Origin of the sequence: Sinomicrobium oceani, from assembly GCF_900119185.1 — a bacterium.
GTDB classification, from domain to species: Bacteria; Bacteroidota; Bacteroidia; order Flavobacteriales; family Flavobacteriaceae; genus Sinomicrobium; species Sinomicrobium oceani.
Genome location: NZ_FPJE01000004.1, coordinates 115,344 through 173,014, shown reverse-complemented (window position 1 = coordinate 173,014; position 57,671 = coordinate 115,344). Strand labels below are relative to the sequence as shown.

47 protein-coding genes and 1 pseudogene (2 of these 48 cut by a window edge) are annotated in these 57,671 nt (G+C 45.5%); 18 read left to right on the top strand and 30 right to left on the bottom strand.

Going from position 1 to position 57,671, the window contains the following annotated elements; translation table 11 throughout:
• On the bottom strand, window positions 1-1,271 hold the 5' portion of the coding sequence (locus BT112_RS05135) for a TonB-dependent receptor (RefSeq protein ID WP_072316304.1). It extends 1,474 nt beyond the left edge of the window; only the first 1,271 of its 2,745 coding nucleotides appear in the window; its start codon is at window positions 1,269-1,271; its stop codon lies off the left edge, out of view.
• 229 nt (window positions 1,272-1,500) lie between these two features.
• Here BT112_RS05135 and BT112_RS05130 point away from each other — a divergent pair, with 229 nt between their 5' ends.
• The 3 genes from BT112_RS05130 (at window position 1,501) to tssD (BT112_RS05120) (ending at window position 3,641) form a co-directional block, all read left to right on the top strand.
• The gene (locus BT112_RS05130; protein WP_072316367.1) at window positions 1,501-2,541 is read left to right on the top strand and encodes an endonuclease/exonuclease/phosphatase family protein; all 1,041 of its coding nucleotides are present in this window, start codon (window positions 1,501-1,503) and stop codon (window positions 2,539-2,541) included.
• 201 nt (window positions 2,542-2,742) lie between these two features.
• Entirely contained in the window at window positions 2,743-3,129 is a 387-nt protein-coding gene (gene tssD / locus BT112_RS05125) for a type VI secretion system tube protein TssD (RefSeq protein WP_072316303.1), read from the top strand.
• A gap of 116 nt (window positions 3,130-3,245) precedes the next feature.
• Entirely contained in the window at window positions 3,246-3,641 is a 396-nt protein-coding gene (tssD, locus tag BT112_RS05120) for a type VI secretion system tube protein TssD (protein WP_072316302.1), read from the top strand.
• 74 nt (window positions 3,642-3,715) lie between these two features.
• Here tssD (BT112_RS05120) and BT112_RS05115 read toward each other — a convergent pair whose 3' ends face one another.
• The 3 genes and pseudogenes from BT112_RS05115 to BT112_RS21575 form a co-directional block, all read right to left on the bottom strand.
• On the bottom strand, window positions 3,716-4,957 hold the full coding sequence (locus BT112_RS05115) for an efflux RND transporter periplasmic adaptor subunit (protein WP_083564797.1): 1,242 nt from the start codon (window positions 4,955-4,957) through the stop codon (window positions 3,716-3,718).
• Window positions 4,958-4,988: 31 nt separating this feature from the next.
• A pseudogene (locus BT112_RS05110) lies at window positions 4,989-9,378 on the bottom strand (CusA/CzcA family heavy metal efflux RND transporter).
• 71 nt (window positions 9,379-9,449) lie between these two features.
• Window positions 9,450-9,872, bottom strand: a complete 423-nt coding sequence (locus BT112_RS21575; protein WP_139276007.1) for a DUF6660 family protein — start codon at window positions 9,870-9,872, stop codon at window positions 9,450-9,452.
• Between the two features lie 272 nt (window positions 9,873-10,144).
• Here BT112_RS21575 and BT112_RS05095 point away from each other — a divergent pair, with 272 nt between their 5' ends.
• Window positions 10,145-11,302: a homogentisate 1,2-dioxygenase gene (locus BT112_RS05095; protein ID WP_072316298.1), complete on the top strand. Its 1,158-nt coding sequence runs from the start codon at window positions 10,145-10,147 to the stop codon at window positions 11,300-11,302.
• Window positions 11,303-11,375: 73 nt separating this feature from the next.
• Complete coding sequence (gene hppD / locus BT112_RS05090; protein WP_072316297.1) at window positions 11,376-12,515, top strand: 4-hydroxyphenylpyruvate dioxygenase; 1,140 nt, start codon at window positions 11,376-11,378, stop codon at window positions 12,513-12,515.
• 111 nt (window positions 12,516-12,626) lie between these two features.
• On the opposite strand, the gene BT112_RS05085 is transcribed toward hppD, so the two are convergent.
• The 3 genes from BT112_RS05085 to BT112_RS05075 form a co-directional block, all read right to left on the bottom strand.
• Complete coding sequence (locus BT112_RS05085) at window positions 12,627-12,905, bottom strand: F0F1 ATP synthase subunit delta/epsilon (protein WP_072316296.1); 279 nt, start codon at window positions 12,903-12,905, stop codon at window positions 12,627-12,629.
• A gap of 66 nt (window positions 12,906-12,971) precedes the next feature.
• Window positions 12,972-14,480: a F0F1 ATP synthase subunit beta gene (atpD, locus tag BT112_RS05080; protein WP_072316295.1), complete on the bottom strand. Its 1,509-nt coding sequence runs from the start codon at window positions 14,478-14,480 to the stop codon at window positions 12,972-12,974.
• Window positions 14,481-14,688: 208 nt separating this feature from the next.
• Window positions 14,689-15,147, bottom strand: coding sequence for a lipocalin family protein (locus BT112_RS05075; protein ID WP_139276005.1), 459 nt, complete (start codon window positions 15,145-15,147; stop codon window positions 14,689-14,691).
• A 216-nt stretch (window positions 15,148-15,363) separates the two neighbouring features.
• On the opposite strand from BT112_RS05075, the gene BT112_RS05070 reads away from it, so the two are divergent.
• The 4 genes from BT112_RS05070 (at window position 15,364) to BT112_RS05055 (ending at window position 19,897) form a co-directional block, all read left to right on the top strand.
• Window positions 15,364-15,783: an OsmC family protein gene (locus tag BT112_RS05070; protein WP_072316293.1), complete on the top strand. Its 420-nt coding sequence runs from the start codon at window positions 15,364-15,366 to the stop codon at window positions 15,781-15,783.
• Between the two features lie 15 nt (window positions 15,784-15,798).
• Window positions 15,799-17,718, top strand: coding sequence for a peptide-N-glycosidase F-related protein (locus tag BT112_RS05065; RefSeq protein WP_072316292.1), 1,920 nt, complete (start codon window positions 15,799-15,801; stop codon window positions 17,716-17,718).
• 5 nt (window positions 17,719-17,723) lie between these two features.
• Window positions 17,724-19,415: a single-stranded-DNA-specific exonuclease RecJ gene (recJ, locus tag BT112_RS05060; RefSeq protein WP_072316291.1), complete on the top strand. Its 1,692-nt coding sequence runs from the start codon at window positions 17,724-17,726 to the stop codon at window positions 19,413-19,415.
• A 125-nt stretch (window positions 19,416-19,540) separates the two neighbouring features.
• A complete protein-coding gene (locus BT112_RS05055; protein ID WP_072316290.1) occupies window positions 19,541-19,897 on the top strand; it encodes a hypothetical protein in 357 nt (118 codons plus the stop codon).
• A gap of 26 nt (window positions 19,898-19,923) precedes the next feature.
• On the opposite strand, the gene BT112_RS05050 is transcribed toward BT112_RS05055, so the two are convergent.
• Window positions 19,924-20,679, bottom strand: coding sequence for a UDP-2,3-diacylglucosamine diphosphatase (locus BT112_RS05050; RefSeq protein ID WP_072316366.1), 756 nt, complete (start codon window positions 20,677-20,679; stop codon window positions 19,924-19,926).
• A 50-nt stretch (window positions 20,680-20,729) separates the two neighbouring features.
• Window positions 20,730-21,188, bottom strand: a complete 459-nt coding sequence (locus BT112_RS05045; RefSeq protein ID WP_072316289.1) for a 6-pyruvoyl trahydropterin synthase family protein — start codon at window positions 21,186-21,188, stop codon at window positions 20,730-20,732.
• Between the two features lie 164 nt (window positions 21,189-21,352).
• Between BT112_RS05045 and BT112_RS05040 the strand changes: the two genes are divergently transcribed.
• Window positions 21,353-21,997, top strand: coding sequence for a 2OG-Fe(II) oxygenase (locus BT112_RS05040; RefSeq protein ID WP_072316288.1), 645 nt, complete (start codon window positions 21,353-21,355; stop codon window positions 21,995-21,997).
• 3 nt (window positions 21,998-22,000) lie between these two features.
• On the opposite strand, the gene murI is transcribed toward BT112_RS05040, so the two are convergent.
• Window positions 22,001-22,777: a glutamate racemase gene (murI, locus tag BT112_RS05035; protein ID WP_072316287.1), complete on the bottom strand. Its 777-nt coding sequence runs from the start codon at window positions 22,775-22,777 to the stop codon at window positions 22,001-22,003.
• Between the two features lie 206 nt (window positions 22,778-22,983).
• On the opposite strand from murI, the gene BT112_RS21780 reads away from it, so the two are divergent.
• Complete coding sequence (locus tag BT112_RS21780; protein WP_175545750.1) at window positions 22,984-23,145, top strand: hypothetical protein; 162 nt, start codon at window positions 22,984-22,986, stop codon at window positions 23,143-23,145.
• A gap of 1 nt (window position 23,146) precedes the next feature.
• On the opposite strand, the gene mgtE is transcribed toward BT112_RS21780, so the two are convergent.
• The 7 genes from mgtE to BT112_RS05000 form a co-directional block, all read right to left on the bottom strand.
• On the bottom strand, window positions 23,147-24,502 hold the full coding sequence (gene mgtE, locus BT112_RS05030) for a magnesium transporter (RefSeq protein ID WP_072316286.1): 1,356 nt from the start codon (window positions 24,500-24,502) through the stop codon (window positions 23,147-23,149).
• Window positions 24,489-25,316 carry a 16S rRNA (adenine(1518)-N(6)/adenine(1519)-N(6))-dimethyltransferase RsmA gene (gene rsmA / locus BT112_RS05025; RefSeq protein WP_072316285.1) on the bottom strand — a complete coding sequence of 276 codons (828 nt, stop codon included), beginning with the start codon at window positions 25,314-25,316 and terminating at the stop codon, window positions 24,489-24,491. The genes mgtE and rsmA overlap by 14 nt, the downstream gene beginning before the upstream one ends.
• A 30-nt stretch (window positions 25,317-25,346) precedes the next feature.
• A complete protein-coding gene (locus BT112_RS05020; protein WP_072316365.1) occupies window positions 25,347-25,658 on the bottom strand; it encodes a DUF4286 family protein in 312 nt (103 codons plus the stop codon).
• A 37-nt stretch (window positions 25,659-25,695) separates the two neighbouring features.
• The gene (locus BT112_RS05015) at window positions 25,696-27,480 is read right to left on the bottom strand and encodes a tetratricopeptide repeat protein (RefSeq protein WP_072316284.1); all 1,785 of its coding nucleotides are present in this window, start codon (window positions 27,478-27,480) and stop codon (window positions 25,696-25,698) included.
• Between the two features lie 119 nt (window positions 27,481-27,599).
• Window positions 27,600-28,877 (bottom strand): serine--tRNA ligase, encoded by a 1,278-nt coding sequence (serS, locus tag BT112_RS05010; protein ID WP_072316283.1) that lies wholly within the window; start codon window positions 28,875-28,877, stop codon window positions 27,600-27,602.
• Between the two features lie 76 nt (window positions 28,878-28,953).
• Window positions 28,954-30,330 carry an HTTM domain-containing protein gene (locus BT112_RS05005; RefSeq protein WP_072316282.1) on the bottom strand — a complete coding sequence of 459 codons (1,377 nt, stop codon included), beginning with the start codon at window positions 30,328-30,330 and terminating at the stop codon, window positions 28,954-28,956.
• 63 nt (window positions 30,331-30,393) lie between these two features.
• Window positions 30,394-31,326 (bottom strand): bifunctional riboflavin kinase/FAD synthetase, encoded by a 933-nt coding sequence (locus tag BT112_RS05000; RefSeq protein WP_072316281.1) that lies wholly within the window; start codon window positions 31,324-31,326, stop codon window positions 30,394-30,396.
• A gap of 219 nt (window positions 31,327-31,545) precedes the next feature.
• On the opposite strand from BT112_RS05000, the gene BT112_RS04995 reads away from it, so the two are divergent.
• From BT112_RS04995 to BT112_RS04980, 4 genes are all read left to right on the top strand, one after another.
• Window positions 31,546-35,229, top strand: a complete 3,684-nt coding sequence (locus BT112_RS04995) for a reprolysin-like metallopeptidase (protein ID WP_072316280.1) — start codon at window positions 31,546-31,548, stop codon at window positions 35,227-35,229.
• Between the two features lie 137 nt (window positions 35,230-35,366).
• Window positions 35,367-36,686, top strand: coding sequence for a hypothetical protein (locus BT112_RS04990; protein ID WP_072316279.1), 1,320 nt, complete (start codon window positions 35,367-35,369; stop codon window positions 36,684-36,686).
• Window positions 36,687-36,772: 86 nt separating this feature from the next.
• Window positions 36,773-40,441, top strand: a complete 3,669-nt coding sequence (locus BT112_RS04985) for a reprolysin-like metallopeptidase (RefSeq protein ID WP_072316278.1) — start codon at window positions 36,773-36,775, stop codon at window positions 40,439-40,441.
• Window positions 40,442-40,495: 54 nt separating this feature from the next.
• Complete coding sequence (locus BT112_RS04980) at window positions 40,496-41,191, top strand: fibronectin type III domain-containing protein (protein ID WP_072316277.1); 696 nt, start codon at window positions 40,496-40,498, stop codon at window positions 41,189-41,191.
• A gap of 10 nt (window positions 41,192-41,201) precedes the next feature.
• On the opposite strand, the gene pth is transcribed toward BT112_RS04980, so the two are convergent.
• From pth to BT112_RS04940, 8 genes are all read right to left on the bottom strand, one after another.
• Window positions 41,202-41,834 carry an aminoacyl-tRNA hydrolase gene (pth, locus tag BT112_RS04975; protein WP_072316276.1) on the bottom strand — a complete coding sequence of 211 codons (633 nt, stop codon included), beginning with the start codon at window positions 41,832-41,834 and terminating at the stop codon, window positions 41,202-41,204.
• An 83-nt stretch (window positions 41,835-41,917) separates the two neighbouring features.
• Window positions 41,918-42,514 (bottom strand): 50S ribosomal protein L25/general stress protein Ctc, encoded by a 597-nt coding sequence (locus tag BT112_RS04970; RefSeq protein ID WP_072316275.1) that lies wholly within the window; start codon window positions 42,512-42,514, stop codon window positions 41,918-41,920.
• A gap of 49 nt (window positions 42,515-42,563) precedes the next feature.
• Window positions 42,564-43,505: a ribose-phosphate pyrophosphokinase gene (locus BT112_RS04965; RefSeq protein WP_072316274.1), complete on the bottom strand. Its 942-nt coding sequence runs from the start codon at window positions 43,503-43,505 to the stop codon at window positions 42,564-42,566.
• A 137-nt stretch (window positions 43,506-43,642) separates the two neighbouring features.
• On the bottom strand, window positions 43,643-44,884 hold the full coding sequence (locus BT112_RS04960) for an aminotransferase class V-fold PLP-dependent enzyme (protein WP_072316364.1): 1,242 nt from the start codon (window positions 44,882-44,884) through the stop codon (window positions 43,643-43,645).
• Between the two features lie 92 nt (window positions 44,885-44,976).
• Complete coding sequence (gene sufD / locus BT112_RS04955; RefSeq protein ID WP_072316363.1) at window positions 44,977-46,293, bottom strand: Fe-S cluster assembly protein SufD; 1,317 nt, start codon at window positions 46,291-46,293, stop codon at window positions 44,977-44,979.
• Window positions 46,294-46,411: 118 nt separating this feature from the next.
• Window positions 46,412-47,167: a Fe-S cluster assembly ATPase SufC gene (sufC, locus tag BT112_RS04950; protein ID WP_072316273.1), complete on the bottom strand. Its 756-nt coding sequence runs from the start codon at window positions 47,165-47,167 to the stop codon at window positions 46,412-46,414.
• Between the two features lie 110 nt (window positions 47,168-47,277).
• Window positions 47,278-48,723, bottom strand: a complete 1,446-nt coding sequence (gene sufB, locus BT112_RS04945; RefSeq protein ID WP_072316272.1) for a Fe-S cluster assembly protein SufB — start codon at window positions 48,721-48,723, stop codon at window positions 47,278-47,280.
• 67 nt (window positions 48,724-48,790) lie between these two features.
• On the bottom strand, window positions 48,791-49,120 hold the full coding sequence (locus BT112_RS04940) for a HesB/IscA family protein (protein ID WP_072316271.1): 330 nt from the start codon (window positions 49,118-49,120) through the stop codon (window positions 48,791-48,793).
• Between the two features lie 224 nt (window positions 49,121-49,344).
• Here BT112_RS04940 and thiL point away from each other — a divergent pair, with 224 nt between their 5' ends.
• On the top strand, window positions 49,345-50,394 hold the full coding sequence (gene thiL / locus BT112_RS04935; protein ID WP_072316270.1) for a thiamine-phosphate kinase: 1,050 nt from the start codon (window positions 49,345-49,347) through the stop codon (window positions 50,392-50,394).
• An 8-nt stretch (window positions 50,395-50,402) separates the two neighbouring features.
• Here thiL and BT112_RS04930 read toward each other — a convergent pair whose 3' ends face one another.
• The 5 genes from BT112_RS04930 to BT112_RS04910 form a co-directional block, all read right to left on the bottom strand.
• Window positions 50,403-50,675 (bottom strand): hypothetical protein, encoded by a 273-nt coding sequence (locus tag BT112_RS04930; protein WP_245776984.1) that lies wholly within the window; start codon window positions 50,673-50,675, stop codon window positions 50,403-50,405.
• A 47-nt stretch (window positions 50,676-50,722) separates the two neighbouring features.
• Window positions 50,723-51,499: an alpha/beta fold hydrolase gene (locus tag BT112_RS04925; protein ID WP_072316269.1), complete on the bottom strand. Its 777-nt coding sequence runs from the start codon at window positions 51,497-51,499 to the stop codon at window positions 50,723-50,725.
• Between the two features lie 155 nt (window positions 51,500-51,654).
• Window positions 51,655-53,502 (bottom strand): glutamine--fructose-6-phosphate transaminase (isomerizing), encoded by a 1,848-nt coding sequence (gene glmS / locus BT112_RS04920; RefSeq protein ID WP_072316268.1) that lies wholly within the window; start codon window positions 53,500-53,502, stop codon window positions 51,655-51,657.
• A 36-nt stretch (window positions 53,503-53,538) separates the two neighbouring features.
• Window positions 53,539-55,248, bottom strand: a complete 1,710-nt coding sequence (locus BT112_RS04915; RefSeq protein WP_072316267.1) for a BamH family beta-barrel-assembly machinery protein — start codon at window positions 55,246-55,248, stop codon at window positions 53,539-53,541.
• Window positions 55,249-55,370: 122 nt separating this feature from the next.
• The gene (locus BT112_RS04910) at window positions 55,371-56,180 is read right to left on the bottom strand and encodes a glycogen/starch synthase (protein WP_072316266.1); all 810 of its coding nucleotides are present in this window, start codon (window positions 56,178-56,180) and stop codon (window positions 55,371-55,373) included.
• Window positions 56,181-56,475: 295 nt separating this feature from the next.
• On the opposite strand from BT112_RS04910, the gene panC reads away from it, so the two are divergent.
• Together panC and panD are read left to right on the top strand one after the other, a co-directional pair.
• Window positions 56,476-57,324: a pantoate--beta-alanine ligase gene (gene panC, locus BT112_RS04905; protein ID WP_072316265.1), complete on the top strand. Its 849-nt coding sequence runs from the start codon at window positions 56,476-56,478 to the stop codon at window positions 57,322-57,324.
• 78 nt (window positions 57,325-57,402) lie between these two features.
• Window positions 57,403-57,671 carry the 5' portion of an aspartate 1-decarboxylase gene (panD, locus tag BT112_RS04900; protein ID WP_072316264.1) on the top strand. The gene runs 82 nt beyond the window's last position, so 269 of the gene's 351 nt are visible here — the first part of the coding sequence; the start codon lies at window positions 57,403-57,405; the stop codon falls past the right edge of the window.

Genomic DNA, 57,671 nt, shown 5'->3' with positions numbered 1-57,671 from the left:
AGCTGCGGGGCATTCAGAAAACCTTCCCTGGCCAATGCCGCATTTTCAAAATTTGCCCCCGACGGGCTGTTGATATAAAAGCTGGGGAGATAGCGATAATAAACCGGATCCGGATTCGGGGCATTATAATATCCCAAACGGCTGCGACTGTATGTTCCCCATTGTTGCAAGACCCCTGCAGTAAGCCTAAAATTGTCCCTTTCGTGAAAATAGGATAACAGTGCCATGGGTTCTCTTATTTTCCGTTCGCGGGCATTCCTGATGTTCCCATCCTGTATCCCCCAGTACGGATTATACTTTCTCCCCATGAGTTCGAATACTTCCCGGGTAATGGCAGCCGAACTTCCCCGGCGATTCGGTGCGAATATCCCGATAGCCTGAATACTGTTTTTTTCATTAAACCGGTATTCGACAGCCCCGAAAAGCGACCACGCGTCATATAATGTCCCGTCTGTATAGGCCTCTTGTGCCCACCTTCGCGAAGATGAAAGTGTAAATGCCCATCCGTTCTCCTGCATTCCGGAACTGTAGGTGGCCATAAACCTCCCTTTGTAAAAACGATCGGACGCGGAGGACGATATCCGAAAGCCCGGGCGATATTCCGAAGCTCTCATCATGATATTGGTACTCCCCAGCACCCCCCCGAAGTGGAAAGGCGAAGGGGACCAGCCAAAAAAGAGTTCCTGGCTACGGGTAACATCATTTAATCCGCCCCAGTTATTCCATTGCGGCCGTCCGTTGAAAACCCGGTTTACCGGTATTCCGTTGAGCATGACCAACCCTTCCCTGGAGTCGTACCCTCTCACCTTGTAGAAAGCCTGACTAAAATCGAAAGCCGCCCTTTGCAAATAGATATCCCTCCCGGCCTGAAGTATTCCGGAAGCTACATCGGCCCCGCTTTCATCATCAGCGAGATCACTGTCTGTAATCATAGCAACGGCCTCCGGTATATCATCCTGAATATCCGGTTCGAGAAACAGGTCGCCTGTGTGGACATTTTCACTACCCACCACTAAGGGGAAAGCCGCCGGAAGGTATCCCTTCTGTTCGATCTGTAATTTGTAATTTCCCGGGGATATCCCGCTGAAAACAAATGTTCCGTCTTCTCCGCTACGCTGCCATTGTACGGTATGTTGAATGCGGACCTGAATGTCTTTCAGCGGGGCCCGGGTCCGGTAATCCAGAACTTTCCCGGTAATGCGGAAAAATTCCTGACCGAAACTGCAATGCACGTAAGGAAATAAAAGCAATAATAGTAGTTTTCGTTTCATCTTGTTAATCGATTTGATCTGAGGCTGACAGGTTGGCAATAGGTATTTCACCTGACCTGTTATTAATTTCTACACCACAGCATTATAAGAGTCCCAAGTTTTTATGATAGATTTTTTCTATAGTCCCGAAACCCCTTTAAAACACTGTACTTCAGACACCTTTATAAGAAACATCTTTTTAAACTACCATATTCTTTTGTTATCTTTCACCGGAAAGACCCATCTTATCATGTTCAAGATTATACTGTTTTTTGTAGTCTTTGTGCTTTTCCCAGTACGAAAAATACAGGCCCAAACCAGGTATACGGTAAAAACCGTAGCGTTCTACAACACGGAAAATCTATTCGACACTATCCCTGATTCCGAATGGGATGCGGAACGAAGTCCGGAAGGTTCCTATCGATGGACATCGGAACGTTACAGGGACAAATTATCCAGAGTGGCACATGTAATTTCAGGTATCGGCGCTGACATTACGGGTACGGCTCCAGATATTGTAGGGCTTGCCGAGGTTGAAAACGGTAATGTTTTGCACGACCTGGTCAGCACCGACAACCTGGCTCCGTATCACTACGGAATTGTCCATTTCGATTCTCCGGATCGCCGGGGTATTGATGTTGCACTACTCTATAAAAAAGACTGTTTTACTCCTTTGAGTTCCAGAAATGTTCCCCTTGAGATATACGATGAAGAAAGTTCCCGGATCTACACCCGGGACCAATTGCTCGTCAGTGGTATACTCGATGACGAACCCGTATATTTTATAGTGAACCACTGGCCTTCCCGCTACGGAGGGGAACGCAAAAGCAGGCCTAACCGGATGGCCGCTGCAGCTCTCAATAAAAAAATTATAGATTCTGTCATTGCACTGACTCCCGATGCCAAAATTATAAGCATGGGAGACCTCAACGACGACCCCACTGACCCAAGTCTGAAAAAAGTACTTAAAACGAGAAAAGAGCGCAGAGGACGGGACGAAAGTACATTGTATAATCCTATGGAAGAAATGGCGGAAAAAGGATTGGGAACACTGGCGCATCGGGATCAATGGCATCTATTCGACCAGATTTTCTTCACCTCATCATTACTCAAAAAAGACAAGTCTTCCTACCGTTACTGGAAAGCCGGAATCTACAATAAGCACTTCCTTATAACCCCTTCCGGACCCTACCGGGGTTACCCTCTGCGAAGCTACACCAATGGAAACTACTCCGGCGGATACAGCGACCATTTCCCCGTATATATTTATCTGGTGAAACAAATTCCATAAAAGTATCGCTCTAACATGTGGTAGATATCAACTCACATTAAAGAAGTATATTTCTGACTTGCAACGATGAAAAACAACACTTTATTAATATCTGATATTGCATAATACGTTCGTATTTAATATATTGCATGCTCTATATAGTTCAATATTTGATTTGGTATTTTTTATTAGTTAACCTTAATTCCTTAAATTTTAAGTAGTATGTCATTTAAAGCAACATTATCAGTTGGCGGTAAAAAAGTCAATATTCTCAACGCCAATTATGACCTCGCACAGGAAGTAGATGCCACAGGGCGTCCTTCATCCGTAACCCGCGGCGGACGTATTAATCTGACCGTGGAATCAACGGGAGAATCTTTCTTCTTCGAATGGATGACCAATAACTTCGAACGTAAAAACGGTGTAATCACCTATGTCAAACGAGACACCGATGCCAAACTTCGGGAAGTACATTTTACCGAAGGCTATCTCGTCAAATACAGGGAGACCTTTGAACATAGCGGGGATACCCCCCTGACCGAGAACTTTACCATATCATGCCGTGTGATTTCCAGCGGAGGCGGAGAACACATCAATGAATGGGTATAACATTATTTTTTTGATCGTAATATAACAAACCAATCAGATATTACTATCAAAGGGAGTCTGTAACGGCTCCCTTTTATACGCTTTTAATCTCAACCTTACGACTAAAAATTCTTCATATGTCCTTTTTAGCAAAATTTGAAATAGACGATACGTCATACAATATCCTCGAATACGATATCCGGGTAGAAAAAGGCACTGATCATAACGGTAAGCCTTCCACCAACGCCAAAGGAGGTGAGATACGCCTTGTTCTGGAAACGGATATGAAAGATAACTTCTCGGACTGGGCCATCAGCAGCACACAAACCAAAGACGGTAGCCTGACATTCTATAAACGGGATGGTATGAGCCGCATGCGTACCACCTCTTTTAAAAAAGGGTATTGTATTAAATACCACGAAAAATTCCGTGCTATCGGGGATGAGCCCATGACTACGGAAATTGTCATATCTGCCAAAGAGATCAACATAGGCAATACTGCTTATCATAAAAAATGGCCGATACAGACCTGATCGTTCCCATTCATAAAATAAACCGGGGGAACGCCATGCCCCCCGATCTTACAGTATTTAAACAGGAAAAACGCTTAATGCGAATGCGTTGCTTCCCCTTTTTTCATCTCGGACAGAAGATAATAGGCTCCCTCTGTAACGATCTCTGCGTTCTCCGGCAGGGAGGTTAACGGCTTTACCTCTATCCATTCTCTGGTATTGCTCCCCGTCTGCACTTCTGTTTTTGTAAACATCCACTTTTCCGCGCTCTTTTCGGAGGTTTTATGTGCCTGGTGATTATCCTGTTGCTGCTTCACAAAAATGTATGTCTTTCCCTCGTCTTCTACCACAGCTGCGCCGGGAAGCACATTTGTTTCCAGATCCTGAACCGCAATCAGTCCTTCCACAAACATGCCGGGCACAAAAGTTTCTTTTTTTCCTTCCAGGCTGGCATGCATACGCACGGCCCGGATAGTGTTCTCATAGTTTTTTCCGATCTCGGTGATCTTACCTTTCACCGGCTTTTCACGATTATTAGCTATATACAGTGTGACCTGCTGACCTTCCCTTATTTTGTCGAGATCCTTCTCATAGACCAGCAGATCGGCATGGATATTCTCTTTATTCATAATACGAAAAAGCGGGGTTCCTGTGGTCACCCGCTCCCCTAAAGTCACCCCTATTTCACGTACATAACCCGTTATAGGAGATACGACCGGAAAAGCCTCCGAAGTACGACCTTGTAAAACAGACGCGGGATGGACATGGAGCAGTCTCAATTTGGTTTTTATACTTTCCAGCCGTGCCGCAACGGATTTATAATCGGAAGTAACACGCTGATAATTTTTACCTGAAGCAACGTTATTTTCATATAAGGTTTTCTGCCGTTCGTACTCCTGATACAGGTAATCATATTCGCTTTGCAACTCCCTGAGGTCTGCCTGCAAGTCGATAAAAGCAGGGTCCCGGACATAGGCCAGTACCTGGCCTTCCCGGACTTTTTCTCCGGGCTTCACCAATATACGACTTATATTCCCTTCCATAAAAACCCCTACGGTAGCTTCGTCTTCAGGGTATAATTCGAGCTCCCCGGTTACCCGTATGGCCCCATCGATATTAATTGTCGTGAAATTTCCGAGCCGGAGATTAATAACTTCCCTTTGCCGTCGGGTAAGGGCTACCACATTCTCATCGTCATGTCCGGTTTCATTCACAAGTTCTGTATCTGACAGGCCATCATCGCTTTTATCCGTTCCTCTCCCGGATTCTGCAGGCCTTCCGCAAGCCAGCAGTATCAGGCCAGCCAACAAGCAGTACATAGTTCTTAATGTTCTCATTTTTTTTATTTTTATGGGACAACGTCCCTATTTACAGGTTATCAATTAGAGTTTCGGGAGCAGTGAGATACCTGAGACGGATTACTGTTGCATTGTATTCACGCAGACGGTCCAGGTACTCACGCTGTACTTCCTTTGCATTGTTCAGGTTCTGTATAAAAGAGACATAATCTATTTCTCCTTCCCGGTAACTCAGATTGGCAGCCGCAATCTGTTCCATGGCAAGAGGAAGTAGCTGGTTGCGATAGAGTTTTACCGTAGCGCTTAACCTGTCATAATCGTTCTGTGTGGCACGCATCTCTGTTTTAAGGTCGTTCTCCTGCTGTAGCGACCGTTCTTTTGCCATGGCTACACCAATTTTTGCCGCTTTGGTTTTCGCTCCCTGGTTCCAGAAGAACAACGGCACCGACAGGCCCAGGTTCCAGGAATAGAACCCGCTTTGCCCGGCTACTTCCTGCCATCCGTACGAGGCATTCAGTTTGGGTAAAAAGGCTGCCTTCTCCATTCGCCACAGCGACTCAGAAGTCCGGGTTTCCAACCGTGCAAGCCGCATCAAAGGATGGTCTTCCGGCTGTCGTTTCCATGCACCTTCTCCGGCAAATAATCCGGAAACCGGTTCAACATCAAAAGGAAATTCTTCAAGTATCCATCGATTCAGGACATTCAGTGCTTTCCTGTAATTGTTCTCCGCTTCTATTTTCTGTGCAACAACAGCTCCGTATTGCCCTTCGGCCGCAAGAAGCTCCAGCCTGGTCGTCGCTTCGGTCTCATATCTCAACTTTGCAGCGCGTAGAAAATCGCCGTATATACTGTCCATTTGCAGGGCCAGTTTCCGTTGTTCCCGGGCATTGACCGCGTCGTAATACGCCTGGTACACTGCTAATGCAGTTTGAAGCTTTGTGACCTCAAGCCGCTCCTTTTCGGCAGCAATACGCGATGTATTCAGAGATGATTTTGCAATAGTCCCGAAAATGTCGATGTTGTTCTGACTGAGAGTCAGGGTATTCCTGATCCTGTCCGGCCCGCCATATTCTTCTCCCCCCGTACCGATACTGGTTTGCCCGGCATCGAAGGCCGTTCCCCGAAGCATTTCCTTCTCCGTAACAGACAATGCCGCGCGCTTTACCTCCGGGTATTTTTCGAGAGCTACGGACACCGCTTCCCGTAGCGAAACAACCCGGGGAGCTTGCTGAGCAGTACTCCTCCCGGGAATGAACAATACGGCCAGCAAGACCAATACCGGAAGCACTGTTCTGGCAGGTATGCGATTTCCCTGTTTCCCGGATCTCCTGTTTTCCACCATGGCATACATAACGGGAATGACGATAAGTGTAAGCAGTGTAGCTGTTGCCAGACCACCGATAACTACGGTAGCCAGCGGTCGCTGTACTTCAGCTCCGGCAGAAGCAGACAGGGCCATCGGAAAAAAGCCGAGAACATCAGTAAGTGCCGTCAGGATAATGGGGCGCAACCGCTCTTTTGTCCCGGTGATAATACGTGTTCTTACACTCGTCACCCCCTCTTCCTTGAGACTGTTAAACCTGCTTATCAATACCAGGCCGTTGAGCACCGCCACCCCGAAGAGTACGATAAACCCCACCCCGGCAGATATACTGAATGGCATATCTCTTATCCACAAGGCAAAGATCCCGCCTATAGCCGACAAAGGCACGGCCATATAGATCATTACCGTTTGTGAAAATGATTTCAGCGCAAAGTACAGTAGAACAAATATCAGTGCCAGGGCTATCGGTACAACAATACCAAGCCTCTCCTTGGCTCTTTGCAGGTTTTCGAAAGCCCCACCGTATTGCATATAATATCCGGGGGGAAGCTTGAGGTCTGTTTCCAACCGGTCACGGATCTCCCCGACCAGCGACTGTATATCTCTTCCCCTTACGTTAACCCCTACGGATACCCTCCGTGACGTGTTGTCCCGGCTTATCTGCATAGGCCCTGCCTTAAAATCAATGTCAGCCACTTCCGATATCGGTATTTGTCCACCGTTCGGAAGATCAACATAGAGGTTGCGAAGGTTTCCGATATCCTGCCGAAACCCTTCATCAAAGCGGAGTACCAGATCAAAACGTTTTTCCCCCTCAAACACCACACCGGCGGTACGCCCGGCAAATGCAGTGCTGATATAGGTATTCAGTTTTTCAATCGTAAGACCGTATTTGGACATTTTATGCCGGTCATAAGCAACAGTCATCTGGGGAAGTCCGGAAGTCGCTTCCGGGCGTACATCACCCACCCCGTCAATCTTACGGATAATCGCGGCCATCTGCTCTGCCTTCTCCGCGAGTATATCCAGGTCTTCTCCGTAAAGCTTAATAGCTATATCCTCTCTAACTCCGGTGAGAAGCTCATTAAAGCGCAATTCCACAGGCTGGGTAAACACCGTATTTATACCGGGAATTACCTCGGTAGCTTCTTTGATTTTAGCGATAAGCTCCTCCTTGGTTGCGGCTGTTTTCCATCCGGATTTATCTTTTTCCAGTGTTATGATACAGTCCGCTATGTCCATCGGCATCGGATCGGTAGGAATATCCGCAACCCCGATTCGGGAAACCATGGTCTTTACTTCCGGAAAGGATGTCACGATCTTCTCTACTTTGGTCGTCGTTGCTATACTTTCGGACAGAGAGCTTCCCGGGCGGAGCAATACCTGCATGGCAAGATCCCCCTCATCGAGCTTGGGCAGGAACTCGCCCCCCATCTTACTGAAAATATACAGGGACACCCCGAGGAGTCCTATGGAGAAAACAATGACCACTCTACCCGATTTCAGGGCTTTTATCAGTACCGGCTTGTATATATTCTGACAAAAGTTTATCACGGTATCGCCAATATGCCGCAGCTTACTTTCGAACCTGGAAAATCCGGAATCTTTTCCCGATGGTCTCAGGCACAGGGCAGACATGGCAGGAACATAGGTCAGGCATAATACAATAGCCCCGATCATAGCAAAACCGAAAGTATAAGCCATGGGCTGGAACATCTTGCCTTCGACCCCGGTGAGGAAAAGTATGGGAGCAAATACAATGAGTATGATCAACTGCCCGAAAAAGGCCGAATTCATCATCTGGCTCCCGGAATCATAGGCTATTTCATCCATTTCTTTCCCCGAAACCGATGCTGTAGAACGCTTCATGCGTCTATCTATAAAATGTACAGCACCTTCCACAATAATAACAGCCCCGTCTACGATGATCCCGAAGTCTATAGCTCCCAGAGACATCAGGTTGGCCCATACCCCGAAGATCTTCATGAGGATCAGAGCTACGAAAAGCGATAACGGAATAACGGAAGCCACGATCAATCCGCCCCGGAAACTCCCCAGCAGTAAAACCAGGACAAAAATGACAATAAGCGCTCCTTCGACAAGGTTTCGGGTTACGGTATCCGTAGTACGTTTTATGAGTTCGCTACGGTCCGTAAAGGGCTCGATATGCAGCCCCTCAGGAAGTGATTTTTCTATTTCCTTTACCCGATCCTTTATCCGTTTTATAACCTTGTTGGAGTTTTCTCCTTTGAGCAGCAATACCATTCCCCCCACAGCTTCTCCTTCGCCATCCCTGGTTACGGCACCGTACCGGATCTGATTTCCGAAACGGACTTCTTCAGCTACGGCACTAATAAGCAAGGGTTGTCCCTCTACCGTTTTTATCACAATATTCCGAATATCATCGAGCGAGGTGATGAGCCCTTCCGCGGATAAAGTTGGCCATATGACTTTTTTCTATGTAAGCTCCTCCGGTATTGGCATTGTTCTGCTGCAGAGCTTCGTAGACTTCATGTATGGACACTCCCGCACTATTCAGACGGGCAGGATTAAGAGCTACTTCATATTGTTTGATATGTCCTCCGAAAGAATTTACTTCAACCACACCGGGCAGCAAGGCCATCTGCCTTTTTACAATCCAGTCCTGTACCGAGCGGAGGTCTGCCGGAGAATATTGCTCTTCATATCCTGCTTCGGGTAGAATCGTATATTGGTATATCTCTCCGAGACCTGTGGTAATCGGCCCCATAACCGGTTCTCCGAACCCACGGGGTATTTCTTCACGAATACCCGAGAGCTTTTCACTGACCAGCTGCCTGGGCAGGTAAGTTCCCATACGGTCTTCAAACACAACGGTAACTACCGAAAGCCCAAAGCGAGATACCGAACGTATCTCTTCTACACCGGGTAGGTTAGACACGGCAAGTTCTACCGTGTATGTTACAAATTGTTCTATATCTTCAGTGCCCAGGTTGGGAGATACCGTAATAATCTGAACCTGGTTGTTGGTAATATCGGGGACGGAATCCAGGTTGATGGTTTTCACAGCATACCACCCGCCACCAATAATGGCTGTAACCATCAGGAACACGACAATCTTGTTCTTAACGGAAAAGCCGATGATCTTATCAATCATACGGATACAATTAAGTTTAACATTAATAATTTACAGGCCCTTTTCGGAGGGCCACGGTTTACATAAAAATGTTAAACGAACTGCGGTGGTTGTAAAACAGTATGGTTATACCCCCGTAAAAAGGAATGGGGTAAAGGAAAGTTATCCAGGTAGTATTCTGAGATTTCAGGAGTAAAATAAACCGGGAGGTCTTCGATGGAGACAATGATTCCGCAACAGGCACAGGTACATAACGGCGTGCATCCGGTATGATGCCCGTCTCCGCTTTCCATATCGTAATGTACTTCCGAGAGGGTGAGATCATGCGGATCGGGAACTAAGGTATCCCCACATGGTGTCACAGCCAGAGCCAGCACATACAGACTTAATAATATGGTCCATGCCTTTCGCAAAGAAATCCTGTTTTTGTTCTTCGCAAAGTTATGCTTTTTAAGTGTTCGGAACCATAAAGACCTCTTAAAGTTTATGCCCCTGAACTCTTTTTCACTATTCATTACGGATTGCACGGTTCTAAAACAATTAAAAGAAAAACTTGACAAAGCCATATCAACACCACAACAGAATAACTATTATTTAAAAAGAAGCATCAAGTAATGAATATATTATAATTTTAAACTCCATAAATATTTTCCGATATTTGTAAAACGATGAAACCTATTTGGCAAGGATTATTATCATATCTTCAATACCTCATCAAACGTAGTCCGGAATGAGGCAGGCTGGTTTTTGTATTCTTTAAAAAAAGTAAAACCAAAAAAAGCATACCATGCCATTCTATCATAAACTGGGGAAAATCCCCCATAAAAGACATACCATCTTCCGTAAACCGGATGGTAGCCTGTATTACGAACAATTGTTCGGGACCATTGGTTTTGACGGGATGTCTTCGAATATGTATCACGAACACCGCCCTACACAGGTCAGGGAGATCAGGAAGACTACCGATGTATCACCGAAAATTGCCGTTGGCAACAACATAAAATCATACCGCTTTCACGGCTTCAAAATAAAGCCGGAGGACGATTATCTCCAAAGCAGGAAGACCGTACTCACCAACAGTGATTGCAGTATCATCCTGGCAGCTCCGAAAAATTCTACTGAAGAATACTTCTATAAGAATGCCGATGCGGATGAACTGATCTTTATCCACCGGGGCACCGGAAAGCTGCGAACCCATCTTGGAAATCTCGATTTCAAGTACGGAGATTATCTCATGGTTCCGAGAGGCACTATTTATAAAATGGATTTTGACTCCAAAGACAATCGTCTCTTTATCGTAGAATCGCACCGTCCGATCTACACCCCGAAAAAATACCGGAACTGGTTCGGGCAGCTCCTGGAGCACTCTCCTTACTGTGAGAGAGATATTCGCCAACCCCGGGAACTGGAGACCCATAACGAGAAAGGAGATTTTCTGATCCGTATCAAGAAAAAGAACGAACTTTTTGATGTGGTATATGCCACTCACCCTTTTGATGTAGTGGGGTATGACGGCTTCAATTATCCCTATGCGCTCTCCATACACGATTTCGAGCCTATTACAGGGCGTATTCATCAACCACCTCCCGTGCATGAAACTTTTGAAACCGATGCATTCGTGGTATGCAGTTTCGTACCAAGGCTCTATGATTATCATCCGGAAAGCATTCCTGCCCCGTACAACCATAGTAATATAGACAGCGATGAAGTATTGTACTATGTGGACGGAGATTTTATGAGCAGGAATGATATTGCAGCCGGACACATCTCGCTGCATCCTGCCGGCATACCGCATGGCCCGCATCCAGGGGCAGTGGAACGAAGTATCGGCAAGGAAAAGACAGACGAACTTGCCGTTATGGTAGATACTTTTAAACCCTTAATGCTTACGGAAGAAGCCATGGATATTGCGGATGATTCCTACCATAAATCATGGCTGGAATAATGTGATAATATGCCAATCAGGCAATAAGCTCATTATCACATTGACCAATTAACAAATTATCAAATTGAAAAAAATGAAAACTGACAATACATCCTTAAATCTTGAAAAAACAGTTCCCCAGGCCGAAGACTTTCTGCCGATACTCGGAACGGATTATGTAGAACTTTACGTAGGCAATGCCAAGCAGGCGGCCCATTATTACCAAGCTGCCTGGGGGTTCCGCCCTGTAGCCTATGCCGGGCTCGAAACAGGAATGAAAGACAGGGTCTCGTATGTACTTCAACAGGACAAAATACGGCTTGTACTGACTTCTCCTCTACAATCGGGCGGAGACATCAACAGACATATAAACGAGCACGGAGACGGCGTAAAAGTGGTTGCGCTCTGGGTAGACGATGCCACCAAAAGCTACAAAGAAACTACCGGTCGCGGAGCTGAAAGCTACTTAAAACCCAAAACCATCGAGGACGATTACGGGAAAGTCGTGCTTTCAGGCATACATACCTACGGCGAAACAGTGCATATTTTTGTGGAGCGTAAAGATTATACCGGTGCTTTCATGCCCGGGTTCAAAGCGTGGAATCCGCCGTATCAGCCGGGCAGTACAGGACTGAAATATATAGACCACATGGTAGGTAATGTAGGGTGGAACGAGATGAACAAATGGTGTGAATTTTATGCCAAGGTCATGGGATTTGCCCAGATGATCTCCTTTGACGACAAAGATATTTCCACCGAATATACGGCGCTGATGAGTAAAGTAATGAGCAACGGAAACGGCAGAATAAAATTCCCGATCAACGAACCTGCAGAGGGAAGAAAAAAATCACAGATCGAAGAATATATCGACTTTTACAATGGTGCCGGCGTTCAGCATATTGCCGTGGCTACCGATAATATCATAGAAACCGTAACTCAATTACGCGATCGTGGTGTGGAATTTCTGAACGTTCCGGAGACCTACTATGAGACCGTACTGGACAGAGTAGGAGAGATTGACGAAGACCTGGCACCACTTAAAGACCTCAACATCCTGATTGACCGGGACGATGAGGGTTATCTTTTACAGATTTTCACCAAACCCATTCTCGACAGGCCTACGATGTTTTTCGAGATCATTCAGAGAAAAGGGGCCCAATCTTTCGGTAAAGGAAACTTCAAAGCCCTGTTCGAAGCCATAGAACGGGAGCAGGAGCTCCGGGGAACCCTCTGAAACATTCGTCTTTTATATTCCGGGAAGCTTTTATAAGGCTTCCCAAATCCAAAAAACAAAAAAGCCATTCAGGGAATCCCGAATGGCTTTTTATCCTTTTACAGGTTGCAATTAATCCGCCAGGATAATTACCCTGTTATTTTTCATCTCAATAGTACCGGAGTTGATCGGTAATAATGTTTCATTCTTTTCTCCTTTGGAAAATCTGTCCTGAAACTCTTCTTTGATCTTTACGTCGCCATAGATCTTTACGTTCCCCTTCCCGAGAAGAGACACTATAGGCGCGTGATCTTTCAACATCTGGAACTCCCCGTCTACTCCGGGAACAGCAACCGAAGTTACTTCACCGCTAAACAAGGTCGCTTCAGGGGATACTATCTCTAAATACATATCTCTTTTTCTTTACGATTTTATGTTTTACGGTTACCTCTGTATAGAAACCGCAAGCAAAAAATTCTAAGCTTCGGCAAGCATTCTTTCTCCGGCTTCGATAGCTTCTTCGATAGTCCCTTTAAGGTTGAAGGCAGCTTCCGGAAGGTGATCGAGCTCACCATCCATAATCATGTTGAAACCTTTGATGGTATCCTTGATATCCACAAGTACCCCGGGAATACTGGTAAACTGCTCTGCAACGTGGAAAGGCTGGGAAAGGAATCGCTGTACCCTTCTGGCACGTGCCACGGCAAGTTTGTCCTCTTCGGAAAGCTCTTCCATACCGAGAATCGCAATGATATCCTGAAGTTCTTTATATCGTTGTAACAATTCTTTTACACGTTGTGCACAAGCGTAATGCTCTTTTCCGAGAATGTCCGGAGTAAGGATCCTTGAAGTGGAATCTAACGGATCTACTGCAGGATAAATCCCCAACTCGGCAATTTTACGGGAAAGTACGGTCGTTGCATCCAGGTGGGCAAAGGTCGTAGCCGGTGCCGGGTCGGTAAGGTCATCCGCAGGCACGTAAACCGCCTGTACAGAAGTAATAGACCCTTTTTTAGTGGATGTAATACGTTCCTGCATCGCTCCCATCTCGGTAGCCAGTGTGGGCTGATATCCTACTGCAGAAGGCATACGCCCGAGTAGCGCGGACACCTCCGAACCTGCCTGTGTAAAACGGAAAATATTATCTACGAAAAACAGTACGTCTTTTCCTTGCGCATCTCCCGCCCCGTCACGGAAATATTCCGCAATGGTAAGACCGGAAAGAGCAACTCTTGCACGTGCCCCGGGAGGTTCGTTCATTTGCCCGAATACGAAAGTTGCTTTGGATTCTTTCATGGAAGTCTTATCTACCTTGCTCAGATCCCATCCACCTGCTTCCATCGAATGCAGAAAATCATCTCCGTATTTTATAATTCCGGATTCCAGCATTTCACGAAGAAGGTCGTTCCCTTCACGGGTACGCTCTCCTACTCCTGCAAATACAGATAATCCTCCGTGCCCTTTGGCGATATTGTTGATAAGCTCCTGGATCAATACGGTTTTACCTACACCTGCACCTCCGAAAAGACCGATTTTACCTCCTTTGGCATAAGGTTCGATAAGATCGATAACCTTAATTCCGGTAAAGAGTACTTCGGTAGATGTAGAAAGATCCTCGAATTTAGGAGCCTCACGGTGAATAGGCAATCCCTGATCTCCGGCTTTAGGCAAGTTCCCCAAACCATCGATAGCATCACCGATTACATTAAAGAGACGACCGTAAACCGCATCTCCTATCGGCATTTGTATAGGGTTCCCTGTTGCAACCACTTCCGTTCCCCTGCTCAGACCGTCTGTAGAATCCATAGAGATGGTCCTTACGGTATCTTCACCTATGTGCGACTGAACCTCCAGAACGAGTTTGGAGCCGTCTTCCCTTGTAATTTCCAGGGAATCGTAAATTTTCGGGAGTTCGGAATCCGAAGTAAACGCAACGTCTACAACCGGACCAATGATTTGTGCAACTTTACCTGTAACTTTCGACATTACTTAAATCTTTAATGTATAGCTTGTTATATACTAAAACAATCTTGCTTCATTTGACATCAACCGGAAAGCTATTTCCGTTTTCCACAAGATATTTTTTTCGCGGTGCAAAGATATATTTTTTGTACAGATATAGAAACGGTTTACACATGTTTTTTTGTGAAATATTTAACTCCCGCAAAATTTTACCTTCCGCATTTACACCGTATTACATCTTATTGTACTCCGTAGTAGTCACTTCACGGTACAACGAGCCTCCCTGAGAACTCACTTCATCCGTAACCGTTGTCAATATCCGTTTGGAGATCGTATACTGCGCTCTTACCAACTCCTGATCGCTTCCTCCGCTGTTGTACAACAGTATGATCTCATCTCCGTCTATAGTGTATGTCCCGGTGTAAGAACCTTCATCCTCGCCTCCGTTCTCCCTGTAATAGTGCACAAAAGAACCATCTTCCCGGAAACGCATTTCCAGCACATTATTTTCGTCAAACGTACTTTTCGACTCACTTACTTTTTCTCCGTCCCTGTAACGGACAAAATGATAACTCCCGGCACTCCAGATCCCTTCTATTGCCTTTTCCGGAGACACGGAATCATCATCATTACTGCAAGACACGCAAATAACACTACTTACAGCCAAAACCAACAACAATATTTTTTTCATAACACAACTTTAATAATTTACAAAAATAGTTAAAAATCCGAATATCGTTTTGCCTGCGTCCTGTAGTATCAAATACCCGGGAACAGGCTATTCTCCGGGGATCAGACCTTTAGGACAATCCCCAAAACAGTACCAGAACGGACAGAATGGCAAAAAATTACTTTTTGCCGATTAAATCGTACTTTTGATGTCTTCAAACCGAAAAAAGCAAAGATTATGACAAATCACGTGACTACGAAATGGCTCGGCGACATGGCTTTCGAATCCACCAATCCGGCCGGAACCCTGAAAATAGACGCAAGCCCAGAAGATGGCGGAAAAGGAGAAGGACTTCGTCCAAAGGCATTGATGCTCTCGGCCGTTGCAGGATGTTCCGGACTTGATGTGGCTTCGCTGATCAAGAAAATGAAACTGGATGTCGATGATTTTGTTATTGAGATCGATGCCGAACTCACCGAAGAGCATCCCAAGTACTACCATGAAGTTACCGTAGAATATCACTTTCACGGCGCAGATCTGGATGAAAAAAAATTACAACGGGCCGTAGACCTGTCCGTAGAGAAATACTGTGGTGTCATGGAAATGTTCCGCCAGTTTGCCAAAATGAACATTAAAACCTTTTTCCACCACTCCTAAGGATTACAAACCCTGATGAAAAAGTTCCTTTTCCTCGTCCTGCTTTGTTCCGGACCCGGCAGTACATTAGTTGCCCAGAACATCCATCATGTTATATCGCATCGCGGAGAAACCGTAGTTACCGATCCTTCCACCGGAACGAATAACTACCCGCAATGGACCGTTTTTCCCGGGAAAGAAACAGACATACGCAACGTAATGCTCCACCTCACTTTCGAGTGTCCGGACGGCATGCGTTGTGCAGACTGGGACTACCTGGACCATGTGGTCGTACGGCAGGCCGGAGGAACCCAGGGAGATACGCTCCATTACGAAATTGCCAGGATGCTTACCCCTTATGGAGGGCGTTTTCACAACCAATGGAAATTTGACTGGAAAGTAGATGTTACCGACTTCAGCAGTATCCTCCGGGACAGCGTTCTTATCGATTATGTCCATACCGGTTATGAAGATAACAAGACCAGAGGCTGGAAAGTTACCGTTGATTTTGAGATCACCGAAGGTCCCCCGGTAGCCGAACCCTTAGGTATTCACAAAATATATGATGGTATTTATGAGTACGGCGATGCCCGAAATCCTATTGAAGAACAATTGAAACCCGTTACTCTCGAGGCGCCCCCAGAAGCATCATATGCCTTGTTGAAGCTTCACCATACCGGGCATGGTATGGACCGGAACGGTTGCGGAGAATTTTGCGAGAAATACCGGGATATCATCTGGAACGGAAACCTGCTGGACCGAAAAGACATCTGGATGAAATGTGGCGAAAATCCATTGTTCCCCCAGGCCGGAACCTGGATTTTTGACCGTGCCAACTGGTGCCCCGGCTACCTGTTGCAACCCGACGAATACCGGGTTCCGCTGCAACCCGAAGAGCCTTATACCATCGATGTGGATATGGAACCTTATGAAACAGAAGAGCCCGGCGCACAGGAACACATTACAGCCTATGTCATTGCCTACGGAAATATCCGGGCCGATCACGATGTAACGCTAACCGATATCCTCTCGCCTTCCAAAGAAACAACATACGGCAGACAAAACCCTAATGGCGGACTCCCTGTGATCCGGGTGAAAAATAACGGTAAAGAACCGTTGCGATCCATGAATGTCGACTATGCTGTGACCGGCGAAAAAACGAAAAAATTCAAATGGAAGGGAAATATTCCCTTCGGAGAAACCGCAGTTATTACTCTGCCGGAAGAAATTTTCAGCGCAAAAGACACTGCAGGTTTTACCGTAGAATTACACCGCCCCAACGGAAAAAAAGATGCTTTTAGTGCCGACAACAGAAAGCGCTCTACCTACATCAGGCCGGACATTCTGCCGGAACAGACCGTCCTCTATTTCAAAACTAACAAGGCTCCCGAACAAAACAGCTATCGCGTTAAAGACAGCTTCGGGAACATACGTTTTAAGAGGGACAGTACCGACCTGCAACCGGAAACCCTGTACCGGGACACCATAGCATTATCGGAAGGCAACTATATTTTCGAAGTAGATGACAGTAAGGGCAACGGCCTTGAGTTCTGGTACCACACCAAAGAAGGGCGGGGTGCCGTAAAAATCCTGGACACTTCCGGACAGGCTATCCGCCAGTTCGATCCCGACTTCGGAAGCAGCATACGCTATCATTTTGCCGTAAAAAACAACCTTCCTCACCGGGTAGACCCCAATCCGTCTGTTTCCGTTTTTCCGGCACGTACCGACGGCCCCGTGACACTCGATTATTTTGCCAACACTCCGGAAGACGTTAAGGTACTGATCACCGAACAGGAAGACGAGCAAAATATACTCGAAGAACATCACTATACCCAACTGGACAGGGGAAGTTTTACCTACGACCTTTCCTATCTGCCGAAAATGCGATGCTACATCAGGGTCATCGTAAAAGGTAAAGAAATTTTTAAAAACAGGATCCGATTAAAGGAATAACAACTATGCGCTGGACCATAAAACCGAAACCACAAGCGGAAAAAGTCAACAAGCTGGCCACAGCCCTGGGTACAGATCCTGTTATTGCATCGCTACTTATACAACGCAATATGGAAACTTTCGAGGACGTCCGGAATTTTTTCCGCCCTTCCCTCGATCACCTGCACGATCCTTTCCTGATGCGCGATATGGACAAAGCCGTGACGCGTATAGAGCAGGCCCTGGAGCAAGGTGAAAATATCCTCGTTTACGGGGATTACGATGTAGACGGTACTACCTCCGTTGCCCTGATGTCGTCTTATCTCATAAGCCGCTATCCGAATGTAGCCACATACATTCCGGATCGTTACGAAGAAGGTTATGGTGTATCGTTCCAGGGTATAGATTATGCGCATGACAATAACATGACGCTGATCATTGCTCTCGATTGTGGTATTAAAGCTATGGACAAGATCGATTATGCCCGGCAAAAAGGTATTGACTTTATTGTCTGTGACCACCACCGCCCCGGAGCAGCACTCCCGAAAGCTGTTGCCGTACTGGACCCTAAAAGAGAGGATTGTGAATATCCCTACAAAGAACTATGCGGCTGTGGAGTAGGCTTTAAACTGATACAGGCCCTGGCCTCCCGCAAAGGCCAGGACGTGAGAAGCCTCGCCCCCTATCTGGACCTGGTAGCTACGGCTATTGCCGCAGACATTGTGCCGATCACGGGAGAGAACAGGGTACTGGCGTACTACGGACTGAAACGGATCAACACCGCACCACGGCCAGGAATAAAAGCGCTGACCCAAAATATTCAGAAACAAAAGCTGAATATTACCGATGTCGTCTTTGTTATTGCCCCCAGGATCAATGCGGCCGGCCGGATGAAACACGGACTGCATGCCGTAAACCTGCTGACCGAAGCCGATATTGATGCTGCCACAGCTTTTGCCGGGGAAATCGAAGCATTTAACACCAACAGGAAGCTCCTGGACCAGCAAATCACGGAAGAGGCACTGGCCCAGATCGAAGAACGGTCCGAACAGGAGGCATATACCACCGTTGTATATGATGAACACTGGCATAAAGGAGTAATAGGCATCGTAGCTTCCCGGCTTACGGAAACATATTACCGGCCGACACTGGTCTTTACGAAAACGGGTAATAAACTGGCTGCATCGGCCCGGTCTGTCAAAGGCTTTGATGTCTATAACGCTCTCGAACGCTGTTCTGCATACATCGAGCAGTTCGGAGGGCATAAATATGCTGCAGGTCTCACATTGCTCCCCGAGCAGTATGACAACTTCAAAAAACAATTCGAATTGGTAGTAGCCGAAACCATCGACAAAAAACTACTGGTTCCCGAAATAGCAATAGACGCCGAACTGGACCTGAATGCCATCACTCCCAAATTCTATCGTATACTCAAACAATTCGCTCCTTTCGGACCGGGCAACATGACCCCGGTTTTCATGTCTTCTTCTCTCAGGGACAACGGCTTCGGAAAAGGTGTGGGGGAACAGGAAAAACACCTGAAAGTCTGCGTTACCCAAAATAACTCCCCGGCTTTCGGAGGCATCGGGTTTAATTTGGGACATAAAATACATCTCATCCTTGAGCGCAAGCCTTTCCAAGCCGTCTACTGTATCGAAGAGAATAACTGGAATGGCAATGTAAGCCTGCAATTAAGGCTCCAGGACATCAAAGAATGACCCCTATATTACAGGTATTAAGGCTTCATAAAATTATCACTGTATTCTCACGTTTTGTATTTTTATTTAGAATGAATAAAAATAATTGTATATTTGTTTCATTAAGGAATTAAAAGCCTGCCCTTATGAACGAAATATATTGCATTTACAGAAATGATATAGGTATCGCCTTTCAATGGAAAAAGGATATTGCAAAAAACAACTACGGAAAGCTACAGATTGTCTTTCGGGATATGGGTTTTTATCTTACTCCCGAGGAAGTAAACCACTTTTATAAATGTATACGGAGCGCCCGCGAATTCGAACGTTGCGCGGAATGCAGACAGCATAAAGACTACCGCTCCATACTACTCCGGACACCCGCGGAAAAGGTGGATCTTGCAGTAAATGTCCGGGAATTACAACAGATAGAAGATCTCATCGAAGGAACACTTTTTCAGATTAAACTCGACAATTACCTCAACCAGATCTGTGATAATTAGAGCGAAGAAAAAGCACGATCACTTTTTTATTCGTACTTGTGAAGCCGGAGCGTATCTCCGTCAAAAACCGCATACGTATAATACGTGATCCAGTCGCCCAGGTTGGTATAATACGCCTGCTCCCCAAGCGGAATCTCCAGGGGGAGGTGACGGTGTCCGAAAACGAAGTGGTCATAATGTTTCTGTTCCAGTTTTCGTTTGCAGTACTGTACGAGCCACTCGTTATCTTCACCCAAAAACTTCACATCCTCATCACCGGATATTACTTTGTTTTTCACGGAGAGATATTGTGCCAGCCTCACACCTATATCCGGGTGCAACCAGCGAAAAAACCATTTTGCCACCGGGTTGGTGAACACTTTTTTCATGCGCTTGTACCCCTTGTCCCCGGGCCCGAGACCATCACCGTGTCCTATAAGGAAAATCTTGTTATGAAGCACAAACTGCTGCGGCTTATGAAAGACGGGGATATGCAGTTCTTTTTCGAAATAACCGTTCATCCAGAGGTCGTGGTTCCCTACAAAATAATACACTGGGATACCGCTGTCGGTAATTTCGGCCAGCTTCCCCAACGTACGTGTAAAACCTTTGGGCACCACCGTATCGTATTCGAACCAGAAGTCGAAAAGATCCCCGAGCAAAAAAATCGCAGCGGCGTCTTTCTTTACCGTATCGAGCCACGCTACAAATTTCCGCTCTCTCGGAAAGCTTTTCTCCGCCGTGGGTGCTCCGAGGTGATTGTCAGATGCAAAGTATATTTTTTTTCCGTCAGGGATGTGGATATTCGTCGTCTCCAAATTCAAGATTCTATATTACTTTTCCGTAAACAACTTCAGGAAACAGGATTGTCTTCTGCATACCACTCGGCATACGATGTTTCCGTTTCGTGGAGTTTCAGGGAGTGCAGCACCACATTTTCGGGAAGCCTGGGTTTTATCTTTGCTGCAAAATCGATAACCATGTTTTCGCTCGTAGGCTGATAATCGACCAGCAGGACATTATGCCCGTGCCGTTTCAAATCTCCGGCCAGTTCGGCATGAGGCGTATTTTTATTGAAAACGGTAGCGTGATCAAATTTATCTACGATTTCCTCCCGGACGATCTTCTTGAGGTCGCCGAAATCTATAACCATACCATACTTTACATTCGACCGGTCTGTTATCGGCTTGCCTATCACCGTAACCGCGAGCTTATAACTATGCCCGTGTACATTCTTACATTTTCCGTCATATCCGTAAAGCGCATGCCCGGTCTCAAAACCAAACATCTTGGTGAGGCGAATATTACTCATAAGTACTCCGTATGTTTGTTGCTTTTATGTGGCAAAGATAACCAATTCGGGAATGGTGGTCTCTTCGCACGGGAATAATTGTTAATTGTCCCCGTGAAAACGAAGTTTTTAGAACGATGTAATCCAAAATTACGTACATTTGCCCGCTTTTATTTTATTCGTTAATGGCAGTAAATGAACTGTTTGAGCAGCTGGATTTCGTAGAGAATCCGCTGTATGAAAAAATTATCGCCGACCTGATGGAACGGCAATACAGCATCGTGGAAAACTTCTTTCCCGATACGGAAGTAACCGCCTTACGGAATTCTCTGCTGGAAAAATACGAAGACGACCACTTTAAAAAGGCTGCCATCGGAAACCGTGTCAGCGAGGTCGTCGAAAAGACCGTTCGTGGCGATTTTATCTTCTGGCTCAACGAATCGGCAAATGACAAGGGAGAAGAACAGTTCTTCAGAAAGATCAATGACTTTGTCACCTACCTTAACCGAACCTGTTTTATGGGCATCCTGCACAAGGAATTTCACTATGCCCTGTATCCCGAAGGCACTTTTTATAAACGTCACCTGGATACTTTTCAGAACGACGACCGGCGCAAGCTATCTATCGTATATTATCTCAATGAAGAAAACTGGTTGCCCGAATACGGGGGAGAGCTCGTCATTTATCCGAATGAAAAAGGGGCTGAACCCATAACTATATACCCGTTTCCAGGTAAAATGGTCATTTTCGAAAGCCAGATCCTCGAACATGAGGTAAAGCCTGTACAGCGCGAACGTCTCAGTATCACGGGGTGGTTAAAAACCAGGTGATTTTTAAAGGAAAGCCGTGTTGTTCAAGTCTATTTCCGAAAGATAATTGAGATACTTTTCAAAATAGCCGGCAGGAGCTGCTTCTCCCGAAATGTAATAACGGACCGGGATAGCCGGGTTTAGGTTCTCTGTGTCTATTTTGGTTATGAGATTATTGACAGTACCTGCATTACCGTCAAGAATACGGATATGCGGAGGTATTAGGCTGCGTATCTGCTCCCTGAAAAAAATAAAATGCGTGCACCCTAATACGATCGAACTGTAACGGGACCAATCGGGCTCCGCCATTTTTTCCCGGAGATACCTGATCACTTCGGGGTCGTCGAACCTGAAATTTTCAGCAAACATTACCAGTTCCTGTAGGGAAAGATAATCTACTTTATTATCAGCTTTGAGATTGTGCACCAGGTCGTTCAGCTTTTTTTCTTTGAGCGTAAGGTCGGTCGCACAGACCAGTACCTTATATTTTTCACTTTTCTCTACCGCGGGTTTCACCGCAGGCTCCATCCCTATGATAGGAAAGTCATAGGTGCTGCGAAGGTCTTTGACCGCAACACTTGTTGCCGTATTGCAAGCCAGCACAAGTGCTTTTAAATTCCGCTCCACAAGGAAATTCACAGCATTAAAAACAAGCGTTTTAATCGCTTCACTGCTTTTTGTTCCGTAAGGTGCATGCCTGGAATCACCGAAATAAACAAACCGCTCTCCGGGCATTTTCTTCATGGCTTCATGTAACACGGTAAGTCCGCCTACGCCGGAATCAAAAAAAGCTATATGCATATTTCTTGTCTTTTTAAAGAAGGCTTTCAAAGCAGTTTTTGCCTTGTTGCAAAGGTAACAAATGTTCTTCTTAGCCGTAAGATATGGTAATGGATTTTAAAAAACGGAAAATACATAAGAATTTTCTGTAGCCGAACACTTAAAAGTACTAAACTGTTTTTTAAATTTAATATATTCGCCACAAATACTTAACCCAAGTCCCTGCTATGAACGATTACCCTCCAAAAGTAATTGACGCATTGGCCAAAGAATTTAAAACTACGCCGCAAAGTGTCATATACTGCCTGAAAAACCAGAATATATTCCCTTATTTCGCGAGAGAATTAAAACTGGAATACGATTACCTGAAACGCAAGTGGAATATATAGTTCAGAAGCCGAGTATGAGTTTGGCTATAAGAAAGTAGATCAATATCCCGAGAACATCATTACTCGTAGTTATAAAAGGGCCCGTAGCTACTGCAGGGTCCACGCCACGTTTATCCAGAAAAATAGGTATAAATGTTCCTATAACAGCAGCATTTACGATCACAGTCACCAATCCGAGGCAGATGGTAGCCGAAACTTTATATTCGGTTCCGAAGGCAAAATGGCTGATAAACAATACTATGGCCGCAATAGCTATACCATTGATCAGTCCCAGCGAGAATTCCTTTACCAGCCGTCCGAAGACTTCTCCTCTGATCGTATCGTTTGCCAGTCCCTGAACCACTATCGCCGAAGATTGTACTCCTACGTTACCAGCAGTTGCCTGGATAAGCGGCACGAAACTCAACAGTATGGGAAATTGTCTCAGGGCTTCCTGAAACCCGTTGATAATACTGGCTGCTCCCAGACCACCGAACATCCCGATCAGGAGCCAGGGCAAACGGGCTTTGGTCAGTTTCCAGATATTGTCATCGGCCTCCACGTCTTGTGTAATACCGGCAGCCAGCTGATAATCCTTCTCCGCCTCTTCGCGGATGACATCCACAATATCGTCAATGGTAATACGCCCTACAAGCCTGCCGGACTCATCGACAACCGGGATGGCTTCAAGGTCATACTTGGACATCACCCGCGCTACATCTTCTGCCCTTTCGGTTACCGTAACACTGTCTACCTTCGGGATATACACATCGCGGATATGGGTTTTCGTAGAGGTGGTCAGCAGGTCTTTGAGAGATAACCGCCCTTTCAGCTTATCATCATCATCCACGACATATATAGAGTGTACACGGGTCACGTGTTCTGCCTGTTGCCGCATCTCCTTGACACAGGTGAGTACGTTCCAGTTCTCATTAACTTTTACAAGTTCCTTGGCCATAAGCCCCCCGGCCGAGTTTTCATCATAACGAAGCAGCTCCACAATATCCTTGGCATGCTCCTTATCTTCGATATGAGATATAACCTCTTTCTTCCGCTCTTCGGAAAGTTCGGCTATAATATCGGCAGCGTCATCGGTATCCAGTTCCAGGAGCTCATCTGCGATCTCCTGAGGCGAAAGGTTTCCGAGTATCCGCTCCCGTACATCATTATCGAGTTCGGTAAGGATATCAGAAGTCTTTTCACTGTCCAGCAGCTTGATGAGGTAGGTGGCGTCCTCCAGGTTCAGCTCATTGATAATCTCAGCGATATCCGCATAGTGAAGTTCATTGAGAAGAAGCAACAACGTACTGTTGTTCTTTTCCTCAATGAGCTGCTCGATCTGCTCTATAAATTCGTCACTGAGTTTAAACGATATCATTTTCGATCTTTTGCGTTAACCGGACAAAGTCCTGAACACTCAATTGTTCCGGACGCTGGCCAAATATAGTGTCTTCTTTCAAATTATCGGATAATCCGAATGTTTTTAAACTATTACGAAGTGTTTTCCTTCGTTGTCCGAATGCTGTTTTAACGACATTAAAAAAAAGCTTTTCACTGCAAGGCAAATGAAAATCAACTTTTCTGCGCAATCGCAAAACTCCCGATTTTACTTTGGGAGGCGGGGTAAACACATGCTCCGACACCGTAAAGAGATATTCGGCATCGTAAAAAGCCTGAACCAGCACCGACATAATCCCGTAAGCCTTGCTCCCCTCTTTTTCACAGATCCGTTCCGCTACTTCCTTCTGGAACATCCCTGAAAATTCCGGGATCTGTTTGCGCATTTCCAGCATTTTAAAGACAATCTGGGACGATATATTATAAGGAAAGTTACCGATAATAGCAAAAGGTTCTTCCCCGAGAATCGTACGGATATCATATTTCAGAAAATCTTCGCTGATAATACGCGGAGTGAGGTCTGGATAGTGTGCTCCGAGGTATGTTACCGATTCCGTATCGATCTCCACGACATATACGGTAATATCCTTGCGAAGCAGGTATTTGGTAAGCACACCCATTCCGGGGCCGATTTCCAGCACATTCCGGTATCCTTCCACAGTCAGGGTATCTGCGATGTTTGAGGCGATATTCTCATCATGGAGAAAATGCTGCCCCAGATGTTTTTTTGCCCGTACTTTTTCCTCCCCGGCAAAGAAAGGATCTTCTTTTCTACTATTCCTTTGTTTCGTCATAGGCTTTCTTTATCTCCCGGAAATCCGTGTCTAATGTTCGCTGATGATTTCAAGCTCGGTACGAAAAGTAACAAATTTGTCGGCAAACCGTTTTTGCAGGGCTGCTCCTATACGTTCCGCATCTTCTGCGTAGTACTTTTCCAGAATGTCCCTGCTGTCGGCCATCAGCTGCACGGAGTAGGTCACACCGCCCATATCCTCATCAACAAGCACTTTGAGCATACGCGCATTACTGAACTTTCCTGTGGCCAGTATATCGGGAATATGTATTTCTTTCATCCATACCAGCCATTCTTCATGGACGGACTCTTCTATATTTATGGTAATATTATATATATACATTGTTGTGTTTTTATAAAATTTTTCCGGGAGCATGCTATCAGGTCCTGTCTCCTCTCAGTTTCCGGTATGCCTTCCGCGACGCCACGAAATAGATGCTGTCTTCGTGCTCGAAAATAATTTTCTCATAATAAGATATCGCCTTCTCCGGTTGATCCAGATGGCGCTCATACAATTGTGCAAGGCCGTATAACGCATCATCTACCCAGATATCATAAGGATAAAACTCAAGTATCTTCAAATAATTGTATGCTGCTCTGTCATACTTGCCTGACTTTTCAAGAAGCTGTGCCTGCCGGAACAAAGCTTCATCTTCGATACGTTCACCTTTATGTCCGGTGAGGATGGAATCGAGCAGTACGATGGCATCTTCATTTTTATTGCGATAGGCATACAGATCGGCTTTGGCGTACAACTTTAAGGCCGTGTGAAGGGAATCTCCCACTATGTTATCCGAGATCAGCAGACTGAGTTGCATGGCGTCGTTGGCGATGAGCTGCGATGCCGATTCCCGGAGCACTTTCAGTTGTGTTAACGCCCAGTCGAAATCGCCCTTGTAAAAACTGGTCTGGGCTACTTTAAACCTCGCTTCCTGCGCCATAGCATCGTTCTTTATCATTTTTTGCACCTGCGAATAGAAAATAAGTGCCTTGTTGAATTTGCCGGAATACACCAGTACATCCGCATAAGCCATTTTCAATCTTGCTTCTTCCAGTATATTCAGTGGGACACTATCCGTTATTCTCCTGAAAAGTGCTTCGGATCTTGCCGTATCTTCCATCTGGAAGGCCAGGAACCTGGCATAGGCCATCTGTAATTGTAAGGTACTGTTATTGTTGCCGTATTCTTCCAGCAAATCACGAAATTCGCCACCGATCTTTTCATAATCCCTGGCTCCCACTTCTTCGATCTTCATTTGCAGAATGTACAGATGTGCCTGCAACTGCACGGAAACCGCCCCGGAATTGGCGATAATAAAATCGAATACGGACTTCGCCGTATCCTTATCACTGTCGTTCATAGCCATGACCCCAAGCTCGATAAGCGGCTGGATGCTCACCTCTTCAGCTCTTTTGAAAATGGCTTTTTCCTGCGTAAATGCCGACGCGTATTGTTTCTGACGGACAAATAACCAGCTTAGCAATTCGTTCCAGAGGATATCGGGGGTAGCCTGAGCCCTCTTCAGGATGAGTTTCCGGAGTAACTGGTTGTTCGGATGTGAAGCATCGTCGGTAATGAACTGGGAAATGATACGCTGTACATTCGACAGGTTCATGTTTCTTCGTGTAGCGATCAGATTGAGAAGACTGCTGTACATCTTCTCCATATCGCCTTTTTCTCCGTAAAGTTGTGCTACCTGGTAGTCTACATTAAGATCGGGATTGAGCTCACTTCCTATTTCATAAACCGCTATAGCCCGGTCCAGCAGATTCTTTTCCTGAAAACTACGGCCTACGGTAAATGTATAGGCCGGACGTTCTTCTACCGCTTTAAAAGCGTTGTCGTAATACTCACCTGCCTTTTCCTTATTCCCTGCAAGCGCCTCATTATAGCCCAGCTCCACAAAAAAAATCGGGGACGTATTATTCACTTCTGCCATGTTCAGCAAAACCGCCTCGGCGTCATGATACCGTTCCAACTGCTGATAACATGCCACCAGAGGCTGCCATTGGGCAGAACGGGGGTTATTGCGGTACAGTTTTTCATAGAGCACTACGGCTTTCTCAAACTCTCCCCTGTCGAAATACTGCCTGGCAAGTATCTCTTCCTGGGAAAAGAGCTGGAATGCAAACAACAGGCAAATAAAAAAACTGATTGCTTTCATAGGTTCCGGTTTGTAAGGCGGAAAGATCCCTCCACACCTTCTTATTCCTTCCCAAAGCGAAACGAATCTACTTCCGGAACAAAGGCTACGGGAGTTTTCCGGAGCTTTCCCTTACCAATTTACGAAATTCTGTCAAACCCGGTATAAGGCACCAGTACTTCCGGGATCCTAATACCGTCTCTATCCTGATAATTTTCCAGGATACCTGCAAGTACCCTCGGGATGGCAAGGGAACTTCCGTTAAGGGCATGACACAGGGTCATTTTACCTTCTTTATTTCGGTAACGCAGTTTAAGGCGATTACTCTGATAGTCTTCACAGTTGGAGACCGAACTAATTTCCAGCCAGCGATCCTGCGCAGTAGAGAAAACCTCGAAATCGAAAGTTATAGCTGCCGTAAAGCCGAGATCTCCGCCACAAAGCTGAAGAATACGATAAGGAAGTTTCAGCTCGTTGAGAATGACCTTTACGTGTTCGACCATCTCGTCCAGTGCTTTATAGGAATTCTCCGGACGTGTAATTTGTATGATCTCTACTTTTTCAAACTGATGCAGGCGGTTCAGCCCCCTTACATGGGCGCCGTAAGAACCTGCTTCCCTGCGAAAACACGGAGTATGCGTTGTTGCCTTTACCGGAAGCTCGTCTTCCTGGACGATCATGTCCCGATAACAATTCATCATAGGGACTTCCCCGGTAGGGATAACATAAAGGTCATCTTTTTCGATGTGATACATCTGCCCCTCTTTGTCCGGAAGCTGACCCGTTCCATAACCGGAAGCCTCATTGACAAAGTAAGGAAGAAAATACTCGAAATATCCCGCTTCCCGGTTTTTATCCAGAAAATAATTTATCAGGGCCCGTTGCAACCGCGCTCCTTTACCTTTGTACACGGGGAAACCGGCTCCTGTAATCTTGCTTCCGAGGTCGAAATCGATGAGGTCGTATTTTTTGGCCAGTTCCCAGTGTGGCAGGGAACCCTCGTCGAGCTCAGGAATTTCTCCCAGCCGAAAAACCTCAACGTTGTCCTCGTCGGAATTCCCGGGAGGTACGGTCTCGTGAGGTATGTTAGGGATGCGGTATAAAACCGTATTCAGGGCCTGTGTGGTATCGTTGAGTTTTTCATTAAGTTCTTTGGACTCTGTTTTAAGCGTAGCTGTCTTTTCTTTGAGTGCATTCGCTTCCTGATGTGCTCCGCTTTTAAAGAGATTGCCAATCTCTTTCGACAATTTATTAGATTCTGCCAGGGTACTGTCCAGCGTAGCCTGAATTCCCCTTCGTTCTTCATCCAGCCTCAGCGCCTCATTGACGAGATCTGCGGCTTCCTCCCCGAGGTTTCGCTTTTCCAGTCCGCGAATCACCCGTTCTTTGTTCTCTCTGATAAATTGTAATTGCAGCATTGTTAAATAGGTAATTTTATATTAAAAATCCTAACCGATCATTTTTGACCGAGCGACAAATTTAAGAAGATTTAGTTCAATTCCGGGGCTTATTTTCGGCTGAATTCACTGCTTTTTTATCGGGATCGGACGATTTCTCTTCACTTCCGGGTTCTGGTAATATCCAGGAACTGTGCCGGAAAGGATCCCATTTTTCAGCAGCAAGGTCGGTTTTCGGATCTATAAAGGTCGCGGCAGGTCTCAGGTTTACACTCACTTTCCCCAGAGCATATACGGCAACATCCTGCCCACGGGCTGCATATTCCTTTTTCAACCGTTGTGCAAATTGCCATATCACATCGGGCTTCGTAGCCACAATCCGCCTTTGTTTAGGAGAAAGCCGGTCTTTGGGGTAGATCATTTCAGTTTTCCCGGTAGCCTTGTCCACGACTTTAAAGTGAATATATCCGCCTTTGCCACGTAACATCATCCGCCAGCTCATCCGGTGTGCTTCTTCTGTCCATAAGACATCCCCGGGTATAAACCAATGCCGTACCGGAAGAGCGAGTTGTATCAGGAAATAAGCAACTCCTATCCCGATACATACATTTTTATGCCCGGGCACACTGATCTCCCCGGCAGTGTACAACGGTTTCCGTTTCAGGAAGATATTGCGGATCAGTTGCGGGTCAAAGAAAAATAGCGTGAACCCGAGTGACATATATGGAAATATCCCGATATGAAAAACAAAAGAATTAAAAAGGTGAAACACCACAGAGGCAAAAAAAGCCAGCTTCCTGGTAGGTTTCCACAGCAGTAAAGGCACTACAAGCCCATCAAAAAGGATACCTGTCCAGGTAACAAACACATGTATCCAGTGTTTTTGCAGCAACGCACCGACTACCGGAAAATGCTTTCTGCCAAGCATGAGATTTTCCACTACCGTATAATCAAGCCAGTCCGGGTACAGTTTTGCTACGGAAGCATAAGTGTACACAATCCATACCTGGGCAATAATAATAACCGAGCACCATCGCGGCATGGAGATCTGCCGTATGGAACTGTTGCGCCAGGCATCTACGGAAAGATAACGATGAGCAGGCTGTACCAGCATCAGCAGGCAAATGAGAATGAGCAGGTAATAGTGGTTGTTATACGAAGCCTTTTGCATCATATATGTCGCGGTCCACATCAGCGTAAAGGCCGCAAGACTCCACCTGTACTTAAAACCAATCATAACAAAGACCCCGAAAAGTCCCATGAGGGCATAGTAAAAGTACATCCCGTTGCCGGGCAAAGGCTGCAACCAGTCGAACCCGATAAAGTTGAAAGTAAACTCGGGTTGTATAAAAGCTCTCCGTACCCATCCGGTGAATATGGCTCCTATCGATTCGAGAAAGATCAGCAACCCGAAAAGTACCCGGAAAACGATAAGCGGAGCATTATCTATTCGCTTGAACAGGAAAGCATTCATAGGTAAAATTTTAAGTTCACAAACCGGGGCGCTTCCGGGGTACTACACCCGAAAAGTGCTATCCTACAAAAAGTCCGCTATGTATTTCAGGGCATTCTCCCTGTCTTTTTCCAACTGTACAGACAATGCTTCCACTGATTCGAAGCGAACCTCATCGCGTAGCCTTTTGAGCATGTCCACCTGTATTTTTCTGCCGTAGATATCGCGATCAAAATCAAAAAAGTGGATCTCTATGGATTGGTTCTTTCCGTCAACAGTCGGATTGAATCCGATATTCATCATTCCATAAACATTCTTTCCGTCGATATGGCTCTTTACCACATATACTCCGTTTCCCGGAATGAGCTTGTATTTTTCGGCAATATGGAGGTTGGCCGTAGGAAAACGGATCTGTCTTCCCAGTCCCTTGCCCTTAACCACCTCTCCCGTAAGCATAAAATCGTAACCGAGATAGGTATTCGCCGTTTTCATATCCCCTTCCTGCAATGCCTTTCGTATTTTCGTAGAACTTACGGATACAGCATTTACCTCTTCCACGCCGATCTCTTCCACCTCAAAATCATAGGTTTCTCCAAACTGTTTCAGATCCTTGATCGTCGCCGTACGGTTCCTCCCGAAACGGTGATCATAACCGATTATCACCTTTTTGGCATGTAGTTTATTTACTATGATATCCCTGACAAATTCTATAGCGGTAAGCCTGGAAAATTCGCGGGTAAAGGGATACAGGATAAGCTGATCGAGACCACTTTTTTCAAGTATTGATATTTTTTCGTCTAAGGTGTTTATGAGTTTGATGTCCGCATCCTGCTGCAGGACCATTCTCGGATGGGGGAAAAATGTAAAAATAGTAGACTTCAGATTGTTTGCACGTGCGGTTGAGATCAATCGATCGAGTATCTTTTTGTGTCCCACATGCACTCCGTCAAAAGTACCTATGGTTACTACAGAAAATCCGGCATCACTATCCTCCGAAAGTGTTTTTTTAATAATCACGAACAAAGATTTTTATCCAACACTACAAAGTAACAAATTTTAATCGTCTAAATCTCATTATAGCGCTTAGAAAAGGTTCCGAATACCAATTACCGGTCTTCCTACATATCGACAACCGGAAAAATATGCTCCGAAAGCTTTCTACAGAAACTTACAGATCCCGTATTCTGAAGGTTAATTACAAATTATTCTATACATTTACAGGTATATAACCAGTCTATGAAAAAACACCTACTCCCGCTTATTTTTATTCTTTTTTCGTACGTTACGGTTTCCGGGCAGCATAGGCCGTGGACCAGGATTTCCCATCATGAAAAAAATATATCCGGAATCAGGCCCGGCGCTTCCACTGAAGGCTACCGACTGGAAATCAACACCCTGAAATCGGATCTTTCCGGAGTTTCCGCCGGGCGTAAGCATATTCGGGGAAGAAACCGGACCACTGTTTCTTTTCCGGTAAAAGGCGGGGGTATCGAAGACTTTATCATCACCGAAGTTCCCTTTCTTCCCGAACGGTTAGCCGAGAAGTATCCGGGTATCCGGTCGTACTCCGGAACATCGGTTTCCAACCCGCAGACCCGGATCAGATTCAGTCTTGACCATTATGGATTTCACGGTGTTATCTACGACAAAAACGGAACGTACTACCTCAATCCCGACAAAGAAGAGAAAGACATTTATGTACTGGCCGGCAAAGCTTCATACACTCCGTTAGACAAAGATTTCGAATGTAAAATCATCGATGAAACCTATGGCCCGGCATTAAAAAATACCGGAAGGCTGAAAAGAGCTGATGACGGACAGATGCGTATTTTCCGTCTGGCACTGGCCTGTACCGGGGAGTTTGCCCGGTATCATATCAGTGCAGCAGGGCTCAATAACGGTACGGTTTCTCAACAAAAAGAGGCGGTACTCGCTGCGATGAATACGATTATGACACGGGTCAACGGGATTTACGAAAATGACCTCTCCATACGCATGCAACTGATCGAAAACAATGACGACCTTATATTTCTCGATCCGGAAACCGACGGAATGACCAATAACAACGGTAAAACATTAATCGACGAGATACAAGCTATCATTGATGGTATTGCCGGCAGTGAAAATTATGACATCGGACATGTTTTCAGTACGGGAGCCGGCGGAATCGCACAACTGAATTCTCCCTGTACCGCTTCGAAGGCGAAGGGCGTAACGGGAACTACAGCCCCGGTCGGCGATCCTTTTGCCGTGGATTATGTAGCTCATGAAATGGGACATCAGTTTGGCGCTACGCACACCTTTAACAATTATTGTGGGGACGAGAGAAGCGCCGGAACTGCCGTAGAACCCGGAAGCGGTTCTACGATCATGGCCTATGCCGGGATATGCCCTCCCAATATACAAAACTACAGTGATCCTTATTTCCATACCGTCAGTATCGCTCAGATCCGGGACAATATCACTACAGGAAACAGCACCTGTGCTACCCTGCAAAACACAGGGAACCTGCCTCCGGTTGCCGATGCAGGAGCAGATTACACAATTCCCGCCGGAACTGCCTTTGTCCTTACGGGCTCCGGATCGGACCCCGACGGGGATGCCCTTACCTATACGTGGGAACAAACAGATAACCAAATCAACGAAGGCTATCCCGATGCAACGGCTTCGGGAGGGCCCGTATTCCGTTCTTATTCACCCGTAACAGTGCCTCATCGGTATTTCCCGAGACTTGACGACATCCTTTCGGGCGCACTGGCTAACACCTGGGAAGTCCTTCCCGAAACAGACAGGGAACTAAACTTTTCTTTCACAGTCAGGGACAATAATCCCTCCGGCGGACAAACCGTAAGGGACGATGTTCGTATCACGGTAGACGGACATGCAGGTCCTTTCCGGATGACTTCACATCAGGAAGAAAAAACATTGACCGGAGGAACTACGGAAACGATCACCTGGGATGTTGCAGAAACGCAGACCGGAACAATCTCGGCAGCTTTTGTAGACATTTTACTATCGGAAGACGGAAGTTTTGGCAATCCGCATACTATCGGTTCCGAACTTCCCAATAACGGATCGGCCACGGTACTCATTCCCGGCGGGATCGAAACCAACAAGGCCAGGATTATGGTAAAACCCAGAGGAAATATCTTTTTCTCGGTCAATACTGCAGATCTTACCATCACCTCTTCTGATTTCACCCTGGAATTCGAAGAACTGACCCAAAAGCACTGTATCTCCCAACAAGTGGCATACCCCTTTTTGTACCGGACACACAACGGGTTTAATGCGGAGACCACCTTTTCCGCCGAAATGCCACAGGGATTACAGGCCACTTTTTCACCGGCTTCGGCAACTTCTGACAGTACGAAAGTCATTATGGAAATTTCCGGAATCGAAGCAAAGGGCCCGTATGATATACACATAGCAGGGACATCGGGGCAGCAAGTCCGCAATGTACCACTCTCCCTTGAAGTTTATGACGACATTTTCCCTGCAGCAAACCTCTCTTCTCCTGCCGACGGAACCCGGGAATTGCGTCCCGCCTTCGGAATTACGCTGGAATGGGATACCATAGACAACGCGGAACAATACGATATTCAGATCGCTGCAACAGCGGACTTCTCCGATCTGCTCGAAACGGCTTCGGTAAACTTCCCGTTTTACGAACCTCAACTCCTGGAAAACGACAAGTTTTATTACTGGAGGGTCAGACCAAAAAACCGCTGTGGTGAGGGAGAATACAGCCCTCCTTTTTCTTTCAGTACCCTGGAAACCCAATGCAAAACCTATACAAGTACGGACCCTGTCATTATTCCTGAAAACCGTGCCAGTACCGTAACGTCTTTATTGCATATTACGGATGAAGATCTTATCGCCGGAGGATTGTCCTTATCTCTCGATATTACACACACCTGGGTATCCGACCTTACGATCAGCCTTACATCGCCCTCAGGAACTACAGTACAGATCATCTCCGGGATATGCGATGAAGTTCAGGATATCCGCGCTATATTCAGCGATACGGGAGACCACATTAACTGTAATAACAACCCGGCCATAGGCGGCACTGTAAAACCCTCGGGATCACTGACAGATTTCCGCGGAGAATCCTTAAAGGGAACCTGGACCCTGACTGTGAGAGACGCTCACGCAGAAGACGGGGGAAGCATTAATAGTTTTAGCATTACCAGATGTCCTGCTCCGGCTCCTGATAACTTCCGTATCAAAGTTACCGACGAATCGTGTAAAGACACCAGGGACGGCCATATTTCCGTAAACGCTCAGGTAAATCTGAACTACCAGGTAGATTTTCGCGGAGAGAATACCGCTGTAACCGCCGATTTCTCCGAAAACTGGGAGATCGGAAATCTGGCTCCCGGAACATACGCATTGTGTTTCACCATTGCGGACAACCCCGTCTTTATACAGTGTTTCGATGTTACCGTAGCACCGTCCGGAGATTTATCGGTCTATACGCGTGTAAATGCCTCGGATAATAACCTCCACCTGTCACTCGAAGGAGGGCGGCATTATATCATAGAACTCAACGGAACATCGATAACCACCGGGAACAAGAATATCAGCCTCCCCCTGCGATCAGGAAAAAATACGGTTGTCATCAGAACAGACAAATCCTGCCAGGGCATATACAAAGAGGATATCTATATCTCCCCTGACGATGTGGTCATATATCCGAATCCGTTTACGGATACTGCCAGTGCTTATATCGGCAGTGATATTTCCGGAATCCTCCGTCTATCGGTGTTCTCCCTGTCCGGAAAACTTATGATGTCGCAGAAGATCAATACTACAGACGGTCATTCGGATCTCGGACTCCATATTTTGCCTCCCGGAGTATATCTCGTCAAAATCAGTGGAGCAGACATTCATAAAACCGTAAAAATCCTAAAAAGATAACAGACTCATACTTTTTTTAAGAAAATCACACTTCGTGAACCTTTAAGATATATTTTACCACTCATAGCGATATTTTATGTTAAATAATTCTTATATTGTTGTCCCAAATCCTATTTTATTAACATTAACCTACGCCTATGAGAATTTTTTACGCTCTTATTTTATTTGTCGGTATCCTTACATGGAGTTCCTGTGGCAACGATGACGATGCCGGTACGGACGATCTCTCCATCACCGTAACTGCCGACACTACTGTGGTGAAAACGGGAGAGACCCTTACATTTTCCGTCATCACAAATACGGGAGAAGATGTGACTTCTTCTTCTACAATAACAGTAAACAATACTGTTCTGCAAGCAAATACCTTTACTCCTGCAAAAACGGGAACTTACAGTGTAAAGGCCACGTATGGCAATATGATTACCACTTCTCATTACGAAGTTGTAGCTATTGACCAGGATGCTTCTTCCATAACCATTTCTTCGGAACAGACCACACTGCAACTCGGGGAAGTTTTCTCATTTACCGTAATTACGGATGCCGGAAAAGATGTGACCTATGAAGCTGTGATTACCGCAGACGGGGAGCCCCTGGAAAGAGAGAGGTTTAAACCGGAAGCACCTGGAATATTTACAGTTATAGCTTCCTATTCCGGTCTGGAGAGCGAACCCATAACCGTTGAGGCTCTGCCAAACTCCATTACTGTTGAAGCGGACAAAAACGAAGGTATTGTCGGAGACCCCATAACGTTTACCGTGTTTGCGGACAACGATATCGATATTACCGAAAATGCTACTATTCTGGTGAACGATGAGGAGATCGAAGGGAATGTATTCATTCCGGAAGAAGGAGGAACTTATACCATTATCGCCACTTACGGAGACCTCACTACCGAAAGTATAGAAATTACCATCTCCGAAAATTTCTTTACACTGGATGGAAATTCGTATGAGACCCCTACGGGAAGTTTTGCCTATCTGGGAACATACGAGGGCGAAAACGGACTGGAATCGATCTGGGCTTTTAACCCGTTCCTGGAGATCGACAATGGTGATGGTACGGCTGACTACCCTAACGATGTCTACATCTATTTTGCCGTGGAACAACCACCTGCCGGAGATCTTGCTTTTCCCTCCAACGGAACCTATACCTATAATAGCGGAACACTTCCGGAAACTTTTGACGCCCAGATCTATTATGACTATACCGCATGGGTTGGTGATGACGAAGATTTCGAAAGTATAACACTGGAGATTTCGGGTATGGACACATGGGCAAACGCCGAAACTACGGTAGAAAGTATTCAGTACACGATTACCAAAGAAGACGGGGCCACCGTAACGGGAGCATACAGCGGACCGCTTTTTGCCTGGGATGCTTCCAGAACAGGAAAATCAAAAAGAACGCCCGGAATCAGCACACTTTCCATTAAAAAAGGTACTTTCAGAAAAAGATAGCTTCATCCCCCGGAACATCCCGATAGTTCCGGGGGTATGAAAAAGACATACGTATTGATTTTTTTTATATCTCTAAACCCAAATCCATGATAAAAAAACTACTCTTTATCACCTTTGCGCTTTGCTTCTTTGCCGGTTACGGACAAAGCCAGGTGTGGACCCCGGCAAATACCGCCGGAAGATCGAACATATTACCTCAGAAGGCACAGCTTCCTTCCGGTAAAACCTATACCCTGAACCTGGAATCCCTCAAAAAACTGCTGCAGAATGCCCCGTTGAGAGGACAGATCTCAGGAAAGTCCGACATTGTCATCGAATTTCCGGATGCAGACGGTAATTTCGAAAAGTACCGGATATCCGAAGCCCCCGTGATGCACCCCGCTCTTGCGGCACGATATCCCGGAATCAAGTCGTATACGGGAAAAAGTATTGATGATCCATCGGCAATGATACGTTTCAGTATTTCCCATCTCGGATTGCAAAGCATGAAGCTCTCTGCCAAAAACGGCTCGGTATTTATCGAACCCTATTCCAAAGATCGCACGCAATACATCGTCTACGATCGGAAGAACTCTAAAATGATGTCGGGTTTCGAGTGTAAGGTAGAAGAGGATGTCACCCTTGCCATAAGCGGAACCGTACAAAAAAACACCGATGACAGTACTTTACGTACATATCGCCTAGCCCTTTCTGCTTCCGGGGAATACACCCAGTACTTCGGTGGCACCAAGGAAGATGCACTCGCCGCAATGAACGCCACTATGACCAGGGTGAACGGCCTTTTTGAAAATGATTTTGCCGTTACGATGATCCTGATTGCCAATACGGATGATGTCATTTACACCGACCCCGCCACGGACCCTTATACAGGAAGTTATAACGGGGAGTTACAAAGCACACTGACCAGTGTTATCGGTGAAGAAAACTATGATATCGGCCATGTCTTTATACAGGGTGGTGACAACGGTAATGCCGGATGCATCGGTTGTGTATGTGTCGACAACAGGAAGGGTAGTGGTTTTACTTCCCACTCCAATCCCGAAGGCGATAATTTCGATGTGGATTTTGTTGCTCATGAGATGGGACACCAGTTTGGCGCCAACCATACTTTTACCATCCGGGACGAAGGCACTGATGCTCACTATGAGCCGGGAAGCGGATCTACTATTATGGGGTATGCCGGTATCACGGGCGCTACTGATGTACAGCCACACAGCGATCCCTATTTTCATGCATTCAGCATAGAACAGGTAAGCAATTATGTAAAGACTACAACCTGCCAGACCGACACTTCTACCGGAAACAATGTGCCCACAGCCGATGCCGGTGGGGATTTTACCATCCCGAAAGGCACTCCGTTTATGCTCACCGGTGAAGGTACGGACGCAGACAGTGACGATATACTGACATATTGCTGGGAGCAGATGGACGAAGACGATGCGCTTAGTCCCTATCCTTCTCCCACGGCCACCTCCGGACCCGTATTCCGGTCTATCGCTCCGTCAGTTTCCGCAACACGCTACTTCCCGGCCATAGCCACCGTTTTGTCCGGAAGTACAGCCTCACAATGGGAGGTAGTCCCGGAAGTGGCCCGGGAAATGAATTTCCGGCTTACGGTACGCGACAATCGCCCCGGAGGAGCAGCAAACAACAGTGACGATATCATACTTACCGTCAGTGATGCCGCAGGACCATTCATTATCACTTCCCACGACACTTCCATGAATATTGCTTCCGGAAGCACCCAGACAGTAACCTGGGATGTTGCAGGCACCAATACCGGAGAGGTAAACGCACAGCTTGTTGATATCTTATTTGCTCCTTCGGACGATTTCTCCGAATTGCGCACTATGGCTACAGGTGTTACCAATAACGGAAGCCATGAAATTACATTTCCGGATGATGTCAATACAGATACGGGAAGAATTATCGTCAGGGCTTCGGACAATGTTTTCTATGCAGTAAGCCAGGGCGATCTCTCCATCCGGGAATTTGCACTGGACTTTCAGGTTGATGACCTCACGGTATGCAAACCGGAAGATCTGGAATTTACGTTCACCTACCAGGCTTCATCCGGATTTTCGGAGGAAGTCTCTTTTTCGGCTACTGAATTACCCGAAGGCACTTCGGTGAGTTTCACTCCTGCCGTAGTAACCGAATCCGAAACAGAAATACAGGTTTCCGTAACAGGCACCGGAAGTCTTGACGAAGGAGCATACAGCTTTTCTATACACGCAGAATCCGAAGGAGGACTTACCGATGAAAAAGAAGTGGACATACAGGTGTATGAGCCTATAGAGATCGGGGAAGTGTCGCCACTGTCTCCCTACAATGCCAGTGATGTAAACACGACCGTGTCCATGCAATGGGAAGAAATCCCGGATGTGCCTTCGTATACCATTCAGATTGCTGCGGACGAAGCATTCTCTTCTATCATCGACGAAGCATCCGTAACCGCGACCAGTTACATCTCGGAAGAGCTCGAAAACGGGCAGACTTATTACTGGAGAGTCAAAGGTGTCGGGCATTGTGAAGAGGGAGCCTACAGCACTACTTTTTACTTTCACACTTCCGAATCGGCATCCGGTTGTGATCTCTTTGAAAACAACACCGCCATTCCGATCAGCAGTGCAAGTCCCAATACGATAACCTCTTCGGTAGAAGTCAGTGATGTAGGCATACTGACCAGCCTCGTCCTGAACCTCGACATCACACACTCTTATGTTTCGGATCTGACCGTTAGCCTTACATCTCCTTCGGGCACCACCGTTGTTATCCTGGACGGCGTATGCGGTGGCAATGAAAACATTGATGCTTCCTTCGGAAATGACGGGGAGCCGCTGACATGTGGCAACGGAACTCCGACCATTACAGGACATTTGCTGCCCCAGGAATCTTTTGAGATTTTTCAGGAGGAGCCTCTCGACGGTACCTGGACCCTGACCGTTACCGACGGTTATAGCTTAGATGGCGGCATGCTCAATGCATTTTCCCTGGATATTTGTACAGATCCCCCCTCTTTATCACTCCCCCAGGATAATTTTGCATTGAAAACCACCAGTGAGACCTGTCGTGATAATGACGACGGATCGGTAAGTATAGAATCCATGGAAATTCACGATTACCAGGCGGTCATCACAGGCGCAGACGACCTGGAAATCACCGGTAGTTTTCAGTATTTCTGGGAAACAAAAAACCTGAAATCCGGAAACTACTCCATGTGCATTACCGCAGAAGGATATCCGGGTTTTCAACAGTGTTTTGACTTTACGATCTCCCAGCCGGAAGAACTGTCTGTAACCTCATCGGTAAATCAATCCCGGCGCCGTGTGGAACTCGAACTCAGGGGTGGAGAATTATACACTATAGAGCTTAACGGGATGACTACACAAACCTCGGAGCGGAACGTATCTCTTGATCTCGAACCCGGTGAAAATCAACTCACCGTTAAAACCGGTAAAAACTGCCAGGGGATTTACAGTGAAAAGATCTATGTAGCCCCGGATGATGTAGTGGTCTACCCTAACCCTTTCCGTGAAACCACAAAAGTATTTATAGGCAATGCCGTAGAAGGAGATATCCAAATAAGTATTTTCTCCCTTACCGGCCGGCTTGTGATGACTCAGAATTACAGTCGTACTTTTAGCGGCGGCGATGAATTCGAACTACAAGCCTCTGGACTTGTTCCGGGAGTTTACCTCATAAAAATACAGGGCAAACAATTTAAAAAGACCTTCAAAATGGTGAAATTATAGCCATTTCCTAATTGAAAAAAATAAAATTCTTAGTTTTAACCAATACTACGAACAATGAAAAAATCAATATCAGGCCTTGGCTTTATAATGTTGCTGATACTCGCAGCCTGTAGCAGCGACGATGACAATACTCCACAGGCACCCGGGACAGCATCTCTGGTGTTCCCGGAAAACAATTCGGAATGTACCGCCGGTATTTCCGTCGATGATCACAACAGCAGCATACCTTTTGAATGGGAAGCCGCGGAAAGAACGGACAGCTACCGCTTAAGAGTGGAAAATCTCAATGACGGAACGGCACAGGAATTTAATACAGAAGCTACTTCTCTTCAGGTTGTTTTACAAAAAGGAGAACCTTATTCCTGGAGTGTAACTTCGGTGAGTATGGAGGCCATGGAGACCACAGAAAGTGAGAGCTGGAAGTTTTACAGTGCCGGAGACGGTATAGCATCGTATGCTCCTTTCCCGGCTACGGCAATTTCTCCGGAACCCGGCGAAAATATTACGGCAGAAGGCAGTAAAATAAGTCTGCAATGGGAAGGCAATGATATTGACGGGGATATCACCGGATATGATGTGTATTTCGGAAACTCCAATCCACCGGAAACTGCTATAGCTACCGATATTACCGAAAGTCAGCTTACGGATATCGATGTCAACTCCAAAACAGTGTATTACTGGAGGATTGTCACCAAAGACGCTCAGAATAACAGTTCAAAATCGGAGATCTTTACTTTTAAAGTGGATTAACCGGACCGGTTTACTTGCCATTGAAGGTATTCATCGTATTGGTAATGCCTGCGGTAGCAAAAGACCGTATAACCTCATAAGCCTTTTCCAGACGTTCGGGAAAGGCTTTGTTTTCTTCTTCATTCCAGTGGCCCAGCACATAATCGATCTGTTTCCCTTTGGAGAAATCCGCTCCTACACCAAAACGAAACCTGTTGTAGTTCGTCGTATTTAAAAAAGCTTGTATATCCTTAAGTCCGTTATGCCCGCCATCGCTCCCCTTGGTCTTCACCCTGATAGTCCCGAAAGGAAGGTTTATATCATCGGTAATGACCAGCAGATTTTCCAGGGGCACTTTCTCCTTGTCCATCCAGTATTTTACGGCCTTTCCGCTTAGATTCATATACGTACTCGGCTTCAACAATATAAGACTTCGTCCTTTGACCTTAAACAGAGACACATCTCCAAGCTTCACAGTCTCAAAAGCAAGTGACTCCTTTTCGGCCAGGTAATCCAGTATTTTAAACCCGATATTATGACGGGTATCTTCATACTCTTTACCGATATTCCCAAGGCCTACGATTAGAAATTTCTTCATAGCATCTTCTTCGTTAGATACGGATAAATCTTTCCCCCCTAAAATCTTCCGGACAAAAGCCCACATAACATCTCCGTTTTAGCAGGGGATAAAAATAAAAAACATCCCGACAAGAGCCGGGATGTTTCTGTAAAAATATGTTATGCAAATTACTTGCCTGCTTTTTCTGCTTTGGCAGCTTCCTGAGCAGCTTTCATAGCCGCACGTGATATTCTCACCTGACAAACTACAGTGTTGTCCGGGTTTAATATCTTGTAATCATCATTTGTAAGCGAAGTAACATACAGCTTGTTACCGATTTCCATTTCGGAAATGTTTGCAGGGATGTAATCGGGAAGGTGTTTCGGAAGCGCTTTAACTTTAAGTTTACGCTTGGTAAGACGAAGTACCCCACCTTTCATTACACCGGGAGCATTACCTTCGATTTTCACAGGAATTTCGAGGGTTACTTCTCTATCATCGTACATCTGATAGAAATCGATATGCAGAATCTTGTCCGTTACCGGGTGAAACTGAATATCCTGCAGGATTGCATTAAATTTTTGTCCGTTGTCCAGGTCAATCACTACGGTGTGTACGTCCGGAGTGTAAACCAGTTTGGAAAACGCCAAGTCGTCTGCCGAAAAGTGTAAAGGCTTGTCTCCCCCGTAAAGTACGCAAGGGACCTTTTCAGCATTACGTAAGGCCTTAGTCGAAGCTTTGCCTACGCTTTCTCTTTGAGATCCTTTAATTGTAATTGACTTCATTATATAAATATTAAAATGTTTCTTAGTCCATGTAATCCATTCCGAAAGATTACATTAAAAATTTAGAGCTTATAGAGGTATTCTGATGAACTCTTTGCATAACATCTGCAAAAAGGTTGGCACAGGTAAGCACCTTTACTTTAGGGCTTTCTTTCCTTAACGGAATAGAATCGGTAACAATCAATTCTTCCAGTTTGGAATCCTCTATTCGCTCATAGGCATTACCGGACAGCAGTGCATGTGTAGTAATAGCCCTTACACTGATAGCTCCTCTTTCGATCATAAGATCGGCTGCAGTGGTTAATGTTCCGGCAGTATCTACCATATCGTCTACCAGTACAACGTTCTTACCTTCCACATCACCGATAAGCTCCATGTGATCTATGACATTGGCTTTCTTCCGTTGTTTATAACAGATCACCACATCGCTTTCCAGGAACTTAGAGTATGCATAAGCCCTCTTGGATCCTCCCATATCGGGCGATGCTATCGTGAGATTATCCAGTTTCAAAGACTCCAGATAAGGTAAAAAGATGGTAGAAGCGAACAAATGGTCTACCGGTTTTTCAAAGAACCCTTGTATCTGATCTGCATGCAGATCCATAGTTATGATACGCGTTGCTCCTGCTGTTTCCAGCAATTTAGCTACCAGCTTAGCTCCTATCGGAACTCTGGGTTTATCTTTCCTGTCCTGCCTTGCCCATCCGAAATAGGGTAAAACAGCCGTAATATGCCTTGCGGAAGCTCTTTTGGCTGCATCGAGCATAAGCAGCATTTCCATCAGGTTTTCCGTTCCGGGATGTGTTGAACCGATGATAAATATCCTCGATCCCCTTATCGACTCTTCAAAAGACGGCTGAAATTCACCGTCACTGTATTTAGAGAACGTTACACGTCCTAAATCTGCCCCGAAAGACTCTGCAATTTTTTCGGCCAATACCGTACTTTGTTCACAGGCAAAAATCTTAGGCTCAGGCACTGTATAAGACATTGTTATGGTGTTGTTTAGTAGTTTAGCGGTGTTTCTTAACGAGGTGCAAATTTAGAAATTATTTTGATATGTGCACTTTTAATTCTCTTTTTTATTGATAGCCATCAACTTACCCTAAAAAAAACACTCCTACCGCATCAGCCAAGCATCTGGGCGGCTTTTTTGACCGCTGCAACCAAGGTATCTATTTCTCCTTGGGTATTATAAAAAGCAAAGCTGGCCCGTACTGTGCCGGGAATTTTATAATAGTCCATAATAGGTTGTGCACAATGATGCCCGGTACGCACAGCTATCCCCAGCTTATCCACAATAGTACCGATATCGTAGGGATGTATCCCTTTTATATTAAACGAAACAACTGCTGTTTTGTGCCCTGAAGTACCATAAATACGAAGACCCGGTATACTCAGCAACTCCTTGGTTGCATACCCCAGTAATTCGTCCTCGTAAGCTGCAATCTTATCAAACCCGATAGCATTCATATAATCTACGGCGACTCCAAAAGCAATCCCTCCGCAAATATCCGGCGTTCCCGCCTCAAATTTATGAGGGAGCCCGGCATAGGTCGTTTTTTCGAAAGTGACTTCGGCAATCATCTCACCACCACCCTGATAGGGAGGCAGTTTTTGCAACCATTCCTCCTTACCGTAAAGCACACCTACCCCGGTGGGTCCGCACATCTTGTGTGCAGAAGCCACGTAAAAATCTACATCAAGCGCCTGTACATCCGGCTTTATGTGCGGACATGCCTGCGCCCCGTCGACCAGAACAGCAGCACCTACGCCATGAGCCTTGTCGATAATCTCTTTTACAGGGTTAACCGTTCCCAAAGCATTAGAAACATGATTACAGAATACCAGCCTTGTTTTTTCCGAGAGCAATTGTTCGTAAGCATCCATGACAAGCTCACCTTCTTCGTTCATCGGAATAACACGAAGAACTGCTCCTGTTCGCTCGCAAAGCATTTGCCAGGGCACGATATTGGAATGATGTTCCAGGGCCGAAACCACAACCTCATCCCCTTTCCGGAGAAAAGAAGAAAAGCCGTTTGCTACCAGGTTGATACCATGAGTGGTCCCCGAAGTGAATATCATTTCGTATGCCTTGGCTGCATTAAAATGTTTTTGAAGTTTTATCCGCGATTGCTCATAAGCATCCGTAGCTTCCTGCGACAAGGTATGCACCCCGCGATGTATGTTTGCATTATAACGGGAATAATAATCTACGATTGCGTCTATAACCACCTGCGGTGTCTGTGAGGTAGCTGCATTATCAAAATACACCAGTGGCTTACCGTTTACCTTTCGCTTCAGTATCGGGAAATCCATACGTATTTTTTCTACATCAAAAGATGTGGTATGTGGAACTGTAGTCGCCATTGTAAAAAAGATCATGGGTTAAAATACGAAGTAGAGAGCCCTTTACTCTTAAAAACAAGAGGCTCTTCTTACGGTCTGTCTTCGTGCTACTCTCAGAGCTCAAAACCGAGGTTCACCCCCAGTTTTTTAGCGATAAGCTTGTTTATACGGGCCTTGACTTCAGGTATTTTTACACTTTCCAGGACGTTATTGGCAAAAGCATACATCAACAGCGCTTTGGCCTCTTTTGTGGGTATTCCCCTGGAACGAAGATAGAACATGGCATCTTCATCGAGCTGCCCTATGGTACATCCGTGCGAGCACTTTACATCGTCCGCAAATATCTCCAACTGCGGTTTGGTATTTATCGTAGCCTTATCATCAAGCAGAATATTATTGTTTTGCTGGAAGGCATTGGTCTTCTGTGCCTCCTTCTCAACGATAATCTTTCCGTTGAAAACCCCTGTACTACGATCGGAATAGATCCCTTTATAGTCCTGGTGGCTCTCACAATTCGGACAGGCATGGTTTACCAGCGTGTGATGGTCTACGTGCTGTTTCTCTCCTATAATGGTAATTCCTTTAAGCGTAGACATCACCCGTTCGTCCTTGTGATAGAAATTGAGGTTGTTCCTGGTGAGATGACCACCTATGGAAAATGTGTGTACAGATGCATGACTCTCCTTTTCCTGAGATATATAGGTATTATCTATCAATGAAGCTCCCGGATTGTCGTTCTGTATCTTATAATAGTCGACCAAAGATCGTTTGTCTGCAAATATTTCGGTAACCACATTGGTAAGTACCGGATTTTCGGTAAGACTCTGATGACGCTCTATGATCTGCACCTGCGCATGCTCACCCACAACAATAAGGTTTCTGGGCTGCAACATCATAGCCGGCTCTTTTCCTGTAGAGAAATGCAGGATCTGAATAGGCTTATCTACTATTTTACCTTTCGGAATATTGATAAAAGCACCTTCTTTTAAGAATGCCGTATTCAGTGCGGTAAGACTGTCTTCCGTATTAGCCGTCTTATTGAAATACTTTTCTATAATTGCTCTGTATTTCGGCTTGCTCAATGCAGAACTCATCAGACATACATCCAGCCCGTCATGTGAGGTTGCCGAAAGATTGGAACTGTACCGGCCATCTACAAAAGCTATTTTATACGAATCGATATCGTGAATAAAATAGCGCATCACATCTTTAAACTCCAAACCGGTCTCTGCTTTGGGAAACAGGCTGTAGTTCTGTTTGAGAATTGCGTTTAACGAGGTATATTTCCAGGCCTCTTCTTTCTTCGTTGGAAATCCTTTTTCGTCGAATTTCTTAATCGCATCCGAACAAATATCATGTAATGGCGATTGCACATCCAATCCATCTTCGTAAGCGAAGAAAGAAGAAACCAATTTATCTTTTAATTCCATTTGTTTTAAGTTTCTTTCGTCCCGGTTTTTGACTCTCCATTCCGGCATTTGACAGGTTGACACATACCGGTTACAGCATGAATTACAAAACCGTTCAAAAACCGTAAATCCAGAAAATCTAATTGCTAACTTTCTCCTGCTTTATCCAGTCGTATCCTTTTTCCTCCAGTTCATGTGCCAGCTCGGCACCACCGGACTTCACGATCTTTCCATCGAGTAGCACGTGTACAAAATCGGGAACAATATAATCGAGTAGTCTCTGGTAGTGGGTAATAACGACCACCGCATTATCCTTGGAACGCAAACGGTTCACACCATTAGAAACGATACGCAATGCATCAATATCCAGTCCTGAGTCCGTTTCGTCGAGGATAGCCAGTTTGGGTTCAAGCATTGCCATCTGGAAAATCTCATTTCGTTTTTTCTCTCCTCCGGAGAAACCTTCATTTAAAGACCTGGAAAGAAATTTACGGTCAATCTCGAGCAATTCTGATTTTTCCCTGATTTTTTTCAGCATTTCACTGGCAGGCATTTCTTCCAGCCCTTGTGCTTTACGGGTCTCGTTGATGGCCGTTTTCATAAAATTAGTTACGGACACCCCCGGAATTTCAACGGGATATTGAAAAGAGAGGAAAATACCCTTGTGTGCCCTTTCTTCGGCAGAAAGCTCTTCGAGGTCCTCTCCTGCAAAAACGATATTTCCATCGGTAACTTCAAACTCTTCCTTCCCGGCAATAACGGAAGACAACGTACTTTTACCGGAACCGTTAGGCCCCATAATAGCATGTACTTCTCCGGCATTCACCTCGATGTTTATTCCTTTTAATATCTCCTTGCCTTCTACTCCGGCATGTAAGTTGTTTATCTTTAGCATTTCTTATTAAAATTATGAAACCTGCACCTTTTTGGTTTCCGACGGGAAAAAATCAGGCGCCCGTTTTTTTAGCATTACTACTTTGACTGTACTCCGATCCTCGAGGCCGATTACCCTACCGATCCTTCCAGGGATATTTCGAGAAGTTTTTGTGCTTCCACAGCAAACTCCATCGGCAACTTATTCAACACCTCTTTACTAAAGCCGTTCACGATAAGCGCGATGGCTTTTTCCGTATCTATCCCTCGCTGGTTACAGTAAAAAATCTGGTCTTCCCCGATCTTGGATGTGGTAGCTTCATGTTCTATCTGTGCTGTTTTGTTTTTGGCCTCTATATACGGAAAAGTATGAGCCCCGCAATTGTTACCCATCAACAGGGAATCGCACTGCGAAAAGTTTCGGGCGTTTTCGGCCCTGCTGTTTACCTGCACCAGACCCCGGTAACTGTTCTGTGATTTTCCGGCAGAAATACCTTTGGATATGATCGTACTTTTGGTATTCTTACCCAGGTGTATCATCTTCGTACCAGTATCGGCCTGCTGATAATTATTGGTCACGGCTATGGAATAAAATTCGCCTACGGAATTGTCTCCTTTCAGCACACAACTCGGATACTTCCAGGTCACGGCGCTACCGGTTTCCACCTGTGTCCAGGATATTTTGGCGTTGGTTTCACACAGTCCCCTTTTGGTCACAAAGTTATACACCCCGCCTTTTCCGTCTTTACCTCCCGGAAACCAGTTCTGAACCGTAGAGTATTTGATCTCCGCATTATCGAGAGCGATAAGTTCGACTACCGCCGCATGAAGCTGGTTCTCATCACGCATCGGAGCAGTACAACCTTCGAGGTAACTTACATAACTCCCTTCGTCCGCAATGACCAGTGTACGCTCAAATTGACCCGTACCGGCCTGGTTGATCCGGAAATACGTGGATAACTCCATAGGGCAACGCACGCCTTTGGGTATGTAACAGAACGATCCGTCCGAGAACACTGCCGAATTAAGGGCTGCGTAAAAATTATCTTTTTTAGGCACTACCGAACCGATGTACTTCTTCACCAGTTCCGGATGCTTTTTTATGGCTTCACTAATAGAACAGAAAATAATTCCCTTTTCTGCCAGGGTTTCCTTGAAGGTAGTCGCTACGGAAACGGAATCCATAACCACATCTATGGCTACCCCTGCCAGTTTTTTCTGTTCTTCGAGTGAGATCCCAAGTTTGTTAAACGTCTCCAGCAACTCCGGGTCTACCTCGTCAAGACTGTTGTATTTGTCCTTCTTTTTGGGAGCCGAATAATAACTGATATTCTGGAAATCGGGCTTTTTGTAATGTACATTGGCCCATTCCGGTTCGATCATTTGCTCCCAGGCCCTAAAAGCTTCTACCCTCCATTCGGTCATCCATTCGGGTTCTTCCTTTTTCCTGGAAATCGCCCTTACGATATCCTCGTTAAGCCCAACAGGAAACGTCTCCGACTCTATATCCGTATAAAAGCCGTATTCGTATTCCTTGGTTTCTAATTCCTTTTTTAATTCTTCTTCTGTATATGCCATCTCTTTAATTTCACACCATTAATATGCGGCCACGCAACCACTTGAAAGCATCAAATGCCTTCACCGGTTACAGTGAAAAACTCTCTCCGCACCCACAGGTACGTTGTGCATTCGGGTTGTTAAACACAAATCCCTTTCCGTTAAGTCCTCCGGAATATTCGAGTGTAGTCCCAACCAGATACAAAAAACTCTTCTTATCTACAAGGATACGTACCGCATTGTCTTCAAAGAGCTTATCATCTTCGCTTTGCAGTTTGTCAAACTTCAACTCGTATGACAGCCCACTGCATCCTCCGCTTTTTACGCCTACGCGCACAAAGTCATTAGTCGCGTCATAACCCTCTTCAGTCATGAGCTCCACGACTTTTCGCTTTGCTGTATCTGAAACTTTTATCATGGTTTATAGTGGTTTAATCCTAAATTGCAATGCAAAGATAGTAACTATAATAGACTTAATAAACTATTTAGACAGCAATTACACAATCACGGCATAAGAGAAATTTATAACAATAGCTCCTTAAAAAACAGGAGGATAACACATTTGCCCGCATTGGCACGACAATCTCCCGCAGGGAATGTCTGCAATAGCCATTATCTTTCAAAAACCGCTACCTTTGCAACATGATAGAAGATAAAGATCAACAACGGACATCACTTTCCGAACTTGGAGAATTCGGACTGATAGAACATCTTACCAAAGACTTCGAGCCTCACAGGACATCTACAATCAAAGGTATTGGTGACGATGCGGCTATTCTGGATTTTAAAGATAAAAATACAGTTGTCACTAATGACCTGCTCGTAGAAGGGGTACATTTCGACCTTGCCTACATGCCCCTGAAGCATCTGGGCTACAAAGCGGTTATGGTCAACCTGTCGGACGTTTACGCAATGAACGCCACAGCTACCCAGATTACCGTTTCTATAGCCGTATCCAACCGGTTCCCCCTGGAAGCACTGGAAGAGCTGTATGCCGGTATTGCCCTGGCCTGCAACATGTATGACGTGGACCTGATTGGCGGAGACACGACCTCATCAGGCAAAGGTTTACTGATATCCGTAACAGCCATAGGTGAAGCAAACAGTGAGGATATCGTTTACCGCAATGGAGCAAAAGCCAATGATCTGCTCGTAGTCACGGGAGATGTCGGCGGCGCGTATATGGGACTACAGATCCTGGAACGGGAAAAAGAGGTATTCAAAGTCAACCCCAATAACCAACCGGATCTTTCCATGTATTCCTATATCATCGAGAGGCAGCTCAAACCCGAGGCGAGAAAAGACATTCCCGCACTTCTCCGGGAACTCGGGGTAAAACCTACCGCTATGATCGACATCTCTGACGGGCTTTCTTCCGAAATACTCCATCTTTGCAAACAATCGGAGGTGGGCTGTAATTTATATGAAGACAAAATCCCCCTGGACCCACAGGTAATATCCACATGTGAAGAATTTGACATTAACAGCACGATGGTTGCCCTAAGCGGCGGGGAAGATTATGAACTTCTTTTCACAATTTCCCAGGAAGATTACCCTAAGATCAAAGGGAATCCCCACCTTTCTGTCATAGGACACATGACGCCTGAAAGTGAAGGTATGCATCTCGTCTCAAGAGCAAACACCAAAATACCTCTTAAGGCAAGAGGGTGGAATGCACTCCGCGAAGAGTAATTATAATTTCAAGCTGCCGAACTGGAATGTTGTTTTTTCTGGTGCAACTCGGCCAGAGTCTCGTTGATCTCTTTTAGCTGGGAGGTCAGCGAGGTCAATCGGCCTTCGTCGTTCACCGTCACTTCTGCACGGCAACAACTGCATTGATACTCCTTAATGTAAGATGTCACTTCCCTGCTTACTCTGAATCGGTGCCCGAATATAAAACAAAGTATTCTGGCCATAGAAAAAACGGATTTTTTAGACTTTACACGCATGGGTTTGGGTAGTTTTGTATTCATGCCCCCGAATATACAGTTTTATAAAATAAAAATCAAAAAAATAAGGGCTATTTATTTAAAAACCAACATATTGCACTTAAAACTTCTTTTTTATTCTCAATATGACTCATATGTCCGTCCGAAACTTCAAAAATCGTAACGTCCGCTCCTCTTACCTGATCTGCTAAAGCATTAAAGTCGAGCACCGGATCCTTTTTTCCGAGGATCATCATTTTCCTGTAGGGTGAAAAATGCAATAAGACCTCCCTGTCCTCCCTGATTTTCATTCCTTCGAGTGCAGCAACTATACCCTGCAGAGGCGTTTTGAGCGCTTCTGATTTTATTTTCTTAATTTCCGCTCTGAATATCGTACGGTTTTTGGGCCGAAACAGATTAGAGATCGCCATCCGGATAAAGTTCCTGTGATTGTGTTTTACGGCTGCTATAGCGCGATCCCGGTTTTTCCGTCGCATGTCGTCATCAGCCCTCGCCGTGGAATTGAGCAAAACCAATCCCTTTACGGCATCCGGATTTTTTTCGGCAAAGGCGAGAGCTACATACCCGCCCATAGAATGCCCTACAAACACAGATTTACGCACCTTTAAATGTTTCAGGACCTCTTCTACGGCCTCTGCCATCATCTCCATAGTGTGCACATACCCCAAGCAGCCCGTTGCACCATGACCGAGCAGATCTATCGTTATAACGCGGTTTTTAGCGGAAAGTTCCGGCTTCAATCCTTCCCACATCCCCGAATTCTCGAGAAAACCATGCAATAGCACCAAAGCAGGTCCTTTTCCTTCTTCCGAATAAAAAACGGGGATACCTTTGTACTGTATAATCATCCTCCTTCTTCGTTATCTCTTAGCTAAGAAAATGCAAAGTTGTACATTTCAAACACAAAAGCCAAAAAGGAAAAGGGCTAATCTTAATTGAACCCATAAAAAAACCCGTTCGGACATGAAAGCCGAACGGGTTATACCTATATTGACGAAAACTGCTATTCTACAGTCACGGATTTAGCAAGGTTTCGAGGCTGATCCACGTTACACCCACGCATTACCGCAATGTGATAGCTCAACAACTGCAGCGGGATTGTGGTCAATAACGGACTCAGGGCCTCTGTCGTCTCCGGAATCTCTATCACATGATCGGCAAGTTCCTTTACCGTAGTATCACCTTCCATAACCACCGCAATAATCTTCCCTTTTCTCGATTTTATCTCCTGAATATTGCTTACGACCTTATCGTAATGCCCGTATTTGGTAGCGATGATAACTACCGGCATCTGCTCATCGATAAGGGCTATGGGGCCATGTTTCATCTCTGCCGCCGGATATCCTTCGGCATGGATATATGATATTTCCTTCAGCTTCAAAGCACCTTCGAGAGCCACGGGAAAATTATATCCCCTACCGAGATAGAGACAGTTCGGAGCCTTCTCGTAAAGCGAAGCGACATGCTTTACATGATGATCTATTTTCAGGCATTCTTCCACCTTGGCCGGTACAGCCTCCATCTCTGCGAGATATTGCTGTAACTGCGTTCTGGAAACAGTCCCCTTAGCCATGGCCAGTTTCAGAGCCATCAGGGTAAGCACTGTAATCTGTGTGGTAAAAGCTTTGGTAGACGCCACACCGATCTCCGGTCCCGCATGCGTATAAGCACCGGCATGGGCCTCACGGGCTATAGAAGATCCCACAACATTACACACACCAAACACAAATGCACCTTTTTCCTTAGCCAGTTTAATGGCTGCCAGTGTATCTGCTGTTTCGCCGGATTGCGATATCACGATCAGCACATCCCTTTCGGTAATAATCGGGTTGCGATACCGGAATTCCGAAGCGTACTCAACTTCTACCGGAATTCTGGCCATATCCTCAAAAATATATTCTGCCACAAGGCCTGCATGCCATGATGTTCCGCATGCTGCTATAATGATACGATCGGCATTGAGAAACTTTTCCAGGTTATCTTCCATGCCGGCCATTTTTATGATCCCTTCATCTACACGGAGCCTGCCTCTATAGGTATCCCGTATCGCCTGCGGCTGCTCATAGATCTCTTTGAGCATAAAATGATCATATCCGCCTTTCTCGATCTGCTCCAGATTCAATTGCAACTCCTGTACATACGGATCGACCAGTGAATCATCTTTTATCTTACGAATCTTCACTTCTTTCCCTCTTCGAAGAATCGCCATCTCTTCATCCTCGAGATAAATTGCATTATTGGTATATTCTATAAAAGGAGAGGCATCCGAAGCCACAAAAAACTCGTCTTCCCCTATACCTATAGCCAATGGGCTCCCCAGTTTGGCCACTACGATCTCATTGGGCTTGGTTTTGTCAAAAACGACAATAGCATACGCTCCATGCACCTGGTTCAGTGCTATCTGCACTGCTTTACCAAGCTTCAACTCGTGGTTTTTCTTGACGTCTTCGATAAGGTTTATCAAAACTTCGGTATCGGTATCGGAAGTAAAAGTATAACCGCGCTTAATAAGTTCTCTTCGCAGCGGCTCGTAATTCTCTATAATACCGTTGTGAATAATCACCAGGTCTCCCGAATTGGAATAGTGAGGGTGCGAATTGACGTCGTTGGGCTCTCCGTGCGTAGCCCAGCGGGTGTGTCCTATACCTAAGGTTCCTTGCAGGGCAATTTCTTTCCGGGCTTTGGCATCCAGGTCGGCTACTTTCCCCTTGGTCTTGGAAAGCCGAATGTCTTCTCCGTCATACAACGCTACTCCGGCACTGTCATAACCCCGGTATTCCAATCGATGAAGCCCCTTGATCACCACAGGATAAGCCTCTCTATACCCTATATATCCTACAATTCCGCACATAATAATATTTTCACCTTTAACTTGTTAAAACAAAAACTACTCTACTTTCGTGTAAAATATCTCCAGTTTGAGACGTTTATCCTTATGCTCTTCTCCTGTATTATTTCCGTATAATATAGTACTAAGCGGTGTTATAACGGATGCTTCCGGGATAAATTGTTCTTTATCCTGCCCGTTTCCTTCAGAAGAAATATTTCTGGTATTATTAATATTCGCCGTCAATGCCAGGCCAAGATTGACATTTGTAGAATCCTGATTGAGAATCCTGTCCACATGCTCGGTAAGCCTTATCTTGTACTTCACTCCTTTGTCTTCTTCCTTCTCCAGGATACCTCCGAATATCTGTCTCGAAATACTTTTATCCTGGTTAACCGTGTAATCCAGCTCTACGTCAGCAAGAATAGTATTATCTGCCAGGTTATAAACATAGAGCCTTTGCGGCTCGGCAAAGTCAGGGTATGTATCAAGCTTGTCCCGGTCTACATAAAAAACAAGATTAGCTTCATTAATGATCCACCCCTGCTTTTCAATACTGGTGACCACCGTAGAGTCTTTCAAAGGATCAAACAAACTGAGCTCTACCATAGTTCCCGCGCCACCTTTAAGGTAGAGCCGTGAAGCATTGATATTATTATCCAGCTGATCCGAGATTTCCCCCGGGTAAGCTTCATTAATCAAAGTATTCACTACATTATTCCTCCTCGTCCGCGCTCCAGAATTGGAATCTACGGTAAATGCCCCGAGGCTCAGGGTAAAGGAAGAATTTCCCTTTACAATTTTATTCCCATCGGAAGTATCCACCCGGTCGTATTCGTACTGCACCTCTACGTTGGCATTGTTCCAATCCAGGAGCATCAGTGCAGGTGAAGAAAACGAAGATGCGGAAAAACGAAGTCCTTTAATAAACTCTTTAAAGTTGTTATTACTCATAAGCTCGGAAGAGCCTTCTTTATCGAGTATTTGCTGAAAAAAGGCCAAAGCATCCGGACTATCAATCTCGACACGTATCCTGGGGCTTAACCTGGTCTCCACTTCTTCTGACTCATCCACATCGGGAGTATCCAGGTCATCGTCCTTATAAATCAGTTCTTCGAGATTACTGATCTCCACCCGATTATCATAGAGCACTGCCCCTGTATTGGAAGAAAAATCCTTATTGGAAAAATATCGCTGCTGCTCTACAAATCCACTGGACGGATCGAGGTCCCTGAGATAATAAGTCAGCTCTTCTACCCTAAACGTAAAAGTAGCTTTATCATTTCCGTAAATAGAATCCAGATCATATTTTCGTGCAATAGGAGCTCCTTCGTCACTGTTCTCCGTTTCTCCGTCTGCCACACTACCGAAAAAAGGTATGTTTATATAAACTCGGGTTGCTTTTTCATTCTCCGGGGTAGTCTTCGGGTCATTATCTGCGGCATACTCTTCCTCCCGCTGCTGGCTGCTCACGCCAAAAACGGGGCGTGTTGTAACGAGAGAGAGCTGAGAGACAATGCTGGCCTCCGTCCGGCCGAATATCTGATCGTCGTAAACCCCTAACTGGTACAACGGCAATCCGTTGGTCTGCACACCGTTTAGTTTACGGTTATAGGCATAGACTTCGAACTCGGCTTTTTCGGTTTCAAAATTGCCATCGCCTATAATATCCGTTCCTATGGTCGTAACATCGTCGCTACAAGAAGTAAAAAAAGCAATGCCGCCCATGAGCAGTATTGCTTTATGTAAATGAAAGTTCACTTTCTTCATTCTGTCTTTTAATTTTATTCGGACTAAAAACCAATGACTGCTCTCTGACCTTCCTTGCTATTCCATATACCAAAAATGCCAGGCACGACCACAAAACCCGTCATTATCCTATCAGCCCAGATTTAACCTAAAACCTTTGTTTCGTAAAATTGCTCATAGACATCTTCAAATTCGTAGATAGACACGTAAGGCAACACGGGTTTATCTACGCTTTTCAGGTACTCATCCAAATCTGCCGGTATGGTATCCGAAGCGACTACCACTGCATCGGAATTGTCGATAGCCACCTTGAGTACCCCTGAGAAATCGGGATTTCCCAACGACTTTACGTCTTCTTCTGCAATGCCGTCGAATTTCACTTTCTCTATCATTTGCTTATCTAACGTACCTTCAAAATCTTTGTTGTACACCGAAGTCACTATTTTGCTATCGGCAAACAAAGGCTCATCCGCATAGTATTTCTTAAGATATAGAGGGAGCATGCTTGCCATCCATCCGTGCACATGAATAATGTCGGGAGACCAATTGAGTTTCTTCACTGTTTCTACCACGCCTTTGGCAAAAAATATAGCCCTTTCATCATTATCCGGGAAGAGATTACCATCCTCATCGGAAAAAGTAGCCTTACGTTTAAAGTATTCCTCGTTATCTATGAAATAAACCTGTATTCTTTCTTTAGGTATAGATGCAACCTTGATGATAAGCGGCATATCCATGTCATTAATCACCAGATTCATTCCGGAGAGGCGTATTACTTCGTGAAGCTGGTGCCTTCTCTCATTGATATTCCCAAAGCGAGGCATAAAAATTCGTATTTGCCCGCCCCTGTCATTCACCATTCTGGGATTCTCGTATGCCAGTGAGGACACCTCGTTCTCCGGCAGGTATGGTATCATTTCGGAAGCGACAAATAACACTTTTTTATCAGTCATAAATTCGTTTTGTTTACTATAAAACTTTTCTACCGGAAGCTGTTCAATTTTCCCCGAAAAACTCCCAAAGCATGCAAAAATACAAAAAATATGCCTAACGCACTCAGTCCGACACACTCTATTGCCTGTAAAATCATTATTCCCATACGAAGACAAGCCTCGAAAAGCGTATCTTTCCCTGAAAAAAAATAAGCCTTTCCGGCCTCACTGATAAGGTTTTAAGGGAATATCCCGCGGTAAAGGCATGCAATTCCACGAAAATATATAGCTTTGCAGGCTGTTAATTCATTAACTCATGGATATATTCCACGAAAGAGCATCGCTTCGCAAGGAGCTACACTCTTTAAAAAATCAGGGAAAGACCATCGGTCTTGTCCCAACAATGGGAGCTCTTCACCAGGGGCATTTATCACTGGTCGGGCAAGCTGCCGCAGAAAATGATATTGTAGTAGTCAGTATTTTTGTCAATCCTACACAGTTTGACAACAAGGACGATCTCAGCAAATATCCCAGAGATCTGGATAGGGATATTTCGCTTTTACATACCGTGCATCCGACAATTATGATCTTTGCACCTGATGTGGCGGAAATATATACTGATGACATCTCTTCTTCTTCTTTTGATTTCGACGGTCTGGAATTTCAGATGGAAGGCAGGTTCCGGCAGGGACACTTTGATGGTGTGGGCACCGTCGTAAAGCGTCTCTTTGAAATTATAGAACCGGATCACGCCTATTTCGGAGAAAAAGATTACCAGCAATTACAAATCATCCGGACACTGGTCAAAAAACATAAGTTGCCTGTCAGTATTCACGGTTGCCCTATCAAAAGAGAAGAAAACGGATTAGCCATGAGCTCCCGCAACGAACGTCTGCCCGATGATCTCAGAAACGAGGCCGGATTCATTTATGAAATCCTGAAAACCTCGAGAGCTCAATTTGGCACGAAAAGTGTACAGGATATCAAGACATGGATATCGGACAAAGTAAACGAACACCCGAAATTCCGGCTCGAATACATAGAAATAGCAAATGCAGACACATTGATCCCGGCCAGGCAGAAGGAAAGTGGCCGGAAATACAGGGCTTTTATCGCCGTGTATGCCGGAGAAGTACGCCTGATAGATAATATCGCTCTGAATTAATACACAGTCACAACACACCACGTATTCGCTTTAACATCAGTTAACATTTAACTCCCAATTTATAATTACCTTTGCAACATGCAGATAGAAGTAGTAAAATCAAAAATACACAGGGTTACGGTCACCGGAGCGGAACTCAATTACATAGGTAGTATCACCATAGATGAAGCCCTGATGGAAGCTGCCAACATGATCGAAGGAGAAAAGGTACAGATCGTAAATATTAATAACGGGGAACGCCTGGAAACCTACATCATCAAAGGAAACAGGGGCAGTGGAGAAATCACACTGAACGGTCCTGCCGCCAGGAAAGTACAGAAAGGAGACATTATCATCATTATATCATA

Coding starts and splice junctions, on each gene's coding strand:
- BT112_RS05130 (WP_072316367.1), top strand. CDS start 1,501: ATGTTCAAGATTATACTGTTTTTTGTAGTCTTTGTGCTTTTCCCAGTA.
- tssD (WP_072316303.1), top strand. CDS start 2,743: ATGTCATTTAAAGCAACATTATCAGTTGGCGGTAAAAAAGTCAATATT.
- tssD (WP_072316302.1), top strand. CDS start 3,246: ATGTCCTTTTTAGCAAAATTTGAAATAGACGATACGTCATACAATATC.
- BT112_RS05115 (WP_083564797.1), bottom strand. CDS start 4,957: ATGAGAACATTAAGAACTATGTACTGCTTGTTGGCTGGCCTGATACTG.
- BT112_RS21575 (WP_139276007.1), bottom strand. CDS start 9,872: ATGAATAGTGAAAAAGAGTTCAGGGGCATAAACTTTAAGAGGTCTTTA.
- BT112_RS05095 (WP_072316298.1), top strand. CDS start 10,145: ATGCCATTCTATCATAAACTGGGGAAAATCCCCCATAAAAGACATACC.
- hppD (WP_072316297.1), top strand. CDS start 11,376: ATGAAAACTGACAATACATCCTTAAATCTTGAAAAAACAGTTCCCCAG.
- BT112_RS05085 (WP_072316296.1), bottom strand. CDS start 12,905: ATGTATTTAGAGATAGTATCCCCTGAAGCGACCTTGTTTAGCGGTGAA.
- atpD (WP_072316295.1), bottom strand. CDS start 14,480: ATGTCGAAAGTTACAGGTAAAGTTGCACAAATCATTGGTCCGGTTGTA.
- BT112_RS05075 (WP_139276005.1), bottom strand. CDS start 15,147: ATGAAAAAAATATTGTTGTTGGTTTTGGCTGTAAGTAGTGTTATTTGC.
- BT112_RS05070 (WP_072316293.1), top strand. CDS start 15,364: ATGACAAATCACGTGACTACGAAATGGCTCGGCGACATGGCTTTCGAA.
- BT112_RS05065 (WP_072316292.1), top strand. CDS start 15,799: ATGAAAAAGTTCCTTTTCCTCGTCCTGCTTTGTTCCGGACCCGGCAGT.
- recJ (WP_072316291.1), top strand. CDS start 17,724: ATGCGCTGGACCATAAAACCGAAACCACAAGCGGAAAAAGTCAACAAG.
- BT112_RS05055 (WP_072316290.1), top strand. CDS start 19,541: ATGAACGAAATATATTGCATTTACAGAAATGATATAGGTATCGCCTTT.
- BT112_RS05045 (WP_072316289.1), bottom strand. CDS start 21,188: ATGAGTAATATTCGCCTCACCAAGATGTTTGGTTTTGAGACCGGGCAT.
- BT112_RS05040 (WP_072316288.1), top strand. CDS start 21,353: ATGGCAGTAAATGAACTGTTTGAGCAGCTGGATTTCGTAGAGAATCCG.
- murI (WP_072316287.1), bottom strand. CDS start 22,777: ATGCATATAGCTTTTTTTGATTCCGGCGTAGGCGGACTTACCGTGTTA.
- BT112_RS21780 (WP_175545750.1), top strand. CDS start 22,984: ATGAACGATTACCCTCCAAAAGTAATTGACGCATTGGCCAAAGAATTT.
- mgtE (WP_072316286.1), bottom strand. CDS start 24,502: ATGATATCGTTTAAACTCAGTGACGAATTTATAGAGCAGATCGAGCAG.
- rsmA (WP_072316285.1), bottom strand. CDS start 25,316: ATGACGAAACAAAGGAATAGTAGAAAAGAAGATCCTTTCTTTGCCGGG.
- BT112_RS05020 (WP_072316365.1), bottom strand. CDS start 25,658: ATGTATATATATAATATTACCATAAATATAGAAGAGTCCGTCCATGAA.
- BT112_RS05015 (WP_072316284.1), bottom strand. CDS start 27,480: ATGAAAGCAATCAGTTTTTTTATTTGCCTGTTGTTTGCATTCCAGCTC.
- serS (WP_072316283.1), bottom strand. CDS start 28,877: ATGCTGCAATTACAATTTATCAGAGAGAACAAAGAACGGGTGATTCGC.
- BT112_RS05005 (WP_072316282.1), bottom strand. CDS start 30,330: ATGAATGCTTTCCTGTTCAAGCGAATAGATAATGCTCCGCTTATCGTT.
- BT112_RS04995 (WP_072316280.1), top strand. CDS start 31,546: ATGAAAAAACACCTACTCCCGCTTATTTTTATTCTTTTTTCGTACGTT.
- BT112_RS04990 (WP_072316279.1), top strand. CDS start 35,367: ATGAGAATTTTTTACGCTCTTATTTTATTTGTCGGTATCCTTACATGG.
- BT112_RS04985 (WP_072316278.1), top strand. CDS start 36,773: ATGATAAAAAAACTACTCTTTATCACCTTTGCGCTTTGCTTCTTTGCC.
- BT112_RS04980 (WP_072316277.1), top strand. CDS start 40,496: ATGAAAAAATCAATATCAGGCCTTGGCTTTATAATGTTGCTGATACTC.
- pth (WP_072316276.1), bottom strand. CDS start 41,834: ATGTGGGCTTTTGTCCGGAAGATTTTAGGGGGGAAAGATTTATCCGTA.
- BT112_RS04970 (WP_072316275.1), bottom strand. CDS start 42,514: ATGAAGTCAATTACAATTAAAGGATCTCAAAGAGAAAGCGTAGGCAAA.
- BT112_RS04965 (WP_072316274.1), bottom strand. CDS start 43,505: ATGTCTTATACAGTGCCTGAGCCTAAGATTTTTGCCTGTGAACAAAGT.
- BT112_RS04960 (WP_072316364.1), bottom strand. CDS start 44,884: ATGGCGACTACAGTTCCACATACCACATCTTTTGATGTAGAAAAAATA.
- sufD (WP_072316363.1), bottom strand. CDS start 46,293: ATGGAATTAAAAGATAAATTGGTTTCTTCTTTCTTCGCTTACGAAGAT.
- sufC (WP_072316273.1), bottom strand. CDS start 47,167: ATGCTAAAGATAAACAACTTACATGCCGGAGTAGAAGGCAAGGAGATA.
- sufB (WP_072316272.1), bottom strand. CDS start 48,723: ATGGCATATACAGAAGAAGAATTAAAAAAGGAATTAGAAACCAAGGAA.
- BT112_RS04940 (WP_072316271.1), bottom strand. CDS start 49,120: ATGATAAAAGTTTCAGATACAGCAAAGCGAAAAGTCGTGGAGCTCATG.
- thiL (WP_072316270.1), top strand. CDS start 49,345: ATGATAGAAGATAAAGATCAACAACGGACATCACTTTCCGAACTTGGA.
- BT112_RS04930 (WP_245776984.1), bottom strand. CDS start 50,675: ATGAATACAAAACTACCCAAACCCATGCGTGTAAAGTCTAAAAAATCC.
- BT112_RS04925 (WP_072316269.1), bottom strand. CDS start 51,499: ATGATTATACAGTACAAAGGTATCCCCGTTTTTTATTCGGAAGAAGGA.
- glmS (WP_072316268.1), bottom strand. CDS start 53,502: ATGTGCGGAATTGTAGGATATATAGGGTATAGAGAGGCTTATCCTGTG.
- BT112_RS04915 (WP_072316267.1), bottom strand. CDS start 55,248: ATGAAGAAAGTGAACTTTCATTTACATAAAGCAATACTGCTCATGGGC.
- BT112_RS04910 (WP_072316266.1), bottom strand. CDS start 56,180: ATGACTGATAAAAAAGTGTTATTTGTCGCTTCCGAAATGATACCATAC.
- panC (WP_072316265.1), top strand. CDS start 56,476: ATGGATATATTCCACGAAAGAGCATCGCTTCGCAAGGAGCTACACTCT.